The sequence below is a fragment of the Vagococcus fluvialis genome (genome assembly GCF_048815235.1).
Taxonomy (GTDB): Bacteria; Bacillota; Bacilli; order Lactobacillales; family Vagococcaceae; genus Vagococcus.
The window spans coordinates 1-57671 of the sequence record NZ_JBMEAO010000004.1 but is presented as its reverse complement, the minus strand read 5'-3'; the positions used below and the strand labels follow the sequence as shown (position 1 = coordinate 57671).

Here is a 57671-nt window from a genome sequence, read left to right as displayed (position 1 = left end):
CATTAAATCATGTTCAATGGCTTGCTGAAAACAAGTCACCATCTCTTGATACACCATTTTCCCATTAATAATAGTGACATCTTTTTGATTCAGCTCACTTTGACTAAAAAACTCTGATGGTATAGCTGCTGAAAAAGTCGGAATCAAAGCGCTGTATCCTCTTAAAGATTTCGGATTGTATTTAAATAGGTGAATCATTTCTTCATCTAATTCAGCTCCATGTTCTATGGTATCTACACCAGCTTTTAGGGCTATTCTCACACCTTCGCTACTTTCAACATGAGCAGATACCATGGTGCCATTTTTATGTGCTTCATCACAAATTGCCTCAACTTCTTCTAACGTGAACTGAAGGGCACCAGCTTCTCCTATTCTTTTAGCATCTGTTACGCCACCTGTCACACAAATTTTTATCCAATCTACGTCTTGTTTAGCATTCTTTCTCACACTTTTACGTGCTTCCCAAGGTGAATCACTTTCAAGAGCTAAATAAGGTGCCCCGTGCCCATCAGTCACACTTAAGAAGAAACCAGATACAAGTAAATTCGGCCCACTTCCTCTTACTTCTTTTAATTCATCTCTAAGTTTGACATCTTGATAAAAAAACTCCCCTACGCTTCTAATAGTTGTCACACCAGAGTCTAGCTCAATTTTGGCATTTTTTCTCATGATTTTTCTTAATATTTTTTTCCCTAAAGTTGTTTGAGCTAACCAATAAATTTTATTCAATATTTTAGGAGAAGCATTAAAGTTATGCGGCTTTCCTGAAGAGAATAAATGAGCATGAGCATTAATCAAACCAGGTAAAACATAACAGTCATTTCCATCTATTCTATTATAGGTCTCATCAATTAATTCATTTGAATCAATTGATTCAATAAATCCTTTTTGATTTATAATAATATTTACGTTTTTATATGTTCCTTCTTTCAAACTAACCAATCTAACGTTAACAAGAGCTGTTTTATTCATCTATTTCCCCTCTACTTTCCTTTGTATCAGTTTCACTTATTATAGAGAGTTTGAATCGAAAAAAAAATAAACAAAAAATTAATTTTGTTTACTTTTCTCAAAACTAGTCTGTTGTTAACTCAATTAAATTACCTTCTGGATCTTGAACAACTGCTTCATAATAACCATCTCCTGTTGTTCTAGGACCACTTAATAACGGATATTTAGCTGACACAAACTTCTCAGCAAATTTATTAACATCTTCTGATGTTCCGACTGATATTGCTAAATGTGTATATCCCATATCATCAAAATTTCTACTTGAGATAAAAGGTTTATGAGTTAATTCAATTCTTGCTCCTGATTTAAAACTTAAAAAATACGATTGAAATTGTGTTTTTTTATTATGATACAACTCACTTACCTCAACTTCAAAAAGCTCTTGATAAAAATCTTTCATTTTTTCTAAATCTTTAACTAAAATAGCTATGTGATTAATATGCATGATTATTTCTCCTTAACAGTGATTTTTTGTTTTTTTAATATAGATGAATAAAAAGACACTAATTATCGCTAATGTACCTCCCATTAACCATAAGGAAAATAAAATTTGATTGTCCTTGGCAAAAAAACTAGATAAACCATTCCATATAAATGGAGACGCGTAAGAACTTAAAATAGTGCTCAGCATAATATAGGCATTAACTTTTGTGAGTTGAGATTTTTGGGCTATTTCATTCACTTTTAAGACAATAGTAGGTCCTGTAAAAGAATAAATAAAATTAAATAAGATTGCCCAAATTAAAATGAGACCTTCTGTTTTAGCTAGTAGCATCCCCACCACACTAATGGCTGCACCTAAAAAACCAATAGGCAATAGCCATAGAGAAACTTTCTTATAAAACATACCAAAACTAAATCCAGCTAACATTCCAGCCACATTCATTAGGCTTAAAGTAAGACCTGCTTTAGCAGTAGAAGAAATTTCTCTAAAAACCAAGTAAGAAGGGATTTTTAATTGTACTCCCCAAATGATAACGAAGGTAACAAAGCATAAAGCTAAATATCTTTTTATAGTTCCATCTAGCTTACTACTTTTTTGTTGTTCTGACTTATCTTTAGTAATTTCCGGCACATAGAAAAAAATAAAAGCAAAAATAATTAACGTTACAAGGTAAATTAAAAACGTATGCTGCCAACTTATTTTAGCCAACCAACCCGAGCAGAACAATAACACGGCATTTCCTAATGCACCAATTCCCATTTGCATCCCCAGTAAATGATTCCGTTCATCACCTGTAAAAAATAACGAAATCAATGCAATGGCATGAGGTGAATAAAGGCCAATTCCAAATCCTAATATAATTCTTGATAAGTAGATGAGTGAATAACTCTCTATAAAAAATGGAATAGTTCCCATTATGGCACTCAATAACAAACCACATAAAATAGTTTTTTTGATGCCTATTATTTCACTGATTCGCTCATTAAGTAGAATTGTCACTAACGCACTCAGACTAGAAACTGTTACTAATGATTCTATACTTGTTATCCCTTTATTCGGAAAAGCTGATACTAGCAAGGGAATAATCGTTGTAATGATAGTTGCTATCCCTGTTACCAAAGATAAAGAGAGAATACTTATTTTCTTTTTCATCACTCACTCTTCCCTACTTTTTAAGTTGTTTGATTGACACGTGTCACTTCTTTAAGCTCTTCATCATCTATTTTTTTACCTGGACGGTAATAAGCCATGTCTTCTGCTGTTATTTCTCTTAAAACACGACACGGATTTCCGACTGCAATACAATTATCTGGGATATCTTTTGTGACAACACTTCCTGAACCAATCACCGAATTTTCACCAATAGTCACTCCTGAATTAATAATAACGCCCGCGCCAATCCAACAATTATCTTTTAAGACAACCTCTTCAGTAAACATAAATTGTCTATAATTAGGATTGATAGGATGCCCTACAGTAATAATAGTTACATTAGCCCCAATAAGAACTTGGTTACCAATTTTAATTTGGCCATCATCAATGAAATTACAATTATAATTCACGTAACAATTTTCCCCGAAAGTAGTATTCGTTCCATAGGTAATATGAAAAGGCGTTTCAATAAATGCATTTGTTTTTTTACCAAGTAGTTTATGTATAAGTTGTTGTTTTTCTTCAATTAAACTTGGATCCAACTGATTTAATTCAACCACTAATACTTTCGCTTGTGTTCTTTCTTTATCTATATTTTGACAATTATCTAAAAATAATTCTCCTGAACTCATTCTTTTTCTCATATCCATTTTCTTCACCTCTAAAGATTATTCAATTTAGTGAACTCAGTTTATTCATTGAGCGGATATAAGTCAACGATTCACCTTGAAATCTAGCCTAAAAAGAAGAAGTTGATATGTTTGTATCAACTTCTTCTCTAATTCTATTAGTTACTGATAAGATTCTGTCATTATCTCTTCAACTTCTAACCAAGCTTTATAATAATCAATTGAATTTTTATCATCTTCTGACGCAGTGGCCAAATAGGAAGCTATCACGCGATTCACCTTAAAACCTAACTCTTTTAACCCCTTCTCATGATCAGCTAAATTACTATCATTCAAATCTTCCGAATTAGATTCTAACAAACACGTGTAATAAATTTTATCTTCTTTATCTTCATGTGACCAATACACTTCTTTATGATGACTATAATTTTTAGGTACGGCAATTCCAATTTTATATTCTTCTGCAGACATATCCTCTTTATAAAGAATAAAATTACTCAAAAATTCTAGCTGGATTTTAATATCTTCTTTATCTTCCATATCAACTTCAACAATTTTTTCAATGTCGATTTTTTCTTGTTGATAAGTTTGTTCTTTTAAAGAAAATAGAGTCTCTAATTGCTCTTTCCTTGATGCAATCCCCTTTAATTTTTGTTGAAGAGCTATTAACTCGTTTTCAACATCTGTTTCAGTATCTTTTAAAATATTATAAATAGCTTCTGGATTTAATCGGTTTAAGTGTTTCATCTTCTTTAAAGGCACATTTAAATTACGATAAAAAATGACATCTAATAACTCAACAGTTGCTTGTAGGTTAAATAAACGATAGTCATTTTCACTATTTCTTTTAGGTTGGAATATTTCTCTTTCTTCCCAATAACGAATTTTAGAAGCTGGGACATTAAATAATTTAGAGATTTCACCAATCGTATAGGGTATATCTTCCATTTAATGACCTCCTTTTTTAGAAGTATATCTAATTTTCTATTGACCTTCAAGTAACTTGAAGGTATAGAATTACTTTTGCAAACTTTAAAAAGAAAACGAGGAATTAACAATGAACGACATATTAAATTTTTTTAAACAAAATAAAAGATTGAGTTTAATCACCTTTTTAATGCTAGCCATCCAAATTTTAGGAACTCTTGCTGTTCCTTTTTTAGTGGCGCAACTAATAGATGAGGGTATTGCTTCAGGTAATAAAGATCTGATCTATCAAATTGGTTTCAAAATGTTTTTAGTAGCTCTCATTGGAGGAGCTGCTGCTATTTATGGAAGTTTTTTATCTGCTAAAATGGCAGCCATTTATGGATATGAAACAAGAAAAGCTTTTTTCAAAAAAGTTCAAGAGTTATCCATTCAAGATATTGAAAGTTACAGTATTTCGAGTCTTCTAACACGTATGATGAATGATGTAACAAATGTTCAACGCTCGCTAGTTATGGTCATCCAACTTATTTTACCAGCTCCCATTATTTGTTTTTTTGCTGTAGCGATGACTTTTATCAACTCACCAAAACTTGCAGTGATTCCATTAATTGCTATCGTTATCTACCTTATCGTCGTTTATGCCCTTCTAAAAAAAGGACTTCCTTTATCTTCAACTATTCAAGTTCGTCTAGATAGTATGATGGTGAAATTAAGAGAATTTTTTAATGGTATTAATATGATTAGAGCTTTTGATAATCAAGAAGTTGAAGAGCATAAAACAAATGAGCGTTTTACAGATTACGCGAGTAGCATGATTAAAGTTAACAAAATTTTTGCCTATTTAACACCTGTCGCTTATCTCATTATGGGACTTGTCTTTGCTTTTATCATTTGGATAGGAAGCCTATTAGTAGGTAGTGGAGACATTCAAATCGGTATTGTTACTGCCGTTGTCGAGTACTCGATTCAAACATTAGGTTATTTAATTCTAGCAGCAATGGTGATTGTTACATTACCACGTTCTTTAGCTTCCTTAAAACGAATTAATGCTGTTCTGAATACAGAACCTGAAATTTCTGATTACAATCTTATTCCAACTAAACAAGTACAGGAGTTAAAAAATGATTCTCTAGTTTCTTTCAATCACGTTACTTTTGCTTATAACGGTGCTGAACCAGTTTTAGAGGATCTTCATTTCAATATATTAAGAGGAAAAACAACAGCTATTGTTGGTGGAACTGGCTCTGGTAAAAGTACAGTAGCTAAAGTGTTACTCCATTTAACCTCGATTCAAAACGGCAATATTATGTTTGATAATCACGATATTCGCTCTATCAGCCAACAAGAACTTAGAGACAAAATTAGTTATGTACCACAAAAAGCCTTTCTATTTAGTGGAACAATTGCTGAAAATATCCGCTTCGGCTTTCCACAAGCTACTGACACGCAAATAAAGAAAGCTTCTAAAATAGCTCAAGCTGAAAACTTCATAGCTAATCAAGAACAGGGGTATAAGTCATTTGTTGCACAAAGTGGAACTAATTTTTCTGGTGGACAAAGACAGCGACTAAGCATTGCACGAGCTTTAGTTAAACCAGCTGATTTATATATTTTTGATGACAGTTTCTCTGCCTTAGATTATCAAACAGATGCTTTACTACGACGTTCATTAAAAGACAATATGACTGAAGCTACTTTTTTAATTGTGGCTCAACGTTTAAGTACTATTAAAGATGCTGATTCCATTATTGTTTTAGATGAAGGAAAAATTGTTGGTCAAGGTACTCATAGTGAGTTACTTCAAACGAACAAAACGTATCAAGAGTTTGCCATTTCTCAAGGAATAAAATGGTAGTTAGAAAGGTGATTTTATGTTAACAAATACAAAGAAAACTTCAAGTTTTAAACGATTTTTACAATTTATACACCCGGAGAAAAAATATTTTTACCTATTAGCACTTTGTAGTTTAATCAGTAACACACTTATAGTCGCTATGCCTTTTATTATGGGGATCGCTATTGACCGCTTATTAGTTGCCATAAAAAATAGCACAGACTATACACTTTCTTTTGGAACGATTAATGAATTAGTTTTATTACCTGTTATTCTTTTACTCATAATTGGTTCTCTAAGTGGGCTATTTTCTTTTATTCAAGAGAGGATGATGGCTTCATTAAGCGAAAAAGTGACACTTCGTTTAAGAATGGAAATCACAAAAAAATTCAAAGTTTTGCCGATGTCTTTCTTTGATACTCATCAAGTAGGAGACATTTTAAGTCGAACCACTAATGATATTAACCGAATTGCTGAAGTGCTATTAACTGGTGTTAATCAGTTGTTCTCTTCTATTGTAACAATCGTTTTAGGTATTACTATGCTCTTTTACATTAATACTAAACTAACTGGCGTTGTTTTAATCTTAATTATTGGTTCAACACTTGTAACTAGTTGGGTAGCGAGTAAAAATAAAAAACTTTCTGATAAAAACCAAGAAGAACTTGGTTTACTAAATAATCAAGTAGAGGAATTTTTCTCAGGTAACCTTGAAATAAAAACATTTAACCAACAAGCTTCTATCAGCAACATTATTGATAAATCTAATTCAAAACATGCAGAAGCTTTTCAGAATGCCCAATTCTTTGATTTCGCTATTTACCCTGCTATTCGTTTTTTAAACCAGCTAGCTTTTATTTTAAGTGCGATTATCGGAGCAGGCTTAGTGGTTCAAGGAGTAATGACGATTGGTATCATTCAAGCTTATTTACAATATGTTAACCAAATTTCTGAACCTATCACTAATTTTTCATATGTCATTAATGCTATTCAAAGTGCCATGGCTTCTTTAGACCGTGTTTCAATGATTTTAGAACAACCTGAAGAAATACCTGATACGACTAAAGCAAAACACTTAACTCAAACAGAGGGAACTATCTCTTTTAAGCATGTTCAGTTTGGGTATGATGATAGCAAGCTACTAATGACTGATGTTAACTTTACTGCTAATCCTAATCAAATGGTCGCTATTGTCGGACCAACTGGTGCTGGTAAAACAACTTTAGTTAACCTACTCATGCGCTTTTATGAAATCAATAGTGGTCAAATTACTTATGATAATATTGATATCACAGAGCTATCACGGAAAGAATTGCGTTCTATGTTTGGAATGGTCCTACAAAATACTTGGCTCTTTGAAGGAAGCGTCGCAGATAACTTAGCTTATGGAAAACCAGATGCCACTCGTGAAGATATCATTCAGGCTGCTAAATTAGCTAAGTGTGATCATTTTATTCGTACGCTCCCGCATGGCTATGACACTATTATTTCTAGTGAAAATGGCGCCTTATCCCAAGGACAGCAACAATTATTAACCATTGCTCGAGTCATTCTTGCTAATCCACCAGTCGTTATCTTAGACGAAGCAACGTCTAGTGTAGATACTCGGACAGAAGCTGAAATTCAAGAAGCTATGAGTACTGTAATTAATGGAAGAACTAGTTTTGTTATTGCTCATCGTTTATCAACTATTGAAAAAGCTGATTTAATTTTAGTCATGGATTCAGGAGATATTGTTGAGCAAGGAAATCATCAAGAACTTCTGAAACAAAACGGCTTGTATGCTACTTTACATCAAAGCCAATTTAGTGATTAAAAAAGCTTAAACTATAAACATTGTTTGAATAGAAAAGGTAGGCTGACTTATTATTAGGTCAGCCTACTTTTTTAAATATGACGATTCAATATTTCTTCTACTTGATGTTTTTGATGAAAACCAATAAAGTTATCGACTACTTCTCCATCCTTAAAAATTTGCATATTAGGAATGCTCATAATACCATACTGGTTACTAATAATTGGATTTTCGTCTATATTCATTTTAATAAATTTGATTTTTCCTTGATAGACTTCTTCCAAGCTTTCTAGAACTGGTGTCTGTATTTTACATGGACCACACCAAGGCGCCCAAAATTGTGTAATAGCGACTCCTCCCTTTATTTCATTGACAAACGTTTTATCTGTTACTTCTAAAACCATTTATAGTCACTTCCTTTATTTATATTTTTCTAACGTACAAACCTTATTTATACTAAAAGTAAGGCTATACAAATTAAAACAAGAGCAAATACCTGAGATTTTTTTATTTTACGACGCGTTATACCAAATAACCCCAAGTGATCAATTAATACGGCAGTAAGTAATTGACCTAAAATGAAAACAATCGTAGTCACAACAGAACCAAGTTCCTTAATGACAATGATATTACCACCCACAATAAAAATTCCAAATAAGCCACCTAGATAAACCCAAAGAGGTAATTTTTTCCCTTGTAAATCAACTTTCGGAATAACAATTTTTCTTTTTGTAATAAGTAGTATCAAAGCTAGTATGACAGCTCCTACAAAGAAACTAATAAATACTGATAATAAAATAGACTGTGTCATCTCTTTCAATTGACCATTAAAAGCACTTTGTAAAGGTGGTAAAATTCCGATAATTAATCCTAATAGGAGCCACTTTACCGAAAATTTTGTTTTCTCAATGCCTTTAGCCTGTTGAAATAACCAAATAGCCAAAAACATCATAAGGACACCAAGTAATCTTGACAAGCTTACTTTTTGAACGGTTAAATTAAATAAACCAAAATGATCAATTATGATGCCCATTACCATTTGACCTGTAATCGTCATCATGGTAGTGACCGTTGCACCAATTTTAGAGAATAAAACAATATTAGATAGATTAAATATCACACCAGCAATTGGACCTGCAAAAAATAAGTAAGTTCTAGTCGTTACATCCAAACTAAATAAAGAACTCATATCAAATAACACTAAGCAAATTAATAAAACAAGACTTCCAACTGAAAAAGCCACAAATGAAGCAATAACTGGATTTTTAGCTGCTTGCCCTAGTTTAGAATTGATTGTTGCTTGGATTGGAAAAAAGGCTCCTGCTAAAATGCCTAATAAAACAAAAAATAAAATCATATAACCCTCCTGAAAGTTATTAAAGACACTTTATATCTTTAATTATAATAATAAATAATGGGTGAACTGCTCTACTTGAGCAGATCACCCAATGTTTTGTTTCTTAGTTCTTGTTCCATCAAAGCTTCTGCTGATAGCATTATCTTTTTTATACCACAGTTAGGATCTTCATGAACATAACATTCAAATAAAGATTGACGGCCTTCAATGGCATGAATAATGTCTAAAAATGTTATACTCTCCCAATTACTAGGCAGCGTATAACCACCTTTAGCACCTGATGCTCCTTTTAATAATCCTTCTTTTGATAACTTAGTTAATATCTTTGAAAGATATGTTGGTGATACTTTTTGGCTTTCAGCTAATTCTATAACACTAACACTTGTATCAGCTTGTTGTTTCCCCATAAAAAGCATTGTATGAAGAGCATAGTCTGTAGCCTTTGAATATTTCATTTTTAAACCTCCTTAACGTATATTACAGACAAATAATATCCTTAATTATTTTAAAAGTCAATTGAAAAACTCAAAAGACTTTTATTAAATTTATTGATTATCATTTTTATCTATTTTTTCTTTAATTTGATAAGCAGCTCCAATAATTCCTGCATCGTTTTTTAGCTTAGCTAATATGACTGGTGTCTCAATTATTGAAGATAAGTTGTTCATGCTTTGATGACGGCTTTTTACTTCTTTGATCATGGCTAGTAATCTATTTCTAAATTCCTCATTGGCGCTGATACCACCACCTATTAAAATCGCATCAGGGTCAAAGCTACTCATGACATTAATAATACCAACTGCTAAATTAGTAAAAAAATCAGTTAATACATCCTTTGCAACAACATCTCCTTGTTTTTCTAAGTCCAAAATAAGCTGAGCATCATAAATAGGACTTACACTAGGCTCTAGTAATCGTTTTTGTCTGTTATAGTTAGCACACAATCCATTTACAACTGCTGACTTTTTATTAAGAGTTGAGCTTTCTATATCACCACTAACAGGTAAATCATTAATCAAAGTCCAACCAAATTCTCCTGCCATCCCATTTGAACCTGAGTAGATTTGGTTATTTATAACAATTGAACCTCCTACACCTGTTCCTAAAACTAAACAGATGTAATTAGTTAAATCCTTTGCATTCCCTAACCATTTTTCAGCAATGGCTGCTGCATTGGCATCATTTTCAATAGTAACAGGTAAATTAGAAAAGGCTTCTATTTCTTTTTTTATATTCTCTCCGTACAAAGATTTTATTGCCCCTGCTGTAATCATTAACCCATCTTTTCGAATAATACCAGGGGCAGATATGCCAATTCCCAATATGTCAAAGCGTTGTCGTAGAGCGACAATTAGCTCTTTCATATTATTAAAAAAATTCTCTTTGTTATCTTCTGTTTTTATTTTATCTTGAAACACAATTTCCCCATCGTTATTAACAACACCATATTTAATGGTAGTGCCACCTATATCAAAACTAATATACATATAGCTCCTCCTATAAAAAACATTATAATGATTATATCACTTTATAAAAAAAGAAGAAATTGTTACTCGCTCTAACTAGCCAATAACAACCTCTTCCTTTTTAATTATTTTACAACGCTTTTTCTAACTGATATTGGTCCAGTACCACTGATACGCCCTGCTCTTTCAACCCATAAACTTCCTCACTACTTGAAAGTAAATTAACACCTACAATTTTGCCCACTGATAAGTCAGTAGCACATGTTGCTAAAAAAGAACTTATCATCTCTTTTGGCAGTTTTAATTGGAAGATTGACAAAACATCTCCTTGTTTCTGACAAACGACTTGACCAATTTCTTTTTCTCCGTCAAAAATTTTATATCCCTCATACCCATGGAATAATCTATTTTGCCAAGGAATAGTTAAATCCAACTCATCTGTTAATGATTCACTTTGTTCAAGGGTTAATTTAGATTCACCATGAAGGTGATTCCCTAATTCTCCTTTTAAAAAACTAACTTTTCTTGCTATTCCATAGCCTTGATTTTGGTAAAGGTTTAAAGCTTTATCATTGCCAACAATTACTTCTAAAGTCAGTAAATCAATACCTAATTGCTCTCCAATTTTTTCACAGTAATTTAACATAGCTACTCCTATGCCTTCTTTTCTAAATTCAGGAGCTACTGCTAAACCGCCTACCCATGCTATTTTTTTATCAGCTAACTTTTTAAAGCCAAATAAAGTAATGCCTTTAGGGACTTCATTTTCAAAAACAACAAATGAATCTTGTTCAGATAAATTGAGGCTCGTTAAACGATTATTTAAAGCTTCAGCCGTCATATTAATTGGGACTAAATAATCAGAAAAACCACTATTCCAAATAGCCGTTCGGACTGACTCGCTTACTTCTTTGAATGGAACAAATTCTAACATTAAAACGCCTCCCTGTTTGTTAATTTCAAATGAGTGATTGGATAAGGTTTACCAAATCCGTCTTGTTCATCTTCTGAAACTTTCTCAAAACCATGAGCTAAATAAAACGATTCAGCTGTCTTATTTTGAGAATTAACATCAATTAATTCAATGCCTTCATTTTTGATTAACCAGTTTAAAATAAAACTTCCATACCCTTTTCCAATTGCTATATCATCTAAAAATAGCATATCAAGATTCGTATCACTAGAGCCACTAAATCCTACTATTGTTTCTTCATTGGACCATAATTTTAAATCAACTGCATCTAAATGATTAGGTATGGCATTTCGATAAAAGAGAATGTCCTCCTCCTTTAAAAAGAAATGGGTATGCCTTACGGATTTCTCCCAGATAGTTAATATTGTATGGTAATCCTCTTTTTTTGCTTGTTTATATGTCAACATGTTTTAGTCTCCTTTATATGTTAATTTCTTATTTTATCCTCTCCTTCCCACTCACTCTTTAATAATTTTCTGTGTATATCCCCACTTATAATAGTTATTCATTTTTTTATCCTCTTTACATATAATATTGTGTTTTATCTTAAAGAGTAATTCTAGCTTTGTCAATATTTCAATCCACTTATAAAAAGAGAGAGGTAACCATTTAGATTAGCCTCTCTTTTAATTATACAAACTATTTTTAATAGTCAGGGGATAAAAAGTCTGCTCCTACGACAACTTCACAAAAAGTGAGCAATCAAAAATCTCGATTGTTCACTTTTTGCTCCAGTTGCTCAGAGCAAAACGACTTTTGACCCACCCTGTAACATATTTAATAAACTAAAATCATACTACTACAAGGTTCTACCACTAGTTTATTAGCAGATACTTTATATTTAGGTGTTGCTGAAGCACTCTCTTTATCAGCTAAACAACCCCACTCCGTTACTTTATCATCATATTCATGGAGGTTGATTTCTTCTGTTTTTTGGCTAGCATTCACAATGACAACCATCTTTTGATATCCTTTATTCATTAATAAATTAGGAATTGAGTACATTATCACGTTGTCTCGCATATCAGCAAAACAAGTCGCATTAGCTGTTTGATTACTACCATCTCTTAGTGGCTGATAAGCTTTTCTAATTTCCCAAAGGCCTTTGTAATACGCCACTAACTCTTGGAACTCTACTATTTGATGCCAATTTAACTGGTTAATTTCGATTGGTGACACAAATGAATTTTCATCTCCAAATTTAGTACGAGCAAACTCTTCTCCTGCTTGAGTAAATATACCACCTTGGCTTGTAAATAATAAGGTTGCAGCTAATTGATTCATTGCTATAATCTTATCGTCTTTTTGGTAACTTTCTTCACCTGTTACTTCTTTTGTACTTAACACTAGCTTATCCCATAAACTTAAATTATCATGGGCAGAAACGTAACTAATACTTTGTTTAGGTGTTCGTGCCCAATCTTTTTTAGCATAAGTCGTTTCTGCAGCTAAATCTCTTCTAGTATTAGCTGTAAGCCCTGCTTTTAAATCTGCTGAATCTGTATAGGGATGAAGACCATCTGCTTTTTCACTGATACATCCTTGAACAAATCCACCTTCTTTTTCTTCAAAGACATATCCTTTAACAGCATCTCTGAAATCATCATTAAAAACAGCAATACCGTCATCAAATTGATCTGTATTTGATTTGTTAGCCGGAAGATTTGGGAATTTTATTTCATTACTTCCTGCATCCCAAGGTTCTCCGTACAAAATAACATGTTCCAAACCATTTTCATTTAGTTGTTGTCTCACTAGATTCATGGTTGCCACGTCATGTAGTCCCATTAAATCAAATCTAAAACCATCTAAATGATATTCTTGTGCCCAATAAAGAACAGAATCTGCAATAAATTGTCGAACCATTAAACGATCTGAAGCTACTTCATTGCCACAAGCTGAACCATCAGCAAAATTTCCCTTTTCATCTTGACGGTAATAATACTTAGGGTAAGTTAAGTTAAACCAAGAGTTTTCAGTAATAGCCGTGTGATTATAGACAACATCTAAAACCACTCCAATGTTTGACTCGTGCAAACTTTGAACCATCTGTTTGAATTCTTTAATTCTAACTTTTGGTTCATGTGGATTACTTGAATAACGACCTTCAGGTACATTATAATTTTTAGGATCATATCCCCAATTATAAGCAGTTCCTAATTCATCATTATTAGTATCATATGAAGGTAACAAATGGACGTAATTAACGCCTAAATCTTTTAAGTAATTAACTCCTGTTGCATGTACGCCACCATTGTTTAGCGTTGTTTCAGTCTCAGTGAAAGCAAGATATTTACCTCGATTTTTTTCTGAGACACCACTTGCTACATCACTACTAAAATCAGCTACATGAACTTCCCAGATATAAGCATCTGTTATACTTTTTTGAGCAACAGGCTTATCTAAATTCCAATTAGTTGGATTTGTCTCTGAAAAATCAATAATCGCCCCACGATTACCATTAATTCCAACGGCTTTAGCATAAATATCATTTGTTTCAGTATAAACAGACTTCTCATGTTCCAATACAAAGGTATAAAATAAGCCATCTAAATTCTCAGCTAATTCAATTGACCAGACATTTTCAACTAAAGTCATGTCAATTGATTTTAATAAGGTATTCTCTTTTATGTTGCCTATTGTATAGATATTTACTTTAGCTGATAAAGCTTCAGGTGACCAAACTTTAAACACTGTTTTCTCTGGTGTAAAGCTTACACCTAAATCTTTTCCTAAATAGATAACATCATTCATTTAAACAAACTCCTTTTAATCCTTCTTGTCATAACGATTGAACATCATTAACAAAATAAATGTTCTTAAAAATAAATTGAAACTAATGCCAATAAATAAACTAATATAAATATTAAATACAAATAGATAGGGTGAAAGTAAAGTTATGGTATATGGGGATAATCCTACTATTAATAATAACAAGCTTTTAAAAGGTTGTTGTAAGCCTATTAAAACAGTATTTTTCACCATCTCTTTTAACTCTATTTCGTATCTGGATAAATAGAAAAAAATAACTTGTAAACATTGAATAGCAAACAATGAAAAAGCAACTACACCAATAGTCATCAAACTCTTCACTTGGTTAGTTTGAACCAAATAAAGCCAATCAATTCCTAAAATCAAACTAATCACTAAAAGAGGTAACCATAAAAAAAGACTTTTCTTAAAATTGCTTCTAAAGCTTTCAAAAAAATAAGTAATTACTTTTGTTTCATCTGTCTGAATCATTTTAGTTGTTACTGTATAGGCTGCAGTAAGTGATGCGCCAATCGTTACAATTGGAAGACTGGTTAATACAATTAAAACGTTTAGTACAAGCAAACACCAAATCTTACTACCAATACGATAAACAGGACCTTCTACTCTTAATATATTTGTAAACATTTTTTTCTACTCCTTAACGGCTCCAACAACAATTCCTTTAACAAAATATTTTTGAAGCATTGGATAAATTAGTAACAATGGAATAACAGCTACCACAATTTTAGCAGCATTTAAGTTACGATCAGATACTTCTAATAAAGAAGATAACTGTTCAGCTGACATGTTGCTTGATTTTTGAATCGTTTCAGCAATATTGACTGATAGAGATTGAATGTAAGTCATTAATGGATAATTTTCTGTTTTGGTCATGTAAATTAATCCACCAAAGAAATCATTCCAACTTCCAACAATACTAAATAAAGATACTGTCGCTAAAGATGGTAGTGACATAGGAATATAAATGCGTGTTAAAACTTGCCATGGATTCGCTCCATCAATAATAGCTGATTCTTCTAAAGACTTTGGAACCCCTCTAAAGAAGTTCATTACTAAGATAACATTTCCAATTGGGACTGCTCCTGGTAAAATTAATGACCAGATTGAGTTAATCATTCCTAAATTTTTGACTACTAAATAACTTGGAATCATCCCACCACTAAATAACATGGCGAAAATCATGATATTCATGAAAATACTACGACCTTTAAAAACTTTATCAGATTTTGATAAGGGATAAGCCATTGTAACAATCATAAATAAGTTAATAATTAATGAGGCAATCACTCGGAATACTGAAATTCCAAAAGAGCGCCAAAATTGTTGATCGCCAATAATTCGTTCATAGGCTGCCCAAGTTAACCCAACAGGCACAAGCCCTACTTGGTTAGCATTAACAGCTTGGGAACTACTTAATGACATTGCTACTACATTTAGCATCGGAATTAAACATGAAATCCCTAATAATATAACGATCAAATGAATAATAAATGATCTTAAACCAAACTTCTCTTTCATCTGTTTCTTCCTTTCAGACACTTACGATTAGAACATCACGCGATTTGTTTTCTTCTCTGCAAATTTATTAGCACTTAAAATTAAAATCAAACCAATAACTGATTTAACCAATCCAACTGCCGTACCCACACTATAGTCTCGGCCGATTAAACCAATTCGGTAAATATAAGTATCTAAAATATCACCACTTTGGTATACAACTGGTGAATACAAGTTATAAACTTGATCAAAACCGGCATTTAAAATATTTGGTAATGCTAGGATTGTCATTAAGATAATAAATGGCATCATACCTGGTAAAGTGACATGTTTTACTTTTTGCCACCAGTTAGCCCCGTCCATCGTCGCTGCTTCATAAAGCGTTGGATCAATGGATGTAATAGCTGCTAAGAAAATAATCGAATTATACCCAAATTCTTTCCATACTTCTGTTCCAACTAATAATTTTGGAAATGCTGAGTTACTTCCTAAAAAGTTAATACTATCCATTCCAAAAGAATTTAAAATTTGGTTAACTGCTCCATCTAAATTAAATAAGTTAACTACCACTGAACCTAAAATAACCCACGAAAGAAAGTGAGGTAAGTAAACAACTGTTTGAATTGATTTTTTTAACCAGCCTAAACGAATTTCGTTTAGTAAAATTGCAAAAGCAATCGGAATTAATGTATTGAAAAACATTTTTCCAAAAGCAATGACTACTGTGTTTTTAGTTACTTGCCAAATATCTGGTAAATTTAGAATATATTTAAAGTGTTCTAAACCAACGAATTCTGAACCAAACACACCTTTAGCTGGAACAAAATCTTGAAATGCCATTAGTAGCCCCACCATCGGGACATATGAAAAAATAAGTAGAAAAATAATACCTGGAATAACCATCCCAATAAAAAATAGTTGATTATGAGACCATAAACGTTTCTTTTCTTGCTTAACTGCAGTTTCCATTTGCTACCTCCATTTAAAAGATAGACAAAAGCATTTGACTTCATTCAATCAAATGCTTTTCATCTACATTTACTTGTTACTTCTCATCAAGGATACTTTGCATTTCTGCTAATACATCAGTTCCACCTTGTTTGTTCCATTTCTTCACATAACTATCAAAATTATCTAGTGATTCCTCACCTGTAATAAATTTAATAAATGTTTCTTCTTCTAATTTGCCAAGTTGAGCGCCATGTTTTTCATTAGCTTCAACTTTATTAAAACGAGGTGGAGTTACTTCGTTTAATAAATCTTTTTCTCTTGTTAATCCCATAACGTTATTTTCTGCTAAATAACGAGAGGCATAACGTGTCCAAGCAACTGGGTCTGCTCCTTTTGGATCATCCATATAAGCTTTGATTTTGTTTGCATTATCTTTAATCGTGAAGTTTGAAATATCTTCCATTGGTACTTCACCTAAAGCTCCTTTAGAAGCTAACATAGCGTCTTCAATTTCACTGTTTGCTTTAATGAAGATAACGTTAAATGGTTTAACTGTTCCATCTACATCAAGCTTGCTATACTCATAAATTTCTGGGAATTCTTTTTCCATGTCTTTTGAGTTGGCTACTTTATCATCAATTAAGTTAACCATCTCAACAATTTTTTCTGGATGTTCAAATCCTTTTTTAACAACAATGTATTGTCCTGTTCCTGGTGTTGATAAAGCATTGATTTTTCCGTCACCAGATTCATTTTCAATTGCAAATGGGACAAAATCTGCTTCAGGATGAGTTTGTTTAGCTTGAATTAATCCCCAGTCAGGCATATGCCATGGTCCAGGTATAATACCAATTTCACCATTAATCATCATGGCATTAATATCTTCATACGTTCTAGTACCAAATTGAGGATCTAATAAACCTTCATCAAATAATCCTTTGATGTATGTTAATGCTTCCTTCATTTCATTTGTGTTTGATCCGTAAATCATTTTGCCATTTTTATCTTCAATATATGATTTAGGATAAGCACCAAAAGCATTCATAATCGGTGTTCCTGTATAAGCAGAACCACCATGATTACCTGAACTTAACCAATAAGCTAGAGCTAATCCTTGTGTTTTCCCTGTTTTACCTGGATCTTTTTCTTTGAAGGCTTTAGCTGTTGATTTTAATTCGTCTAATGTAATGGCATTGTTTTTATCTTTATCTAATTCAATTCCTAACGTATCTAACCAATCTTGTCTCATCCACACCATGTTTGGACCAAAATCATAACTTGTTGAAGGAATCGCCATTAGACGATCATCAAAACTTGCTGATTCTAATTGAATGTTGTCAAATGATTCAAAGACTTCTTTAATATTTTTACTAGCGTGTTCTTCAAACACATCAGTCATATCTTCTACTAAATCGTTATCTACCATCTCTTGTAATTCGTCTCTAGAACCAACGATCATCACATCAGGTAAATCTCCAGAAGCAATCGCTAAAGATACTTGACGATTGTAATCATCACCATTAGCTTCAAAAGCACTTTCAAGTTCGACACCAAGTTCTTTTTTGATTAAACGGGTATAAGCATTGTTACTGTAACTATCCCCTTCAGGTATTTTAGAGTTAGGTGCAGTTTGACGACCTATTTTAATAATAATATCGCCATCCTCATTAGTTTTTGCTTTATCTTTTCCACCACAACCGACTAACAACATTGGAATCGCTAACATTGTAAGGCTAACTGCTAACTTTTTGCTCAACTTCATAAGACACTCTCCTTTTTTTAATTCCTCTTTATTATAATCAGACAAACGCTTTCATTAAATATCACTTTTTACGGATTTATATAACAAATCCCTTTTGTTTTAAAACGGTTACATAATTAATGCACTCGTTTGCACTATTTTATGTGATTATAGAATTAGACTCTTTATTATGATATTATTTGTTTGACGAACGATAAACAAACGTTTGCGTATAGAAAGGGATGCTGTTGTGTACCGCGTACTTATTATTGACGACCATTTAGACCAACGGGAGCTAGTCTCCTTCTTATTAAATAAACATACAACTGATTGGGAAATACTAGAAGCCACTAACGGCAAACAAGGCATTGATCTTTTTCTAGCTAATCAAATCGACGCTATCATTACAGATGTTAAAATGCCATTTATTAACGGCATTGAACTAGCTGAAGCCATTCGAAAAAAAGATAATCATGTTCCTATCATTTTTATTAGTGGATTTGATGATTTTAATTATGTAAAAAATGCTCTGACTTTAAATGCTGTTAACTACATATTAAAACCCATTAATCCAATTGAATTTTATGAACAGTTAGATAAAGTAGCAGAGTTAATTCAAAAAAATAAACTTTTATCGAAACAAGAAGAATTTTTTGAGCGAATTGTTGAAAAAGAAATCTTAACGAAACTTCTTCAAGGTGTAGTAATTGATCATCTTTTAGATTCTGAAAAGGAACTTATTTCTTCATTAGAATCACAAATCAATTACTTCCTAGTTATTGATTTACAAAAACAAGAACAGCTTTCAGAATTTAACTACTTCAGTTTGTTTGAATCTTTAACAACGCTCCCAATTATTTCACCGATTGCGGAACGATATATTATTTTTCTTAAAGCAAACTCTGGTATGGACGCTTATTATCAGAAAGAAAAAATCCATCATATCTTAACTAAAGATCACTTATTATCAGCTAATACTTATTTAAGCGAACCACTTATAAAACTAGATGATTTGGGTGTTTCTTACACTGACTTAAGTCAAAGAATTACAAAACAATTTTATCATACCAATCAAATTGAAAATAAAGCTATTCCACTACCAACTAATGACTCTATTGATGAGATAGCCTATTTTCAAAAAATCAGTGAGTTAATTCAAAAAAATAATTATCAACTTTTGTTTAATTACTTAGAAAAAACATTTCGTGATTTTCAAGAAGCTGCCTATGAATCACCAAGCATCGTTAAGTTTTTCTTTGCTACCTTGTACAAACACTTAATTGATTCAGCTAACTTAGAACTAAGTAACTGGCAGCAGGAGATGACTTCTATTTTAGAAGCAAATCATTTTAATGAACTGCATCCTGTTTTTTTACCACTCTTTGATAAAATGATGCAACGAGAAGCTTTAATCAAAGAGGAGTCAAATGACTATATTAGGGAAGTAAAAGAATATGTTTTTAACCATTATCAACATGAACTAAGTCTAGATAAAATTGCTGAAGAAATAAATATCACTCCTAAATATTTAAGTGAATTATTCATTAAAGAAGAGGGAATGGGATTATCAAAATTTATTAAGGAATTCAGACTGAACCAAGCTAAAGAATTACTAAGAACAACTAATAAAAGAGTAACTGAAATTAGTCAGGAAGCTGGGTTTAATAACCATTCCTACTTCATTAAAACATTCCGAGAACGATTTGATATGACACCTGATAACTATAGAAAATCTTTGAAAAGATAGCTTATGAAAAAACTACTAAATTATCTAAAAAACAGCCCCTTTCAAAAAAAAATCAGTATCATGGCGCTTGTATCAGCTCTAGTTCCTTTACTTGTTTTAACAATCTTTAGTTTTGTTTTGATTCATTATTTTGTCACTGAAAAAGAAAAAACAAATAATATTGATAACCTAAACGCTGCAGTTAATCAATTAGAAGTCAAATTAGCTTCTTACGAAGATGCCCTTAATTTTTTGGTGAATAACAATCAGCTGATCAATGGACTCTCTTTAAATGAACCTTCAAACTTTGAACAATACTATTTTTATACTAATGATATTGTTCCCTTGTTTAAAAATATTCGTTATCAACATCCTGATGTTTTAAGTGTGACTTTATATACATCACTTGAATTTTATAATCACGGAGAATATGTTAAGAAAATTGTGCCAGGAGATTTAACAGAACATCTCAATATCAATACATCTACTGAACCAGCTTATTATTACGATCCAATCAATAAAGAGCTTTATCTTTACAATCATCTCTTTTCTAAAAAAAGTAATGATTTGAATTTAATTGTTTTTAGACTAGATACAAGTAATGTCTTTAAGCATTTAGATAAACTATCAAACGACCCTTATACTTTAGAAATACTTGGGAACAATAATAAACCTGTTTATTTTTTCTCTAATGAAAAAAGTAAAATCAGTCAAGATTTTCTAGCCCAGAGTATTCAATTAATTAATAAAAAATCTTTAACCAATACAGATAAAATTAAACAAACAGATTGGTCTCTTTCTTTTTCAAGACCTTATGCTCAAATTAATCGTGGCTTTATTCTACTTATCCTTAGCGCTCTAGGTGTTTTTTCTTTAGCTTTTATTCTATTAGCTATCTTTGTTTCTCAACTTTCTAAGAGTATTGTCTCACCCTTAGAGTCTTTAGCTAAAGAAATGGAAGTTTTGCCTAGTAGTAATTTTGAACTAACATATTACTACGAATCAGAAGATGAAATCGGCCAACTTTATAAACAATTTGACCAGATGCTTCATCAAATAAAAACATTAATAGATGAGGTCTATGAAGGAGAAATAACTCAAAAAAAACATGAATTACGTGCTTTACAAAGCCAAATAAACCCTCATTTTTTCTATAATTCATTGTCTTTAATCAACAATAAAGCGATTATGACAGGGAATGAAGAAATTAGCGAGATGGCTTTACTTTTATCTCAGTATTACCGCTTAAGTTTAAATGGTGGCAAGCATCTAATCTCTATTGAAAAAGAATTAGAATTAACCATTACTTATGCCAATATTCAACAGAAAATGCATCACTATTCTTTTGATTTAACGACTAATATCTCAGATGATATTCAACAAATTCAGATGATTAATCTTTTAATTCAACCCTTTGTTGAAAATGCGATTTTTCATGGAATTGACCATATAGATGATAACCGAAAAGGCCTCTTAAAAATCGAAGCTCTTGATTTAGAAAAAGATTTTCAGTTCATTATTTCTGATAATGGAGCAGGAATGGCAAAAGACACAATGGATAATCTATTTGATCATCCTAGTGAGCATTACGGTTTAAGGAATGTCCAACAACGAATTCTTCTTTATTATGGGAAAGAAGATGCCATTACCTGTGAAAGCACTAAAGGCGTTGGTACAACCTTTACTATCACTCTACCTAAAAAAATTAATCATTAAAAAGACGAGATTGGCTAATAAATTAGTCAACCTCGTCTTTTGGTTATACTCTTTTTAATTTAATCTACTTTTGCTGCTAAAATCTCAATCTCTATTTTTATTTCTGGTAAACCTAAAGCTGAAATATAAGCAATTGTCATAGAAGGATTTTCTTTAAAAAATTGATTCCAAACGTTATCAAAATGATCCCAATCAATTTCATCAACTGACCAAATATTTACTTTAATCACATCATCAGGAGTTAAACCTTCTGACTCTAAAGCCTTAGCAATATTCACAAATGTATTCTCAACTTGTTGCTGGTGATTTTCCGGAATCTCATTATGTGTGTCAATTCCTATTTGTCCTGAAAAAGTGTACAAGGTACTGTTCTTTGGAATGACTGTTACATGGCTATATTCTCCTACTGGTGATGGCATTGTTGATGGATTTTTTCTTATAATTTTTTTCATTTTCTTTTCCTCTATTCTTTCGTCTAACTTTTGGGTCTCTTTTCTTAGAGCGGGCTTATGCTCACCCTAAAGTTAGACAATTCTAGAAGAAAACAGCAGTTGAATAACCAATGCCTAATGATAAAAATCCTAATACACGTTTTTTCATTGATTATCTTCCCTCCTCTACTCGTTTAAAACAATAACAGAAAGCTTTAAATAAGTAAACAAAAGGGCATACCTGTTTATTTTAGTTGCTCTAAACGGTATTTTACATCAAGAATAATATTATCTAGTTCTTCTTGAGTTAAGTAAGGTACACGGCCATAAAAAACATGGTCTAGTACTTCAACACCATTTCCATTAAACATCCAGTTAGAAGTCGTTGTTTTAATAGCTCTTGTTAAGCCAGTTTCTACACCATTTTCTCCTTGAGGTTGGCCTGTTGTTGTAAAAAACAAAGCTTTTTTTCCTTCAAAACGCTTAAAGGCTTCTTTATCTTCAAAACTATAAGCAAATCCATGAGCAAAAACTCGATCAATATAGCCTTTTAATATAGCAGGATAACTATTCCACCAAATCGGGAAAATATAAAGTAATAAATCATGTTCCAAAATAAGTTGCTGTTCGATTTTGACATCATCAGGATAATTAATATTATCACGGACAAACTTACCCTCTTCTATATGAATAGTTTCTTCTGCTTGAAGAACAGGATTAAAATTCATTTTATATAAATCTCGGACAGTCACTTCATGATTGTTTGCTTCTAAAGTCTCTACTGCCATATTTAATATCCCTCTGTTTAATCCTTCTTCTCTAGGATGGGCATATACAATTAATACTTTCATTTTGACTATCTCCTTTTACAATAAGATATTTATTTTTTACGATACTGCTTTGGTGAAGTGCCATAGGTTTGACGAAATTTTGAAATAAAGTAAGAGGTATTAGGTAAACCTACATGTTGTGCAATTTGATTAATCGATTGATTCGTTGTCATTAATTTTTTCTCAGCCTCTTTCATTCTAACACTCATCAGATATTGATGAGGTGTCATTCCTGTTTCTTTTTTAAAAACATGTCTTAAGTTAGATTCAGAACCACGTGCTAAACTAGCCAATTCGCTTAAAGTTAAATCAAGGTGATAATTTTCTTCAATAATCGTTTTAATAGACTCCACCCAGATAAGATTTCCTATTTTTTCATCTGTCGGTTGGCATCTTTTACAAGGACGATAACCATCTCTTTCAGGTGCTAATAAATCATAATAGATGTGAATATTTTCTTTTTTAGGTAACCTTGAAGGACATGAAGGTCTACAAAAAATCCGTGTTGTTTTCACAGCGTACCGGAAAATAGAATCATATGTTTTATCATTAGCGACAATAGCTGCCCATTCTTCATCCGTTATCATTTACAACACTCCTTTTCAATCAATTCATAAACCTGTTTATTTCAAAAGTGATTTATCTTATGTTAACAAAATTAGACACTAAAAAATATCATTATCTGGCTTTTTAGCTACAAAAAAACAACCTATTTAGGATAGGCTGTTTTTCCTTGAATATATTTTACTGGTAGCATGTAATGATCTTCTAGTGTAACATCGCGATTGTCTATTCGTTGAATTAATAAATCCACTAATAACTCAGCAAAATCACTAATTGGTTGAGCCATTGTTGATAATTGAGGAAAATAAGTTTGAATAAATTTAGTGCCATCATAGCCAATTATTTTTAGGTCCTCTGGTATTTTAATCCCTAATTCCTGACAGTTATTATAAACAAGAAGAGCTGTAAAATCATCGGTACAAAAAATACTATCGATTTCTTCCTTTTGTAAAATACGTTTAATTTCCATATTTTTTAAAGTTGTTGAATAATTTTTACTTGGAAATTTAAATACTTTTTCTTCTAAATTTTTTCCTTCTACAAAAGATTTATACCCATTTAACCGCTCGTTAGTTGGTGAATTAGATTCATTAGAACCAGTCAAAATAGCTATTTGGCGACCTCCATGTAAATAGAGATTTTCAGTTGCCAAGTAACCGCCTTGAAAATTATCACTTCCTACAATCGGAATTCCATCGGCTAAAAATCTATCAAAAGAAACAATTGGTAAATCAATATTTTCATATTCAGTAATCCCTAAATTATGAGCTCCTGCAATAATGCCATCAACTTTATTGGCAGATAACATATTAATATACTGTTGTTCTTTTTCACTGTTATCAGCACTATCACAAAGAATCGTTTTATACCCTAAATCGAATAATCTAGCTTCCACCTTTTCGACTAGCTCTCCGTAAAATGGATTAGCCACCGTCGGAAATATCATGCCAATTAAATCTGTTTTTTTCCCTTGGAGTGACCTAGCTAACGAATTAGGTTGGTAATTCAATTCTTTCATAGCTAAATTGACTTTATCTATTGTTTTTTGACTAAGAGAGCCATAGTTATTAATCACTCGCGAAACTGTTGTGGGAGAAACCCCTGCTTTTTTTGCTACATCCGTTAGTTTGATTGCCATGATATCTCCTTACTTCATCGAACGTAATGTCCATAGATTGCCCTCAAAAACGGTGAAATTCCCTTCTACTAAGATACTTCCTTTTTGATGAATCGGAAAGACACGACTTGTTACCACTTGTTTGCCATCATTGATAAAAATTTCTATCACTGATTGATCCACAAATACTTGTAATTGCAAGTCACTTTTATCGATTTCAAAAGCCCTTTGAGTACCATAGTCTTTAGCAAAAACCTCACCTATATTTTCTCGGTTTATGCTCATTGTACCATGTTTCGTATCAAAATTTATCTCAAATCCTTGGTTTTCGTTATCAGCAAGTAAAGTTATTTTGCCTTTTGAACCTGCTTCAAATAAAAGATTTAGTTCGTAACAATGTTCAATCTCATTTATTAATGTCTGTTTTCCATCAACTACATTAGATTCAAACACCTTATTTTCTTGACGTAATTCATAAACTTCCTCAGCTGGACGCTGAATTAAATTTCCGTCTTCAATTTTGAATTCTTTCACTAAACTTAATACATGGGCCCACCCATCTTTATCACTAGGGTAAGCAATTTCAGGTAAGCCTACCCAACTAACACCCAAAACACGATTGTCTGGTGCATTAAATGCTTGGGTTGCATACACATCAAATCCTTCATCTAAATTTTTGAGATGAGTTGGATTAATTAATTCATTTTTTTCTGGATTAAATTCATCTGCTAATAGATAAGTATTTGGGAAAATATTATCGTAAACTACTACATCTTGACTAATTCCTTGAGGGCAAAAAATAAAAATAACTTGATCATTACTAAACAATAAATTAGGACATTCAATCATAAAACCCATGTCTTTTTCCGTAAACTTAAGTTCACCAATAAATATCCAGTTCATTAAATCATCCGAGTGATAAGTAACAACTTTGCCTCTTAATTTTTTATCTTGAGCGCCTAACACTAAATAATATTTATCTTGATAAAAAAACACCTGAGGGTCTCTGAAATGATCTGTATAGTCATCATTAGGTAAGATTAAAGGCTTAGTTAGTTTAGTAACCTTATTTTGTTTATCCATAATAGCACCCAGCTGATACGCACTTCTCTCCCATTCTTCATTCCTTACATTTCCTGTATAAAATAAAAATAATTCTTCACCAACAGGTACTGCAGTTCCTGAATAAGCTCCATGACTATCAAATTGATTGTCGGGTAGTAATCCTACGCCATTATCTGTCCAATCGACTAAATTAGTAGAAGACAAATGGTACCACGATTTTATTCCATGAACTGGTCCCATTGGATAAAACTGATAAAATAAATGCCACTCACCATAAAAAAAAGAAAAACCATTTGGATCATTTAATAAACCAGTTGGTGCTTGAATATGATAATGAGTACGCCAAATAGATTGGTTTACAACTTGCTGTAATTCATTCACATAGCTTTTATCCCATTTATCATAAGGTAAATATCGTTGTTCAGTTGTCCACGTCTCAATTAGTCCCATTTCAAGTAGCCTCCGTTAATAATGTTCTTATTAAGAATTATATTACTCTACAAACAACCTGAATGTCAAACGTATAACATTTGTTAAAAACTATATATATAACCAAATATATCTTATATTTAAAAATACTTAATTTATAAATTGTTATACGTTTGACATTTATAAATTAACATGATATTTTAGTGATGTCAGAAAAACGGTTTCAACAATAAAAGGAGGAAGTCTCATATGAACCACAAACAAGTTGCTAAAGACATAATAACAGCGCTTGGAAAAGATAATATTCAAGCTGCTGCCCATTGCGCTACAAGATTACGTCTTGTTTTACGTGATCCAAGTCAAGTAAATCAAAAAGCTCTAGACGACATAAATGATGTTAAAGGAACTTTTATGGTAAATGGTCAATTTCAAATTATTATTGGTCCTGGGGATGTTAATTTCGTTTACAAAGAGTTAGTTAATGAAACAGGTGTTAGTTCTGTTTCTAAAGATGATTTAAAATCAATGGCTAACCAATCGAAAAAAGAAAATCCAGTTATGGCTTTAATCAAAGTCTTGTCTGATATTTTCGTACCAATCGTTCCAGCTTTAGTTGCTGGTGGTTTGCTTATGGCTATCAATAACGTTTTAACCTCCCAAGGATTATTTGGTCCTCAATCCGTTGTTGAAATGTACCCAGCACTAACTGATTTGGCAAGTATTATTAATTTACTAGCTTCAGCTCCATTTGCTTTTTTACCTATATTAGTTGGTTTTTCAGCCACTAAACGTTTTGGTGGAAATCCTTATTTAGGGGCTGCTATGGGAATGGCTATGGTTATGCCTAGCTTAGTTAATGGTTACGCCGTAGCTAATACAATCGCTGAGGGAACAATGCCTTATTGGCACGTCTTTGGCTTAAATATTGCCCAAGCTGGTTACCAAGGTTCTGTCTTACCTGTTTTAGTAGTTGCTTGGATTTTAGCGAAATTGGAAATCTTTTTCCATAAAAGAATTCCACAAGCTTTTGATTTTACCTTTACTCCTATGTTAGCTATTATCATCACTGGATTTTTAACCTTCACAATCGTAGGACCTGTGATGCGAGGGGTATCGGACGGTTTAACTAATAGTTTGGTATGGTTATATGATACAACTGGCCCGTTAGGATTAGGTATTTTCGGTCTATTCTACTCTCCAATTGTTATTACTGGGCTTCATCAAAGTTTTCCAGCTATTGAGACAACTTTACTTGCTGAAGTTGCCAAAACTGGTGGTTCTTTTATTTTCCCTGTTGCTTCTATGGCCAACGTCGCCCAAGGTGGAGCTGCCCTAGCTATTTTCTTTTTAACTAAAAACAAAAAACAGAAATCTCTAGCATCATCATCTAGTATTTCAGCCTTTTTAGGAATAACTGAACCAGCTATTTTTGGTGTTAACTTAAAACTTAAATTCCCATTCATTTGCGGGATGATCGCTGCAGGTATCGCTTCAGCTTTTATTGGTATATTCCACGTATTAGCCGTTGCTATGGGACCTGCTAGTGTAATTGGTTTTATTTCAATTGATACCAAATCAATTCCTTACTTCATGATTGGTATTGTTATTAGTATTACTATTAGTTTTGTTCTAACTTTACTTTATGGGAAAAAGCATATGCATCTATTAGCAAGTGAAACAAATGAAGAAGAAATAACTAAAGAAACAACTTCTTCTTCAGCTACTAGCTATCAAAGTTCTAAAAAATTGATTATTCCGGCTGTTGTTTCAGGTGATATCGTGCCCTTAAAAGAGGTTAATGACCCTGTTTTTTCATCTGAAATGATGGGTAAAGGGATTGCTATCAAACCAAATGATAACAACATCTACTCACCCTTTGATGGTACCTTAACTGTGTGTTATGATTCAAAACACGCCTATGGTTTAACCTCAAATCAAGGGTTAGAATTATTAATTCATATAGGTATTGATACAGTTAATCTTGCAGGTAAGCACTTTGTAGCTAACCTCAAACAAGGGGATACAATAAAAAAAGGGGATATTTTAGGAACTTTTGATAGAGAAAGTATCCAAAATGAAGGCTATGACAATACAGTTATGATGATTGTCACTAACTCAGCGAATTATCAGCACATTGAATCATTAGATAAAAAAACTGTAACTTCCTTAGAAAACATCATAGAAATAAACTAGAAAAAGGAGGATGATTTTAAGTCATCCTCCTTTTCATATGCCCATCTCAAAATATTTCGATAAATCATTAAAGTATCTTTCTACTAATTCATCCTTATCAGCTTGAATGTTTTTTCCAATACTAATTAACTGTCCCATTATAGCGTCATTTTTACTCATCAAAACGTAACCTTCACCTAATTGAGTTGTCGGAACACTTAATGTAATAGCGTTAACCATATTAGCTACTCGAATAAATCCTTTATTAGCCAATTGTTGATAGGCTTTTGTTTCATCAGAAAAGTGCCCAAATATAGTATCTCCAAATCCTTGTAAATCAACAGGCCCTTCTTTAGATATCACAATATCGTATTGCTCTAACAAATTAGTTAAATCTGTTATTAACTCCCCGCGTTCCTTGGTATATTTATCTGACATCTCAACTAAACTAATATCATAGTTATTTTTATTTAACTTTTCATTAGACATCAACTCTTCAGTATCAGTTGCTATTCTGATCTTTCCTTTTGACTCAAAGCTAAATTCATTTTCTATTACACATTCAATCAATTCTAACTCTCTCGTGATTAATCCAACTGATGGTGAAAACGCCACACCATCTGTTGATACTTTAACTTCTTCTTTACTAGTACTATCTTTACCTATTTCTGGATGAATAAAGCCACATAGATTTAAACTCATAGCGGGAGCTAAAACAGAACCCCCACCATCTGTTCCAATACCTAAATCATTAATTCCTAAAAACACATTAAGAGCTGTTCCACTAGATGAACCGGTCATGTAATTTCCTGTTAACGGATTGATTAAATCTAAATCAATTGCTCTACCTGATAAACTTGCTTTGTCAATTGTATGATGACTAAAGCCTAACCTATTTAGTCGAGAAATAAAGGCCTCAGAAATAGTTTTTACTTCTTTTGTCCCCATAAAATAACCACTTGATTCTGATATGTTATCAATACTATTAGGATAAACTTTTTTAACTGATTTATATCGGTTATCTATTGCTAAAAATGTTTTTTTAGCGTAATTTTGTACTCTGTTTACCATCTTCATCCTCCTAAAAAAAGAGACTGGGAAATAAGTGAATATACTTATGTCTCAATCTCTTTATTGTTTTCATTAAGTTTCCAAAAACTTTTCTTTATTTATTTTCAATAATACTGTTAAGAAAAGACGTACCGTTTTGTGGTGCTGATACTTTGAAAAAGTCCGCTACGGTTGCACCTACATCTGCCATTGTACTTCTTAAACCAATTTCTATATTTTCTTTTCCAGGACTATAAATAAGAAGAGGAACTCGCTCTCTTGTGTGATTACTATGACCAATGGTTGGGTCATTGCCATGATCTGCCATCACCACTAAAATATCGCCCTCAACAAGTAAAGGTAATAATTCAGCGATTCTTCTATCACTTAGTTCTAAACGATCTGAGTAACGAGGAACATCTTCAGCATGTCCTGCTAAATCTGTTTCTTGGATATTTAAAGCAATAAATCCTGTCTCAATTGCTTTAACTTCACTTATCAAGCAATCAAATAAATAATCAGAATCTACACCAGGGAATAATCTTGTACTATCTGTTTGAATAATATCAGCGATTTTTCCTAAAAATGAAACTGTAATGCCTTCTTTATCTAAAATAGTTGGTGTTTGAACATTTTTATCAATCCCATATCCTAGATGAACAACTTGATAACCATGATTATAAACACCAGACTCAGGTGCATCTACTCCAGCTATTTCATTGTTTTTAATTTTTCTAGCGGCCAATAAATCATCTAATGTGACTTGCTCCCCACCAAATGTAATCACTCGAGACACTTGAACGACTTCACGAACAACATGCCCTAATGTTTTTAAATCTTCAAAACTAATTAAATCAAGACAAGCAGAAACGTTATAAACTTGACCATAATCCGTTTCTAAATTATCCCCTACTGTCGCCACTTCGTTAACCACTAAAATTTGTGTACCTTTTTCACCCACTCGACGAACTGAATAACCATTTTTTAAAAGATTAGCTTCAACTTCGTCAATTTTTTGATTAAAGGGTTGAATTAAAGGAATCTTAGGTGTTGTCCCCATAATCTCTTGATGACCTAAAAACGAATCTGCTCCGTGGTGAGACAAATTAGATGTACCAAAAACAGCAGTTTCTGATTTTTTATGTTCACCAATCTCATATCCTAAAGCATTCATTAAACCTAATTTTTCCAATGTTGGTAGTTGAATACTTGGATTTGTTTCTATAATATGTCCTGCCGTACTACTTCCGATGTCTCGTGGTCTAACTTTTGAAACATCATCCATTGCCCCTACGCCAAAACTATCTAATACAATCACAACAAATCTACTCATCTTATCACCTTCTAATTAAATTTCCCAGACTGTTGTATATACCTTCTACTTTAGGTTGTCCCTTACTAATACCAGAAACAACTGCTACATCACTTCTTGTTACGAAAATCTGTGTTCTAAAAGCTGCTAATACCGTTGAACCTACTGCATGAGTATGTTCAGCAGTTAGGTAATAATCAATACTCTCATTACCAAAAGCTTCTACTTTATCATCTGTTTTTGTATTGTCCTCATTCACCACTAAGATATTGTCTAAATGGCCTCTTCGGTAATAACCACCACCATAAAAATAGGCTTTACCATCTAAGTTATGAGAAATCTCACTAACATAAATCATACTTGGAACTTCTTCTAAATCCATTTTAGCGTGAAGAGGTGTTGTCCCTGTTAACGCATGGCCCGGTTCACCTTGTGTCCCGTTAATGCCTTTAATTAATGGAATTGTTTTACTACATGTTGCTGAAGGAATGTTTAATTCAGTAATTAAAATATCATTCTCAGCTAAAATTTGAGTTGCTTTTTCAATGGTTTGAATATTATTTGTTGGTTTTAACTCACTCTCACCATCAAATAAGAAACATGGGAAAGAGGTTAATCCTGAAATGTTAATATGGCTTAATTCTTTAGAAACAGTTGCTAAATGCTCTAACTCGTCTAAATGAAAACCACCAAATTGACCTTCATAAATTTCATCCGTTGGCTCAATCACTTTTAATAAAATATCTTGAACTTTTCCAACATTTTTTGCTGCTTCATTGATTTTTTTCAGCATCTCAAGTGAAAAGACTGTCATATATTTTGGTCCATAATCAATCACTTTTTCTAACAGAGCTACTGGAACTTGAACTAAATGCCCAACATTACCAATTGGTAAACCATGCTCCATCATAATTAAAGCTTCTTTAAAATCAACAACAACTGCTTGTTCAATGCCTGCTTCTCTGATAGCTTGAGAGACTAATGGATTACGACCAATTTGTTTGGTCATGTAAAACAAGTCAATTCCAACTTCGTCAGCATGTCTCTTTAAGACTTTGGCATTTTCAACAATATGGTCTAAGTCTAAAATATATGTATCAGGTAGGATTGCTCCTTCTTGATGTAACTTGATAGCCGCATCTATTAATTCAGGATTTCTACGTTTTGTAGCTTCTAAAAACATATTAATCCTCCTTTAATAAATTAATGATATGTAGATAAAAATAATCTAATTCCGCTTCTTCAAAGTTTTTTGTTGCCATTTCTTCAATGCTTACCCATAAATCTTTTGCATCAGAAAATTTAGGATCAGCAGTAATTTCAGATAAAATAAAATCATCTAAACTTGCTACTGCTTCATTTTTCTTGCGTCTTGTATCAGCCATTGCTAAATGTGTTAAGAACACATCTGACTCAGCTACTTCATTAATAATGTTGTTTTCAAGTAAATACTCTAAAACTTGTAATACATATTGACGTGTTGCTTCATCAATTACTTCTGAACTAACTAATATATCTAGTTTTTCTTTAATCATGATTTTCTCCTTAATATCTTGGAACCATTGTCCCATCGCCTACTTGTGTTTGAATATCTAAAACTCGTTTCATATCAAAACTCTTGTTAAAGAAAGCTTCCATTGACGTATCATCTTGATGGCAAACAATAACTGAAGTACTCATTTCCTCTTCTAATTGATTATTGTCTAACGTGATATAGTTCAACTCTTCATAGTTTTTGTCACGAATCTCATCAAAATTCCAAATCCCTGCATCAATTTGCCCGCTCTTTAAAGAGTGAATAATTTGATGACCAGGCATTTCAACCAGCTCAACCTGCTTGTTTTGAATGCTTTCATTCGTTAACATTTGTTGATCCAGTGAACTATAATCAATCGCCACTTTCATCCCATCTTCAATACTATTGTTATGACGGTTAGCAAATAATAAGACATGCCCGCTTAAATAAGTTTGCTTCCCAAAATCAATCACAATTTCTAATGGATCACCTTGTTGAATCGCTCGTTTTGCAGCAAATTTTGATACTACTGCAAAACGATACGTCTTCATTGATATTGACCGAACTCTTTCCTTAGATCCACGAATATAAGCAAGATTCAACTTGATATTATGCTCTTTAAATTCTTCATAAATACCAGTTGCTAATCCTTCATATAAACGTGAATAAGGTAGAGTCATCGTTCCTAAAATAGCTTCAGAAAGAGCATATTCTTGTAAAATGGCATAATCAATTTCTTCGATAAAGGTTCCTAGATGTCCATGACTCTTAGTCACAAGTGCACCTTCTGTTTTTAAATAATTCAATGCGTTCTGAACAGTTCCTCTAGCAACATCATATTCACTCTGATACTCAGAAATACTCGGCATTCTATCACCTTTTTTTAACTGAAGTAAATCAGATGCTAAATGATTAATGATTACCCCTTTTTTCTTCAAGAATTTATTACTCAATCCTAACTCCTCATTTCTTCACTATAGTCATTGCTTCTTTTAAAATACGAATGATGGTCTCAACACCTGCACGGTTTGGATTAATTCGAATCATCGAATGCTCCGCCTCAGGATTTGTTGCTCTAAAAGTACCAGATACTCGGTAAACAAGTGGGGAAAATTCATACTGCGACTCTGCTCCCACTGGATGTGGTAGAGCACCTAACTTAGTTGCAGCATCAATTACTTCACGAGCATTGTTTTCTTTTAGTTGAATTACCACAACTTTAGATTGGGCATTCACAACAAAAGCTTCTTCTAAACCTTCTATTTCACCTTCATTGATTTTAGCACATAATGCTTCACTTACCTGTGCAGAAATTGCTAATGAAACAGGTGCATAGATTAAACCTTTTAAAACATCTAAAGCTTCATGACCTTGAACCTGTCCACCACCAGAATAATTGTCTTGTTTTAATTTATTAATATATCGGCTATCTCCAACAATACATCCTACACCTTCTGGACCAAGTAGTTTAAATGTTGAGAAACAGGCTAAACTACCACCAAATTGTGTCCCTATTCCTTTAGTTTTCATGGCTGAATAATTATCATCAGTAACGATTGGTAAACTTTCACTAATACCACGAATCGTTTTAATCACTTCTTCTAAATCATATGAGTCGTCAATTTTTTGACGTGTTACTTGAACTAATACACCGTCTAATTTTTCATTAGACACTGCTGTTTTTAATGCTTCTAAATCGTTGAAGTCTGCTCGAATTATCTTGATACCCAACATATCAATCGATACTTGTGTTGTAGGATAAATAGCTGCTTCATGGACTAATAAAGTCCCATTTGTTCCAACTGAACCATAAAGAGCAAGTCGAATGGCATTCGTTCCAGAACCTCTGACAAGCATAGCACTTTCAGCTTCAAAAAAATCTGCTAGTACTTCTTCTACTTTTTTTGTAAATTCTGGTTGGTTTAAGCCTTTGACTACTCCTAAGTCACCTCGTGTTAGTATTTCATTTCCTGGGAAAAAACGAGTGATGGAATCAACTAATTTAAATTGAAGTTGTGTTGCTTCTTCAATAGTTAAACTGGTTAATGGATAAGTTTTCATAGCTTTAACCTCTATTCATAAATGTTATCGGATTGTCTTCTAACATTTTTGTGATAAATTTTTGAGAAACACCATTGTTTAAAGCAAGAGGAACAAATGTATCTAATAAATAGGAATAACCAATACCACCCATGTATTCCATGTTTGATTTTCTTGTGATATCCATTGATAAAAATACTTTGTCAGTGTATCCTCTTTTTTCAATTTCTTTTAACATCTCAACTCTTAGTAAATCCGGTTGGTAATTTTCTTTACCAACCGTATCAAATTCAACATACACACCTTGGTCTAACATATGTAAAATGTAATCAATATCACCTGTTAAATCCACATGACCAATAACAACTCGACTTAAATCAACGCCACGTTCTTTGAAAAAAGCAACTTGCTCATGACCGTAAGTTCCTAGTGTCGTATGAGTTGTAATTGGTACGCCCGTTTCTTTATGAGCAAGAACAGACGCTTCAAATACTTTCTCTTCACGAGGCATCATGATGTTTTTACTTGTTCCGATTTCACCAATTATGTGTGCTTTAATATCAGTTTCAGCAATACCTTCTCTGATTTCTTTCACCATAAAATCTGTTAGTTGTTTAATCGAATAATCTGTAACAAATTCAGGTAAGAATTTATCTTGATAAAAGCCTGTCGCCTGAATGATATTCATGCCCGTTTCATCAGCAACGCGTTTAACGTACAATGGATTTCTTCTCATATCCATATTCGTTACGTCTACAATATTGCGAACACCTTTATCGTACATTTTTTTGTATTCTGCTACAGTCTCATCATAGCAATTTAAATTTGTGTCATCGATATTTTTCAAACGTGATAAATCGATTGTTGTATGCTCATGCATATAAGTGATACCTTTTTGTAAGACCATTTTTGTTGCCCCCTCTTTCTAACCAGCTACAACAGGTGTGAATAAACCAAGTAAGTTTAAAATATTTACTAAAATACCTAAAGTAATTGCAGCAATCGGCCCAACAGCTAAATCTACAACAGGTTTGTTTGCTTTTTTGTTTAATAGTAATAAACCAATTACCCAGAAATAACCAATGCCTGGTGCAATTGCTTCTGATGCCATTGCTCCACCAATTAATAAAGCGACTTCTAATACTTTATTCATTGCCGTTCTAATATGTTCTCCCATTTCTCTAATACCTGGGAATTTATCTAAAGCTTTTGCCATTAATGTTAATAATTGTACTTCGATAAACATAACTAAAGCACCTACTGCAAATGCTAAAATTGGGTTACCTTTTAATAAAATACCTACTACAAATACAAATGTTGTTCCTGCAGGACTATAAACACCCGTTACAATTGCTGTTGAGAATACTAATGGAATAAATCCAATCCCTCTAGCAAAAGCTGCTAAAGCTGCTTCACTTGCTTTACCTTCAGCTAAAAGATTTAAAGAAATAGGATCTCCAGCGATTAATAAAAGACTTGTTGCTGCTGCAACTAATCCACCCATTGCTGATAACCAAATCCAGTTTTTCTTAATTCTGTTAACACGTTCTAAAAAGACACTGACTAAACTTTCATTTGAATTACTTCCATCACTCTTAACTTTAACAGCGTAGTAAATCATGAAAATCATACCAACTAAAAGTGACATACCTTCTGCACTTAATGTTAAAGATGTACCATTAGCTAATTTAAAAGTCCCAAATTGTTTTACAATAAATAATGTTAATAATGTCGCACCAAATGAGATAGAACCTTTTTTAAAGCCATGTTGACTTGCAATTGCTACTGCTGGGAAAATACTAAATGAAATAACAACTGGTGCACCAACTTTTGATAATGAATCAATAAAGTTAACAGGCATTAAAGCAAATGCATCAACCACTGCTTGTAATCCTAACACTAAACCAACTCCATAAACAGCACCAATAATACCAGCAATGATCATTCCTTTTTTGCCTTCTGGAGCCCATGAACCAATAATATCAGTCATTAATAAAATACTATGTACTAATAAAATTGAAGCACCGATTGACACTGGAATACCAAATCCAATAACTAAACCAAAACTTAAGGCAAAACTTGTTGCCGCTAATTCTTTTTTACCAATCTTTTTCTCTAGAAATTCTGGAACGATTGGACGTAAACCGTCGTTAAAAACCGCGATACCTTTATTTGCTAAAATTGAGCTTAGTCCTCCCAAAGCTGCAATAGCAATCAATTCAATTATTTTAGATGAGTCCATTTTTTTCCACCATTCTCTTTATATTTTATAATTTTGATAATTCGTCCATAATAATTGGTACTACTATATCTTTATGTTGTGCTGTAAAACCAAATGCTTTTTTACCAGATTGAACTTCTTGTCTGATTTCTTCTTCGCTCATCATGCTTGATGGCATTGAAACTGTTACACAGTTTTCTCTTCCTAATAATGCTAGTGCCATAGCTAATGCGCCACCGCCACCTGTATTACAAGCGCCTAAGTAAAAGTCAGCTTGACCAGCTTTAACAGCCATAGCTGCATCTAAGTCACTCTTAACATCTACTTCAAAATTACCATTTGCATGTTTCTCAACAAGGGCCTTAACTTCAGGTTTGTCAATCTGTCCACCTACAACTATTTTTTTCATATAAATTCTCCTTTCTCAATATACATTTTTTTGTATATTGATACAAAATATTTATTACGCTTTCAGTATAAGTGATAATAAATAAAATGCAAGCCTTTTCTTGATAAATAACACCGCTTTAATTTTCACTAGACAACATAACCCCTGTAATAAAAAGCTAACATCCTTGTTTACTAGATGTTAGCTTTTGTGGATTAAATAATTTCTTTATCTAATATCTCAAGAGACTCAATTAACAGTTGAGCAAAGATTTCTCGATTGACATCCTCTAACACCAACGTATTTGCTAATCCTTCTGATTTTCTTCGTTTGTCAGCAAATGTTAATCCCCTTGATATACCGTCTGATGTGTCAACATTTACATAGTATTTCGTTCCATTAAACATATTAGCATTCACCAAATAAGCAATGGCACATAAATCATGTATTGGACTATTGATAAACCCAAATTGTTTCCCTGATTCATTGTAAAAATGAAGTAATTCATAGGCTAAATGACTGACTCTTCCCTTATTTTTTAATGTATCAATTTCTGACACTAAAATTTCAGCTTTTTCAGTAACATCAAGCCCTGACATAATAATCTCTATTCCAGAATTAAAAACAATATGAGCAGCTTCTGGGTCCACATATATATTAAATTCGGCTAAAGAAGTTGTATTACCGTGGGAGATTCCGCCACCCATTAAGCTAATGCAATCAATTTTAGAATGTATCTCTGGATAAACTTTTAGCAATAAAGCAATATTTGTGAGTGGTCCTAACCCAACAATCGTCACTTTATGTGGGCTTGATTTTATTTTCTCATACATAAAATCAACTGCATTATATGAAACTACTGGATAGTCTAATCCGTCAAATAATGGGCCATCCATCCCACTATCTCCATGTGCTTCGTCACTTGGCTCTAACGTTTTAACAAGCGGTCCTTCTTGTCCCATAGCTAATGGAATATCAGACTGAATAAAAGATAAAACATTTTTAGCATTCTTTGTTACTTTTTCTAGAGTTTGATTTCCTCCAATGGTTGTTACGCCTAAAATAGTGATAGCTGATTTTTGCGCAACAGCAGTCAAAATTGCTAAGGCATCATCATGTCCTGGATCACAATCAATTAAAATATATTTCATCTTTATATCCTCTCAATCAATTCACTTATCGATATGACATTTGCTATATCTATTTTTTGTGAGAACTGACAAATAAAAGGCGGTTTCAAATCTGCTCTTTTTAATAAGTCCTCATTCCAAAAAATATCTCTAGGTAAACCATCATATTGTTTTTCTTTATTAGAAAAGACAATAACGCGCTGAAATTCTTTTGATACAAATTCCATATCGTGAGTTATCGTAATAACCGTTTTCCCTCTATTTTTAAGAGTTGTTATGATGTTTCCTAATAATTCAGTTGATTCTCTATCTTGTCCTGCTGTTGGTTCATCAAGAATAATCACTTGAGTGTCCATTGCAATAATAGCTGCAATCGTAATAAATTTTCGTTTAGAATACGGTAAGTTATATGGATGTTCCTCTAAAACTTCATCCAATTGACACAGTTTAGCAGCTTCTAGAATTCTTTCTTTAACTGTCTCAGAAGGATTTCTTTTATCAATCAATCCAAACGAAATTTCTTTGTATATTGTTTCTTGGAAAATCTGGTCGTCTGGATTTTGAAAAACATATCCGACTGTTTTAGCAATTTGAGCAGTTGTTTTATTCTTAGTGTCTACCCCGTCAACAAGTACAGATCCTGCAGAAGGCTTTAATAGACCATTCATCAGTTTAACAGTTGTTGTCTTACCGGCACCATTTTGGCCAATTATTGCGACAGACTCCCCTTTTTCAAAGTTTAAATCTACATTCCTAATTGCTTCGTAACCATTTGGATAAGTAAATGACACTTTTTTCATCTCTAAAAATCCCATTTTACTTCTCCTTTCCTAGAAACTCATAAGCTTCATTTATTGTAATTGGTATCTTTCTATCAGCTGATATTTTCCCAGCTTTTTTTCCTTCTAAAAAGAAAAGTGTTACTTGAGGTAACTGGCCTCCATGCTTAAGAACTAATTCATTCGTTAACACATTACGAGAAGGACCCTGCATAATAATTTGTCCATTCTCCATTAAAATCACATCATCACAATATTCAGCAACTAAATCAATTTTATGCTCAATTAAAATAATTGTTTTCCCTGTAGATTTTAATAACTTAATGATATTAAATATATCTTCCGTACTTTTTGGATCTAATTGTGAAGTTGGTTCATCTAAAATAATCACTTCTGGATCTAAAGCTATAATAGAGGCTAAGGCAACACGTTGTTTTTGCCCTCCAGATAGTTCAAAAGGATTTTTGTCTTTTAATTCTTCTAAATTAAATAGTTTTAGTAATTCCTCTACCTTCTGAATCATTTTCTCTCTGGGAACACCTAAGTTCTCCATTCCATAAGCTATTTCTTCATAAACCGTTTCTTTAACACCTGATATTTGTGTAAAAGGATTTTGAAAAGAATAACCAATAATTGAAGCAATTTCTCCTGAATCATAAGAAGTCATATTTTTCCCCTTTAATAAGACTTCCCCTTCTAATTGCCCTCTATATACTGAGGGAATAAAACCTCTAATAATATTACATAGTGTTGTTTTTCCAGCATTATTGGCTCCTATTAAACCGTATACTTTACCAGATTCAAGTGTTAAATTTAGATTTTTAATCGTTGCTTTAGACTCTAAAGGATACGTGTAATTGATATTTTTTAAGGTTATAAGACTCATAAAATCATCCCCCATATAACAAAGATTACGCCTGCAAATAAACAAATAGTTGTTAATAGGTAATCCATTTTAGTTTTTTTCAATTCATAGATGGCTGTTTTTTTACTTTTAGAAGAAAAACCTCTTGCTTCTAGCGTTAATACGCGTTCCTCAGTCTGTTGAATAGAAGACAACACTAAAGGTCCAATCATTGGAACAAAGGATTTCATCCTAACAAGTAAATTCCCTTCTGATTCAATACCTCTAGACTTTTGAGCGTCCGTAATAGTTGCTGATAAACTAGACATTTGAGGTATTAGTTGAATTGTTGAAGCAATAACAAAGGTCACCTTTTTAGGAACTCCTGATTTCTCTAAAGCATAATTAATATCTTTTGTTTGAGTAACTTGAAAAAAATAGATTACAGCTGAGCTGATTCCTACAATTTTTGATGTCATTAACAGACTACTCATTAACCCTATTTGAGAAAATTTAAAGAACCACCAAACTGGTTGTGAATCCTCATTTTGAATAATAAAAGTTTGGATAATAAAGATAAACAAAACAATAACTACGATAGATTTCATAAAAACTGATAAAAATTTTGTAGTATTTTTAGATAGTAAACTAAACATCACAATAATTGGAAATACACTATACTGAACTAAATAGCCTGGAGTAAACATACAAACAATAATCGTTAGTAACATCCAAAAGAATTTAGTTGAAGGATATAAATTAACAATTCTATTAGCCAATTTGCTCTCCTCCTTTTAATACATATGGTAAACCGTAATTTAATTTAACTAAAAACCTATCTGGAATTCTTCGAACAATAATCCAACTAATCGAGAAATTAATAATGGTATTGATTGTTCCAGAGATTAAGTTTGTTGAAATAACTGAATTCCACAATTCTTTCCCTGCTGCTAAAAAGGTTGCTGTAATTAAGTCTGTTCCTGATCCAGTCACACCGCCAAACATAAATACTGTTACTAAGGCTGCTGAAAATGCTGAAACTACTGCAATGACTACACAAGCAACTACGACACCTAATAAATTATTGTAAAATTTCCACTTAGAAAAATAGCCTGAAATTAATCCCACACTAATGGAAACAAGTCCGTATACAATGGCAATCGGATTTAACATCCCATTAACCACGTTACCTAGTCCCCCTGTTAAAGCCCCAACCCATGGTCCTGCAATCATTGAAACGAGTAGCGTTCCAATCATATCAATAAAGACTGGTAATTTTAAAACCGATGACAGTTGATAACCAACTACATTTAATGAAACACCGACTGGTATCAATAATAGCGCAATTAATGAAAAATCATATTTTAATCCTTGCTTCATTTCGTCCTCCTATTAAACCGTTTTCATTTATAAGCTTATTAATGTAAATTTAGTATAGTAGATATTTCTTTTAAACGAAAAGGACATTTGTCTACATTATCTATTTTATTCCGATAATTGATTTTTCATTAATTGAACCCCTTGATGAGTTAATTCAATTTTTTTGTGTTTAATGCTAACTTCTTCATTTTGTTTCATTTCTCTCATACTCCGGCCAACTGTTCTAGCACTGATTCCTGTTTGATTTCCTATTTGCTCGTAAGATAAATCGACTATTATTTTTTCCTCGTTTCGATAAGTACGTTCACTGTAATAATATTCAATCAAAATCGCGCGAACTCTATCAATACCTGAGTAATAATAATACAAACCATCATTACCTGACCTTTTATATAAATCATCAGCTAACAAATAGAGTGATTTCTTAAGTAAATCCATGTCACTCATAATAATTTTATAAACAACTTCTGAAGGCACTTTAATAATTTCAACATCAGTGATACACGTTATGGTTGCTACATATTTATTTTTTTGTCCTAGTATTTCTAGTAAACCAATACTTCCATTGGTACTATCTAGCTCAAAATAATTAAAACGATTGCCATCTTCGTAATTTCTTTGCCCCATTGCACTTCCTTTAATAATAAAAAAAACATTACTTGGGTGATCACCACGTTCAACAATTCTATCCCCTATTTGATAAATTTTTCTTTGTTCTGTTCCATTTAGAAATGGTTTGATTTCAGTGTAATTTAGAATTGCTCTTTCCATTTTGCTGTTTTTATTTTGTGTCATGTGTCTCCCTCCCATCGTTTTTATATTTATTCTATAACGTCATTAACAAAAAAACTAGATTTACCTTTCTATCAAAAAAAGATGACTCAAAAAGTCATCTTTCCCCTAATCTAATAGCCATCTCATTTTCAACAAATATTCTTGATTGTATTTAACAGCTAAGTTTTTTAAGAATAACTCAAGCTCACCATCATCTAAGACATTGCTAGAAATCAATTGTTGATAGGTTTCTTTTTCAGAATTATCTGCTTGCTTTTTGAAATATCCCCAAACATGTTGATACGTCACACGTAATGTTTTTTCTGTAGGCTCTACTTGATTTAATTGTTCTAAAACCAATTCATACTCTTGTTGTTTTTCTACAGTCCAATCATTTCCTTTAGCTAGTAACCGAATTTGATTATATCCTTGTTGAGAACGAGACATTACCCAATATTTATTTTTTGACCAAGAAGATTGAAAAGCTTTTAATAATTCTTTATCAGTAGCCATTTACCTCATCCTATTTTTAGTCTTTCACAGAAGCACTACTTACAGCATCTACTTCATCTTTCTTAGAAGCACTTGTCACAGCGTCCACATCTCCTACAAGTGTTTGACCGGTTTGTTTTAAATACCAATCAATAATTGGTTTGAAATCTAAAATATATTCATTAATTCCAGCATAATTTCCGTCATTATCATGAATGGCTTGATAGTTATGAACAACATATTTATCTGGTCCATGAGTCGGGACATTTACCCGAACACAGTCTGTTTCTCCTGAACGAAGTTGTTGAACCACCCACTCAACTCCTTTAAGAGCTGCCTCAGGATGACAATTAGCTAATGGATTTCCAACTTGGTTAGGTGTTCTTGAAGCTAACATTTCCTCTGCTGGAGCTACTTGATTGTAGTATAAAAATTGATTGTTATTATCTGCATAGGTCAATTCCATTGGCATAGAAGATAAGAAATAATTTAGTTGATCTACTGTTAATAATCCTCTATCTAATTTAACATAGGTATTACCTTCTACTGCACCCACTTTTTCAGCAGCTTGCTCTACCCAGTCATCAGCACTCATATCAACACCATCAATAGTTGTTTCTATTTTGCCAGTTGCATGTAAATCTTCTTTAGGTAGAACTGGCTTTTCAGCTTCTTCTAATTTAGTTACTAGTGACACAAACTGGATAAATTTTTTCAATGACTTAGTTAAAAATTCTTTTGTTTTGTCATCTTTTAAATTGCCATTTGTATCAAATGCCTCTTTGACTTTTCCTAATAAAAATTCATTCCCAGGTAACACAATCGCGTTAACTCCTGGTGCATCTAAAATTTGACGTAAATCTAGCTGAGCTCTAGATGAACCTTGATCGTAGTAAGAAGCCCCAACAATCATTACTGGTTTTTCTTCTAAAGGATGAATTTTAAATGATAGCCACTCTAAAACACTTTTTAAGGCTGCTGGAATCGAGCGGTTATGTTCTGGCGTTGCAATAATCACACCATCTGCTTCTACTATTTTTTTATTCAAATATTGAATGGGTTCACTCATTGTTTGATCATCACTTTGATTAAATAATGGAATATCTTTAATTTCTAACACTTCAATCTCTACCAAAGATTTGTATTCCTTTGCCATAAAATTTAATAAGGTACGGTTATATGATACCTCTGCGTTTGAACCTACAATTCCGATTAATTTCATTTTTTTCTCTCCTTTATAAGTTTTCCCAAGAGAAGTTTTCAGCTTCTTTTTTATTTGCTTCATGTGCATTTCCTAATTGTTTCATGACTTCAACGAACACCATAAAGTCTTTAAATAAAGCTTCTAATTTTTTTACTTGTTCTGTATCTTTTAATTGATTATTTTTATCAAATGCTTGCAAGGAATGACTTAATAAAAATTCAGAACTTGGCATAATGCGGGCTTTTAATTCTGGAGAATCTAACATTTGACGTAAGTGTTGTTGGGCTCTTGAAGAACCTAATGTCCCATATGAAGCGCCTGTTATCATGACTGGTTTATCTAAAAACGGATAGATATGATAAGAAAGCCAGTTTAAAGCATTCATTAATGATGCAGGTACTGCATGGTCATACTCGGGTGTACTAATAATCACACCATCAGCTGCTTCAATTTTTTCTGCTATTTCTGTGACAACGCTAGGAAGTTTTTTGTCTTCTGGTTTATTAAATAAAGGAATGTCTTTAATTTCTACAATTTCAATATCTACGTGATTCTTAAAATGCTCCTTCATAAAATAAAGTAACTGTCTGTTTGTTGAATTATCCGAGTTTGTTCCTACTAATCCAATCATTTTTTTCATTATTATGTCCTCTTTTCATTTTATAAATATTTGGTCATGCCTTTTGAATAATAGTTTTTTTCTTCAGTTATAACGAGTGCTTCAATTCCCATCAGTTCATTGACTTCATTTATAATTTCTTCAGGCTCATTGCCAAATAACCGAGTCGTCCATATTTCACCATCTACAGATTTTTCTGAAATTATCGTCAGACTTAATATAGCTGTTTCTACAGGATAACCTGTCTTAGAATCAAATATATGATGATATTTTTGATTATTAGCTTCTAAAACACGTTCATAAATGCCTGATGTGACTACCGATTGATTAGTTACTTTTAGAATTTCACTATAAACTTCTTCAGTCTCTCTGGGATTTTTAATACCTATCCGCCACTCTTTTCGTTGCTTATTTGGCGCACTTCCAAAGGTAACCACATTTCCACCTAGGTTAATGAGGGCTGACTGAACCCCTTGTTTTTTTAAATCTTCTACGATGATATCTGCAATATATCCTTTTGCTAAAGCACCCAAATCAAGTGACATGCCTTTTTCTAAATACACCGATCTGGTTTTCGAATCTAATTGAATTCGACTTGGGTCAATTTGTTCAAGCAATGTGGTGATCTCAGACTCTTGAGGTTTTCTTCCATCTGGAAAGCCAATTCGCCATGCTTTTGTTAAAGGACCTATGCTAATATTCAAAAAACTATTCGGCGCAACACTGTGATGTTTTCCAAGTTCGATTAATTTAAATAAACTTGGATGAACCCTCACCCACTCTTTTCCAGCGTGCAGATTAACAGCAATCAATTCTGACTTATCATTATTAGCACTAAAACGAATTTCATTTTCCCGTAATTGTTTATCCACCTGTTCGAGAATTTCTTCTGCTTTCTCATGATAAATCATCACATCAATCACAGTTCCCATTAAATGGATTTCTTTACTTTGCCATGTCATGTTTCCATCACATCACTTGTTTTTATTTGTTGCTCAACTACCTTAATTTTTTCTAGAAGAACGTTGTTTTTATTAATTTTAGCGTAAGCACGCGCATCATATAGTAGCTCTAATACTGCTTCTTTAGGTTGTTCTTCGTTCATGTGATTTAACGCTAATTGAAAAGCTGCTCTTGCTAAATAATAAGTTAAGTGATTTAATGAGCAAATTTCAATAGCGTAATTTAGAAGAGCATTACTTGCTTCTATCTCTCCTACTTCTGCATAAAAAACACCACTATGAAAAACGATATTCAGCACTCGCCAAGTGTCTTCCGTTTTATTAATAGGATAGACATATATTTTTTCTATGACTTTACTAAAGTAGTATTCCGCTTTGTCATAATCTTTTTCACGACTATAGGTCATACCAATTCCTGTGTAGGCTAGTAAACTGTATATAGTTTCCTCATTTACTTTTTCAGATAAAAGAATTTGGTCGAAAGTAAACAAAATATCTGTAACAGCTTGCTCTTTAAAAATCATCAAAAACCCCTTTAGATATAGATATCTTAAGTACAATTCAGATTCTTTATCTTCTTCTTTGAAAGTCAGTTCAGTTAAGACTTTTTGAGCCATATCGTATTCACTTGTAATAAGATAAAACTCAACTTTGTCCATACTCTCAACTAATTCTGAATTTTTCATCCCAATTTTAGGGAACAAATCACCTATTGGAAAATCTAATTTTTGACAGAGTTTAATCAATATCTTTAAACTAGGTACCTGACCGTTATTTTCAAAACGACTTAAGGTTGTTTGAGTACATATACCCTCTGCTAATTCATTCTGAGATAAATTTTTATGTTTCCTTGCTTCAATAAAAGCTTCTACATTCATGTTATCACCTCTTTATTGTGTTTTTAATCACATGTTCATTAACATCATAATAACTCCTTATGTATAAATAGTCAAACTTAAATATATAAATTTTTATATATTTGAAATTAAAAAAAGAAGATTATTTATATATAATCTTCTTTTCACTCTTATTACTCTGTAAAAGAAAGGTTTTGTGGCTCCTCTGGATAAGATTCCATACTTTTAAAATCAGTTGTTGGAATATCTTTTGAGACTATTTCTAAAGAAAAGTCATCTGCCCATAATTTGCCTTCTCCTTGCAGTAAAAAACCAAAATTTAAAACCGTTGCTTCTTTATCAATATCTAGTACCGATGAATAGTAATTCCATTCATTTGTTCCAACTACTGGTCTATTCTGCATGTTATCAAATTTTAATTGCTCATACTCTTTCCCGTCTACTCTAAACCAAATGCCACCCCAACCTTCAATGTCTTCAGACTTTAGATAAGCACTAACTCGAACACGTTTATCTATATAATGTTTTGCACTGACTTGCTGCATGACTGTTACAAAATCCTCCGTGTACAAGCTATTTTCTCTGCTTAATTTAACCGATCTTGTGCCACTATGAAACTGCGTATGATCCATCTCAACTTCATATTTATCAAAGTTGTTTCCAGAAATCAACCAGCCTTTTATTTTTGATTCTCTCATTTCAACTTCCCTCCTAAATAATTGTTTAAATTGCTTTCTGTATTGTTTAGGCGATAACAGGTAGTACAATTTAAAGACTCTCGAAAAAGCCTCTTGTGACGAAAAGCCACTTAATAAAGCAATATCAATAATTTTCATATCGCTATTAAGTAGTAACAAAGAAGCATTCGCCATTCTTCTTTGTTGAATGTACTTATAAATGCCTGTATTAAGCTGCCTCTTAAACACACGTTGAAAATGAAATTTTGATAAACCAACTTGATTCGCTATTTCCTCTAATGACAATTCTTGATATAAATGTTCCTCAATATAATTTAACGCTCTTTGCATGTCCTCTGTGTAATCCACCTGAATCACCTCCACCTTAGTTATATCATACGCTATTTAAAACAATTATTTATGATAGATAATGCTACTTTATCTAATAGAAAAAGCTGCTATTTTATTAGAGTAATTTTTTCTCAATACCTTCCATTGGTGCCATTTCTTTTGAATAATCTTCCGAATTCTCAGTATTTGTTGTAAAGTTCATTACGTTACTAAAAGACTCAATTAAACTTTGTTGCATCACTTTTGGAATTCCTAAATCATCCATATCAGAATAACTGATATTTTTCCTAATACTTTCTTCATCCCCAGATTGAATTTTTTGAACCCATTTTGGTTCTCTCAGTAACTCTCTTCCTATCCCAACTAAACTTGCTCCTATTTTCAATACTTCTGAAGCGTCTGTTGGATCTTCCACAGAACCAAGACCAATTATCGGTACACTATCTTCTAGTGTTTCAACAAAATGTGTCAATATCAATTTTTGATCAGACTTATTGTTTAAAGAGGTACGCTTATAACTTCCCATTGATAAATGAATATAATCAACATTTCCACTGATTTTTTTGGCAAAGTATAAGGAATCTTCTAAAGTGATACCTGGTTTTTCTATTTCTTCAGGAGATAATCTATAACCTAAAATAAACGAGTCATCGGCATATTCTTTAATCACAGCTCTAACTTTATTAATCACTGCTAGTCCGAATGTCATTCTTTTTTCTTTATCTCCACCCCATTTGTCATCTCTTTTATTAGAATGAGGAGAATAAAATTGCTGTAGTAAATAAGTATTCGCACCGTGAAGTTCAACACCATCAAAACCTGAGAGAATAGCTCGTTTTGTAGCTTCTCCAAAATCATTAATAATAGCTTCAATTTCATCATTTTCAAGCTCTCTTGGTAATTCTGAATTGGCTGGATATTCTGCTTTAACTGAACTTGAGCTGACTGGCTGAACTCCCCCTAATATCCTTGAAAATGTTTTTCTACCTGCATGAAAAATTTGTAAAACTGCTTTCGAATCATGAGCTTTAATAGTATGAGCCAAAGAACTTAAACTTGGTATCATATCATCAGTTGCCGCTGAAAACTCTCCTTCAAATCCTTTGCCATTGGAACTAACATTAGCAACTGCTGTAATAATCATTCCTGGTCCTCCAGAGCGCATCGCGTAATAGTCCAACTCATCCTTAGTAACCATTCCATTATAAAAGCTAGACATAGTTGTCATGGGTGCCATTACTATTCTATTTTTTAGTCTTGTTCCTTTTTTTATTTCAAAAGATTCTAAAAATTGATAATTATTCATTTTCATACTCCTAACTTATTAGTTTACTTACTTCAAACAACGAATTACTGTTGATGTATGATATTATAGATTCAATATTTTATTATTGTAAGTACGCACTTTTTTGTACGGTAGGTACTAGTAAGTACCTAATGGAAGTTAAAGGGGATTATAAAATGGAAAAAATTTATCATATGGGAATTGAGGCTACTCTTGATGTCATTGGTGGAAAATGGAAACCTATCATTTTATGTAAATTAGGAAATCAAGCTATGCGCTCTGGTGAATTAAAAAGACAAATGCCTAACACTACCCAGAAAGTGTTGACTCAACAACTACGAGAACTAGAACGAGATAATATAATTCATAGAGAAGTTTATAATCAAGTACCGCCAAAAGTAACCTACTCTTTAACAGAGGAAGGAAAAACCCTGCGTGAGTTATTAGTTGCTATGTCTGTTTGGGGAGAAAATAGAATCAAACAACAGCAAAATCAAGGGGAAAATATCGTATTAGTTTATGATGAGCACAATGGATTTTTGGAAATGTAAGAAGCACCTCCTATCGAATAACCTAGTAATGAGGTTGACCTAGAAAGTCAGTCTCATTTTTATTTACAAATGTTTTTTGGTAATAATGCATTAAAAAATTTGCTTTTTTAAAATTAGTACTATATAGTTCTAATATGACAAATCATAAAGCAATTAATAAAGAACATGTTGTTAATGTTGCTGCTAAACTATTTTTTGAAAAAGGATTTATTTATACTAGTATGGATGAAATCGTGCGTGTTAGTAAGGTTTCCAAATCTAATGTCTATTACCATTTCTCTAATAAAGAAGAACTTTTAGATGCGGTTATTGACTTTTGGATTTCTAGTTACCAGAAAGACTTAGAAATAGCACTCTCCCAAACTGAACTTTCAGTAAAAGAAAAGATTTTACTCTTTTTAGATAATCTTTCTACAGGTATAGAAGAACGAGATTATCAAGGTGGTTGCCCATTTATCACTCTTGCTATGCAAGCTCCTAATGACACAACTTCCGTAAAAGAAAAAATAAGTTATTTTTTTACTAGCTTGACCTCTGTTTGCGAGAACTTAATCAGGGAAGGAATTGAAAAGAAAGAATTTAAAGAAGAGATTGACGCTATGGAAGTTGCTGATCTCTTTATTACCAATTTAGAAGGTGCTCTATTTCTTGCAGAAATAAAAAAAGATAACAGCATAATAACAACAACAGCTAAACAATTATTTAAATTACTCGATTAAGAGTAATTTTTTTACACTAAACTAGTACTACTTAGTACTAAAAAGGAGATTAACAAATGAATGTATTAATTATTGGTTCGACAGGCTTTATTGGAAGTGAAATCGTAAAACAACTGGCACAAAAAGAGGTCAATTTAGTGCTTCTCGTTAGAAATAAACAAAAATCCTCTAAGCTAAAGGAGCTTAATCCGTCAAAGATTCAACTCATTACTGGGGATTTAACGTTACCTAATCTAGATTTAAGTGATAAAGAAAAACAGATTGCACTATCTTGTGACTCAATCATTCATTGCGGAGGCCCCATGGATATCTCTTTATCGAAGGAAGATGCTAAAACGGCATTTTTAAATGGTGCCAAACATGTGGCTCAATTAGCTACAGAAATTAACAGAACGAATAAATTAACTCAGTTCATACATGTAGTTGGGTATATGAGTCCTTTTACGGATAATCCCAAAGACTGGGAGAATTATGACGTTTTTAGTGACATTCATCCGTTCTTACAAAATGATTCTTATTATGAACAAATGAAATTTCAAGCTGATATTTTAATGCGCCAAGCTTCTCTTATAGAAGGTTTTCCCATAACAATTATTAATCCTCCAACAGTGATTGGCAATAAAGATACTGGTGTTACCGAACAGTTAGCAGGTTTTGGCCTGTTTATAAAAATCATCAGACAAGGCCTATTACCAATCATACCTGGTGGAAAAAGTTATCGTTTACCTGTTATTAATAGAGATGTTCTAGCTAATTTTATTATAGAGACTCTCTTTCAATCACCACAACAAATGGTTACTTACACATTAGCAAAGGACAAACAGATAGATTTAGCTTTACCAGATTTAATGAAAATTGTTAGTACTTCTATGAATATGAGCGTACCCAAAATTACAATTCCTTTGCCGTTTCTAAAAACTATTATGACACTTGGTGGTAGTCGCATAACAGGAATATCAAAAGATAGTTTGAATTTTATAACAGATCGAAATTTTGATAATCACCAAATCAAAAAAGATTATCCTGCTTCTTTAGCTGAACTATCTGCTGAAGCCTCAATTCCTTTGGTTGTTGCAGATATTGACTATACCCTTACTTTTGGAAAACAAGAGCAAACACCCTTTATTAAAAAAGTAATCAATCAAACGTGTTTTTACCATCTAGAAGGAACAGGAAAGCCTATTGTTTTAGTTCATGGTTTATTTAGTGAAGCTGATGATTTATTTCCTCTAGGAATAGAGCTTCATGCTCAAACAAAACGTCCTATTTGGTTAGTTGACTTACCTGGATTTGGTCGTTCTCCGTTTAAGACACATCAACAAGTTATCACACCATATTTAGAGGCTATTCAAACGATTCAAAAGGAAACAAACATGAAAGCTACTTTTATCGGTCATTCATTTGGAGCTGCTCTTCTACTAGAAGCTTCTAGCAAGAATATCTTGTCTAACGGACAAAAACTTATTTTAATTCAACCTCCACTAGCCAAGAGAACTAAGGCTGTGCCTATGTGGTTAGGAAAAATTGCGCTAAAAACTATGAGTACAGCACAATTAACTAAATACTTTATGAAACAAGGTTTGTTTTCAACCAACGAACACATACCTGACACTTATTTCAATAGACTCAAAAAAAGCTTTAACTCTCCTAGATTATTAAATACTAACTTGTTACTTAACAAGGCTTTACATCAGATGACTTTTGAGAAAACTCAATCTAGTAATATCTCAAGTATCTGGGGTATTGCTGATAGCAGCTATGAACAACCTAATGGCGTTAATCTTAAAAGAGTTGTTCCATTTGGACATCACTTTCCGATTAGTGAACCTGTTAAAACAGCTGAATATGTTTTAGAGTTTCTTTAAATTTCATATAATAAAAAGAATCTAGAAAACTCTTATTTTCTAGATTCTTTTCCATTATTATTTTAAGAGTAATTTATTATCATAAACCGTATAGTCACATCGATAAACAAATAATCGTTTGCCATCCACCAAAAAGTTAGTTGATGAGGGCACATCTGTATCTGACATGCGAATACTATCTCCTGTAAAAGTCGCTAATGGTGAGCCATTTTGACTTCTAATTAGAATCGTTTTTGATTTTCCTGTAAAATCATTTTTAAATTCATTAACCATACTATTTAACATTGGCACCGATTTATTTTGATTTTCAACTGTGACTGTTTTGGCGTATTCTTCAAACACATTATTCATACCGTCTTCATAAGCGATTAATGATGAACCAACATGAGTCATATTTTGTCCACCAACTGTGATGGATAAAACTTTAGACTCTTTTCTTGTCTCACCTTCAGAATCTTTACGGTCAAAAGTTGTATCTTTTTCAATTTTTACTGATTTACCTTTGATTGAATCAATTAATTGTGAGTCATTGTCATATGTTTGAATCACCATATCCAATCCTTTAAATTCTTGTTTAAAATCTTTTCCCCAATTAAGTAGGTCTGTACATCCTGATAATAAAACAACAGACAACAAAATAACTGGTACAATTGTTAGTATTTTAGTTATTTTTTTCTTCATCCCTAATTCCCTCCATTTTATATACGCTTATTATAACGTAATCTTGGGTTTTATGAATATATCAAAATGAATATATCCATAAAAATACATAAACTAATAACCAAAATGAATGACTTGGCCATTAGTTATGGTGATAAAGAGTTTGATTTTGGTCTAACCTTTTGGAATAACCACTATACAGGTGACTAATGAAAAAGTCGACTTTCCTAGATGGAAGTCGACTTTTTCTGTAGCTATTTTTTTATAAATCCTGTTTCTAATGTCTTTTTATCAAATCCCTCTAATGCTAGTAATTCTACTTTTCTATTTAGACCTCCAGCAAAGCCTGTTAAGGAAGCATTGGTTCCTACAACTCGGTGACAAGGAATCAAAATAGATATTGGATTATGTCCTACTGCCCCACCAACTGCTCTTGCAGAGGTTTTATTACTTGGGTATTTATTATTTAATTTTTCTGCTATTTCTTTGTAAGTCATTGTTTTACCATATGGTATTTCGACTAATATTTTTAATACTTTTTTTCGATAGTCCGTTACATCTGGTTGTAAATTCAGCTGTTCCAAACTTGGTTGCTCTCCATTAAAATAAGCATCTAACCATTTTTCAACCTGTTTTATAACCTCGTTTTCAGAAGTTTGAATCGAATTTAACTCAAAATGACTTCCGTAATATTTTTGATTTTCAAACCATATCCCTTTAACAGAAATATCATCACACAGTATTTCTAATTTTCCTAAAGGTGACAGGTAATTTTTTTTATAAAACATTTCTTTCCTCCTCTCAATAAAGTAATCGCCAAATATAAAAAGTAGCATAACTGGCCCAAGGACCCCATTGACATTTTAGTTGTTCCATTCTTTTTTTATCAGGCTTATCTATTTGGTTTTCAATGACTTTAATTCCATTTAACAGCCCAACATCAGCCATTGGAAAAGCATCATTAATTCTAAAACATCTCATGATGACATAATTGGCTGTCCATGGTCCAATTCCACGAATTTTCACCATCTCTTTTTCAATAGATTTAATATCAGTAAAACTTAAAAAATAGGATTTTGAAATTTCTCCTGACACAAGTTTTTGAGAAATATCGATTAAATATTCTGCTTTTTTTTGCGTTAATCTTAGCTTTTGTAATTCCTCTGTTGCTAAAGAGGCAATCACTTTTGGATCAGGATAAATCCAATAACTGTGACCTTTATAAGTTATTTCAGTTCCATAAGTTTCTGTAAATCTTCTTTTAAGTGTGTAGGCATAGGCTAAGTTAATTTGTTGACCTAAAATTCCCCATGTCATAGCTTCATAAAAATCAGGCACTCCAACTAATCGAAAGCCGTAAAACTTATCCACTAATGGATGTAGTAAATCATCATTTTTAGCCATTTGGTAAAAGGACGATATATCTGTTTTTAAATCAAACCAATCACTAATATATTCAGCTATTTGTATTTTACTTTCTTTGGTCCAAACAACATCATTTAACAACGTAACTTCAATGCTGTTTTTTTCACTTAAAAAAGCTAATTCACAAAGATAAATCTGCTCTGACACGAGAAAGGCTCGACGAATTTTTTGATCTAACACTTGATACATTACTTCATTTGGTTCACGACATAAATAAGCTAAAATATGTTCCCAACTAAAAACAGTTGGTGTTTGAATCTGTAAAATGTCTTGGTTCTTTCTCATTAGCATCGCTCCTTATGCGTATATCTTAACAAAAATTTGTCATAAAAAATGCCACTATCTGGCTTTTATTTTTTAATTCATCTTTACTTACTTTCTTAATTTAGTTAACATGCAATTAAGTTAAATGACAGACGGAGGAAATCATATGGAACTATTTAAAACAGAACGAACAATTATCCAATCCTTTAACTCAGAACATATGAATGATTTTATGACCTATCATAACAACGATGAATGGATGCAATTTCAAGGATTTAAAAACTTAACTAGGGCAGAATATGAGACAGAGCTCTTAAAGGAATTTTCTTTAGAGGAAGGCAGTCAGTTAGCCATAATAAAAAAAGACATCAACCTGTTAGTAGGTGATATCTTTTTGAAAGAAGTAACTAATTCATTGTTTGTTGGCTATACGATTTCTCCTAAATTCAGCAAACAAGGATACGCTACTGAAGTTTTACTAGGAATTATCGACTGGGCTAAACAAAAGACATTTAGTGATATATCAGCTTATGTTGAGACAGAAAATCTTGCTTCGATAAATTTACTAAAGAAAACTGGTTTTTCTGAAGTGCCTGATTCAGAAGAAGAAGGTGAAATACTGTTTAAATTTTATTTATAATAAAAATTAATACTAGTTCATATCTTACTTAATTTATATTAAAACCCAAATGTTTCTCCAGTAGTCATATCAATTGCTCCTACTGCATGACTCGCAATATCTCCTGTTTCTTTGTTTTTTATAAAAACATTTCGTTTGTTGTCTCCTGCGTCTTGAAAATAGGCAACTTCATACTCAGGGAATTTCTCTTCTAATCTATCTCTCGCTGCTGACTCCCAATCAAATTCAGTTGAAGTTGATTCTTCTTTCACTGGTACTAAAGTTTCTTTACCATTAACTATATCATTAAACCCATTATTCAACTCTTGATTTTGAGATTCATTAAAGTATAAATAATTCTTCTCATTCCCTTGATTTTGTTGAGTAACTAAAACTTTAGGTTGTCCTTTTTGTAAAACGAAAAAGTAAACATGTTGTGCAAGGTACGGCTGTGTTTCAGCATCAGAATAAACTGCTACTAATTGATAATCTTTAGTTCCTTCACCGTTAGTTGACCACTCAACAGATACCGGAGACTCACCAACTGCCATTGTCATTGAATTAGAAAGAATATCGGTTGGTAATGTTAATCCATATAAATCAACATTGATCTTTTCATCATATTGTTTATATTGCTGATCCATTGTTGGTCCCCAAGACATCATAAATTCATTTAATTTAGCATCTTTTTCAGGATTCCATAAACTTGCCTTTTCTTCTTTTACTTCATCTTTTTTATTTTTTTCTTCTGTTTTTTTCTTATCTTCTTTTTTTGGTTCTTTTCCTAATTGAGTAATTTCTTCTTTTGCATATTTAACCAGTTGAGAAGAACCACCTTCTATTTTGGTGACAGCTTCAAAATCAACTTTAGCTTCTTTAGCATTTTTTTCTTTTTTTGAAATACCATCATTATAATGCTCTAGCTGCTTTTGATATTTTTTTGCTTCTTTGTCATCTTTTTTATTTTCTAAGGCTAATTCAACAAATCCTTCTGCTTTTTCAAATTCTTTCTCTACAATAGCTTCTTTTGCTTTTTGCATAGATTGATCGAAAGATGAGTTAGATGAACAACCAAATAAAACAATTGTTGATGCTATTATCATTAATAATTTCTTCATTTTATATTCTCTCCTTTTTCCTCTACTTTCATATTTTATCATATTGTATTCACTTATTTTATAAACATGAAAACTAACTATAGTTTTTTAATCCGTTATTCATCCTACTATTTCAAAAGAAACATAATAAAAAAGTTTAGCTATTCCATTTTGGAATAACTAAACTCGTTTTATCCTTGAAAACATTGAATTTCTTTCCTATTCTTTATGTTCTCTACTAATAAAAAATAATTAACATTCTATTTGAGTAACAAAACATATATTTAATTCAATATCACTCAGCTATAATATTCTTAGTAATATTGTTCAAAACTGTATACATTTTGGCTCAATGAAACGTTTATATAGTATAGGAGGTACATACATGAAAAAGAAAGATATGTTAGATCAATTTTTAATTGATTTAGCAAATCAAACATATAGATTACTAGTTTCTAAAGGAGCTAGTCACCATGAAGCAGAAGATGTTGTTCAAGATACTTTATATAAACTAATTAAATTGCTTCCTGAATTAAACCATAATCAATTAAAACCATGGTTTTTCAGAGTCGCTTTAAATGGCTTCATTGATAATAAACGGAAAACACAAAAAACAATAACTGTGGAACAATCATTTTTTCATTATTATCAAGAAAATGTAAATCATTATAATAGAGTAATTAATCTAGAACAAATAGAAATAAAACTCGATAGCATCAAAAAAGAATATCGTGAAATCCTCCTATTAAAGTATTATTATGATTTATCTTATATAGAAATTTCAGAAATTTTAAATATTAAACAAAATTCAGTCAAACAAAAACTAGCACGTGCTAGAAAAAGCATACTAGATAATAAGGAGTAGAAATATGAAACCTAATTTTGAAAACTCATTACGTAAAGCTAAAATAAAAAATACATTACGAATTATTCTAATTACTGTAATAACTATTTTAATTATCATTCCCATATTTTATTTTTTTAGTAATAAGATTGTTGCCAAAAATTCAAATGAATTAAATGAATCAATATTTTTAAGAAATCTAGTTGCTGAACCTAACATTCAAATAGACTCCAGCGTCTTAGCTTACAGCACCTCTACTGGAGGAAACATTACTACCAACCGTTCCAAAAACATCTCAGGGTATACGGTTCCTTGGGATACAATAAATTCCAGTTATTCATTACTTGGATATCATATGGATTACAATGAATTCTCACCTGGTCAACATATGACTGAGAATAATATTTACTCTTATAATAAACAAACTAAACAAAAAGTAGCTGATTTTTATCATCCTGAACTGAATTATAGTAAATACTTAAAAACTATGCCTAATGATTTAAATAAAATGAATAGTACAAAAGATGAGCTAGCAGAAGTCGCTATTTCTTTTGACAAACCTATCAGATGGTCAGAATTTCAAGATTATATACCAAAAGAAGTGACTGTGAAATGGTTATACATGACTTCAAATACCGAAACAAAAGAAATAACTGGACCAACTGGATTAGATGTCTATGGCTATCATTTTGATAAAGATAATAAACAAGATACTTTTGAACAATTTTTAGATGACCTTTCTGTTTATGATAATCAAAATAAAGACTCGGATATCCAAAAATTCTTAAAGCAATACAAAGATAGTGACTTTCTTGATGTCCCTATTTTAGGAGTTTTAGTAACTGGCGAAAATAAATATTTAAAAAAATTAGAAAATATTCCCAACCTAAGAGCGTCTTCTATAGGTGTTGTTGTTGAAAAAACACCGTATATTAATGTGGAATAAAAAATTTTGTTTAATGCCTATCTTGAGGACAGTGATATTTAAATTGGATACAAAAAATGAGGCTGTGACATAAGTAGTTACAGTTCTTAAATAAAAGAATCGAAATTCGAAAATCTTAAAAAGATTTTTGGATTCCGATTCTTTTTTGTTATCTATTGGTTTATTTTTCTGATTTACAGCCAATTTTATTATAT

58 protein-coding genes (1 of these 58 running past the window's edge) are annotated in these 57671 nt (G+C 32.1%); 11 read left to right on the top strand and 47 right to left on the bottom strand.

Annotated features, from left to right (window positions below; genetic code table 11):
* The 5 genes from ACODH8_RS03815 to ACODH8_RS03795 form a co-directional block, all read right to left on the bottom strand.
* Window positions 1-972: the 5' portion of an amidohydrolase family protein gene (locus tag ACODH8_RS03815; RefSeq protein WP_332466584.1), read on the bottom strand. Its footprint begins 330 nt before the window's first position; 972 of the gene's 1302 nt are visible here — the first part of the coding sequence; it begins with the start codon at window positions 970-972; the stop codon falls past the left edge of the window.
* A 103-nt stretch (window positions 973-1075) separates the two neighbouring features.
* Window positions 1076-1456, bottom strand: coding sequence for a VOC family protein (locus ACODH8_RS03810; RefSeq protein WP_332466585.1), 381 nt, complete (start codon window positions 1454-1456; stop codon window positions 1076-1078).
* A 12-nt stretch (window positions 1457-1468) separates the two neighbouring features.
* Window positions 1469-2608, bottom strand: coding sequence for an MFS transporter (locus ACODH8_RS03805; RefSeq protein WP_332466586.1), 1140 nt, complete (start codon window positions 2606-2608; stop codon window positions 1469-1471).
* Between the two features lie 20 nt (window positions 2609-2628).
* Window positions 2629-3258 carry a sugar O-acetyltransferase gene (locus ACODH8_RS03800; protein WP_332466587.1) on the bottom strand — a complete coding sequence of 210 codons (630 nt, stop codon included), beginning with the start codon at window positions 3256-3258 and terminating at the stop codon, window positions 2629-2631.
* Window positions 3259-3399: 141 nt separating this feature from the next.
* Window positions 3400-4185 carry a MerR family transcriptional regulator gene (locus ACODH8_RS03795; protein ID WP_332466588.1) on the bottom strand — a complete coding sequence of 262 codons (786 nt, stop codon included), beginning with the start codon at window positions 4183-4185 and terminating at the stop codon, window positions 3400-3402.
* A 109-nt stretch (window positions 4186-4294) separates the two neighbouring features.
* On the opposite strand from ACODH8_RS03795, the gene ACODH8_RS03790 reads away from it, so the two are divergent.
* Complete coding sequence (locus tag ACODH8_RS03790) at window positions 4295-6022, top strand: ABC transporter ATP-binding protein (protein WP_332466589.1); 1728 nt, start codon at window positions 4295-4297, stop codon at window positions 6020-6022.
* A gap of 16 nt (window positions 6023-6038) precedes the next feature.
* Complete coding sequence (locus ACODH8_RS03785) at window positions 6039-7817, top strand: ABC transporter ATP-binding protein (RefSeq protein ID WP_332466590.1); 1779 nt, start codon at window positions 6039-6041, stop codon at window positions 7815-7817.
* 71 nt (window positions 7818-7888) lie between these two features.
* Here ACODH8_RS03785 and trxA read toward each other — a convergent pair whose 3' ends face one another.
* From trxA to ACODH8_RS03730, 11 genes are all read right to left on the bottom strand, one after another.
* A complete protein-coding gene (trxA, locus tag ACODH8_RS03780) occupies window positions 7889-8200 on the bottom strand; it encodes a thioredoxin (protein ID WP_332466591.1) in 312 nt (103 codons plus the stop codon).
* A 47-nt stretch (window positions 8201-8247) separates the two neighbouring features.
* Window positions 8248-9153, bottom strand: coding sequence for a DMT family transporter (locus ACODH8_RS03775; protein WP_332466592.1), 906 nt, complete (start codon window positions 9151-9153; stop codon window positions 8248-8250).
* A gap of 71 nt (window positions 9154-9224) precedes the next feature.
* Window positions 9225-9608 carry an Rrf2 family transcriptional regulator gene (locus tag ACODH8_RS03770; protein WP_332466593.1) on the bottom strand — a complete coding sequence of 128 codons (384 nt, stop codon included), beginning with the start codon at window positions 9606-9608 and terminating at the stop codon, window positions 9225-9227.
* 90 nt (window positions 9609-9698) lie between these two features.
* Window positions 9699-10640 (bottom strand): ROK family protein, encoded by a 942-nt coding sequence (locus ACODH8_RS03765; protein WP_332466594.1) that lies wholly within the window; start codon window positions 10638-10640, stop codon window positions 9699-9701.
* A gap of 109 nt (window positions 10641-10749) precedes the next feature.
* Entirely contained in the window at window positions 10750-11553 is an 804-nt protein-coding gene (locus tag ACODH8_RS03760; protein ID WP_332466595.1) for a GNAT family N-acetyltransferase, read from the bottom strand.
* Window positions 11553-11999: a GNAT family N-acetyltransferase gene (locus tag ACODH8_RS03755; protein WP_332466596.1), complete on the bottom strand. Its 447-nt coding sequence runs from the start codon at window positions 11997-11999 to the stop codon at window positions 11553-11555. The genes ACODH8_RS03760 and ACODH8_RS03755 overlap by 1 nt, the downstream gene beginning before the upstream one ends.
* 370 nt (window positions 12000-12369) lie before the next feature.
* Window positions 12370-14346: a type I pullulanase gene (gene pulA / locus ACODH8_RS03750; protein WP_332466597.1), complete on the bottom strand. Its 1977-nt coding sequence runs from the start codon at window positions 14344-14346 to the stop codon at window positions 12370-12372.
* A gap of 15 nt (window positions 14347-14361) precedes the next feature.
* Window positions 14362-14991, bottom strand: a complete 630-nt coding sequence (locus tag ACODH8_RS03745) for a YesL family protein (RefSeq protein ID WP_332466598.1) — start codon at window positions 14989-14991, stop codon at window positions 14362-14364.
* A gap of 6 nt (window positions 14992-14997) precedes the next feature.
* Window positions 14998-15885 carry a carbohydrate ABC transporter permease gene (locus ACODH8_RS03740; protein WP_332466599.1) on the bottom strand — a complete coding sequence of 296 codons (888 nt, stop codon included), beginning with the start codon at window positions 15883-15885 and terminating at the stop codon, window positions 14998-15000.
* A 27-nt stretch (window positions 15886-15912) separates the two neighbouring features.
* Window positions 15913-16833, bottom strand: a complete 921-nt coding sequence (locus ACODH8_RS03735) for an ABC transporter permease (protein ID WP_332466600.1) — start codon at window positions 16831-16833, stop codon at window positions 15913-15915.
* 76 nt (window positions 16834-16909) lie between these two features.
* Window positions 16910-18577, bottom strand: coding sequence for an extracellular solute-binding protein (locus tag ACODH8_RS03730; RefSeq protein ID WP_332466601.1), 1668 nt, complete (start codon window positions 18575-18577; stop codon window positions 16910-16912).
* A gap of 205 nt (window positions 18578-18782) precedes the next feature.
* Here ACODH8_RS03730 and ACODH8_RS03725 point away from each other — a divergent pair, with 205 nt between their 5' ends.
* Both ACODH8_RS03725 and ACODH8_RS03720 read left to right on the top strand, forming a co-directional pair.
* On the top strand, window positions 18783-20303 hold the full coding sequence (locus ACODH8_RS03725) for a response regulator transcription factor (protein ID WP_332466602.1): 1521 nt from the start codon (window positions 18783-18785) through the stop codon (window positions 20301-20303).
* A 3-nt stretch (window positions 20304-20306) separates the two neighbouring features.
* A complete protein-coding gene (locus tag ACODH8_RS03720; RefSeq protein WP_332466603.1) occupies window positions 20307-21998 on the top strand; it encodes a sensor histidine kinase in 1692 nt (563 codons plus the stop codon).
* Between the two features lie 59 nt (window positions 21999-22057).
* Here the strand turns inward: ACODH8_RS03720 and ACODH8_RS03715 are convergent, their stop codons facing one another.
* The 5 genes from ACODH8_RS03715 to ACODH8_RS03695 all read right to left on the bottom strand — a co-directional run bounded on the left by ACODH8_RS03715 (window position 22058) and on the right by ACODH8_RS03695 (window position 26455).
* A complete protein-coding gene (locus ACODH8_RS03715) occupies window positions 22058-22450 on the bottom strand; it encodes a RidA family protein (RefSeq protein WP_332466604.1) in 393 nt (130 codons plus the stop codon).
* Between the two features lie 224 nt (window positions 22451-22674).
* Entirely contained in the window at window positions 22675-23280 is a 606-nt protein-coding gene (locus tag ACODH8_RS03710; protein WP_332466605.1) for an NAD(P)H-dependent oxidoreductase, read from the bottom strand.
* A 29-nt stretch (window positions 23281-23309) separates the two neighbouring features.
* Window positions 23310-23846, bottom strand: coding sequence for a bifunctional transcriptional activator/DNA repair enzyme AdaA (locus tag ACODH8_RS03705; RefSeq protein ID WP_332466606.1), 537 nt, complete (start codon window positions 23844-23846; stop codon window positions 23310-23312).
* 122 nt (window positions 23847-23968) lie between these two features.
* Entirely contained in the window at window positions 23969-24961 is a 993-nt protein-coding gene (locus ACODH8_RS03700; RefSeq protein WP_332466607.1) for a LacI family DNA-binding transcriptional regulator, read from the bottom strand.
* 9 nt (window positions 24962-24970) lie between these two features.
* Window positions 24971-26455 carry a sucrose-6-phosphate hydrolase gene (locus ACODH8_RS03695; RefSeq protein WP_332466608.1) on the bottom strand — a complete coding sequence of 495 codons (1485 nt, stop codon included), beginning with the start codon at window positions 26453-26455 and terminating at the stop codon, window positions 24971-24973.
* Window positions 26456-26683: 228 nt separating this feature from the next.
* Here ACODH8_RS03695 and ACODH8_RS03690 point away from each other — a divergent pair, with 228 nt between their 5' ends.
* The gene (locus ACODH8_RS03690) at window positions 26684-28627 is read left to right on the top strand and encodes a sucrose-specific PTS transporter subunit IIBC (RefSeq protein WP_332466609.1); all 1944 of its coding nucleotides are present in this window, start codon (window positions 26684-26686) and stop codon (window positions 28625-28627) included.
* 33 nt (window positions 28628-28660) lie between these two features.
* Here ACODH8_RS03690 and ACODH8_RS03685 read toward each other — a convergent pair whose 3' ends face one another.
* From ACODH8_RS03685 to ACODH8_RS03580, 22 genes are all read right to left on the bottom strand, one after another.
* Window positions 28661-29677 (bottom strand): amidase family protein, encoded by a 1017-nt coding sequence (locus tag ACODH8_RS03685; RefSeq protein ID WP_332466610.1) that lies wholly within the window; start codon window positions 29675-29677, stop codon window positions 28661-28663.
* Between the two features lie 94 nt (window positions 29678-29771).
* Window positions 29772-30989 carry a phosphopentomutase gene (locus ACODH8_RS03680; RefSeq protein WP_332466611.1) on the bottom strand — a complete coding sequence of 406 codons (1218 nt, stop codon included), beginning with the start codon at window positions 30987-30989 and terminating at the stop codon, window positions 29772-29774.
* A 4-nt stretch (window positions 30990-30993) separates the two neighbouring features.
* On the bottom strand, window positions 30994-32151 hold the full coding sequence (locus ACODH8_RS03675) for a YhfX family PLP-dependent enzyme (RefSeq protein ID WP_332466612.1): 1158 nt from the start codon (window positions 32149-32151) through the stop codon (window positions 30994-30996).
* Between the two features lies 1 nt (window position 32152).
* Window positions 32153-32503 carry a hypothetical protein gene (locus ACODH8_RS03670; RefSeq protein WP_332466613.1) on the bottom strand — a complete coding sequence of 117 codons (351 nt, stop codon included), beginning with the start codon at window positions 32501-32503 and terminating at the stop codon, window positions 32153-32155.
* Window positions 32504-32513: 10 nt separating this feature from the next.
* Window positions 32514-33437, bottom strand: coding sequence for a GntR family transcriptional regulator YhfZ (gene yhfZ / locus ACODH8_RS03665; protein WP_332466614.1), 924 nt, complete (start codon window positions 33435-33437; stop codon window positions 32514-32516).
* A gap of 10 nt (window positions 33438-33447) precedes the next feature.
* Window positions 33448-34545, bottom strand: a complete 1098-nt coding sequence (locus tag ACODH8_RS03660; RefSeq protein WP_332466615.1) for an aminotransferase class V-fold PLP-dependent enzyme — start codon at window positions 34543-34545, stop codon at window positions 33448-33450.
* A 4-nt stretch (window positions 34546-34549) separates the two neighbouring features.
* On the bottom strand, window positions 34550-35431 hold the full coding sequence (locus ACODH8_RS03655) for a phosphotriesterase-related protein (protein WP_332466616.1): 882 nt from the start codon (window positions 35429-35431) through the stop codon (window positions 34550-34552).
* Window positions 35432-35449: 18 nt separating this feature from the next.
* Entirely contained in the window at window positions 35450-36766 is a 1317-nt protein-coding gene (locus ACODH8_RS03650; RefSeq protein WP_332466617.1) for a YhfT family protein, read from the bottom strand.
* A gap of 25 nt (window positions 36767-36791) precedes the next feature.
* Window positions 36792-37154 (bottom strand): DUF2620 domain-containing protein, encoded by a 363-nt coding sequence (locus ACODH8_RS03645; RefSeq protein WP_332466618.1) that lies wholly within the window; start codon window positions 37152-37154, stop codon window positions 36792-36794.
* A gap of 194 nt (window positions 37155-37348) precedes the next feature.
* Window positions 37349-38284: a nucleoside hydrolase gene (locus ACODH8_RS03640; RefSeq protein WP_420517525.1), complete on the bottom strand. Its 936-nt coding sequence runs from the start codon at window positions 38282-38284 to the stop codon at window positions 37349-37351.
* Window positions 38285-38286: 2 nt separating this feature from the next.
* Window positions 38287-39078: an energy-coupling factor ABC transporter ATP-binding protein gene (locus ACODH8_RS03635; RefSeq protein ID WP_420517524.1), complete on the bottom strand. Its 792-nt coding sequence runs from the start codon at window positions 39076-39078 to the stop codon at window positions 38287-38289.
* A 1-nt stretch (window position 39079) separates the two neighbouring features.
* Entirely contained in the window at window positions 39080-39928 is an 849-nt protein-coding gene (locus ACODH8_RS03630) for an energy-coupling factor ABC transporter ATP-binding protein (protein WP_420517522.1), read from the bottom strand.
* On the bottom strand, window positions 39925-40665 hold the full coding sequence (locus ACODH8_RS03625) for an energy-coupling factor transporter transmembrane component T (protein ID WP_420517520.1): 741 nt from the start codon (window positions 40663-40665) through the stop codon (window positions 39925-39927). Before ACODH8_RS03625 ends, ACODH8_RS03630 begins: the two co-directional genes overlap by 4 nt.
* Window positions 40658-41266 (bottom strand): ECF transporter S component, encoded by a 609-nt coding sequence (locus tag ACODH8_RS03620; protein ID WP_420517518.1) that lies wholly within the window; start codon window positions 41264-41266, stop codon window positions 40658-40660. Before ACODH8_RS03620 ends, ACODH8_RS03625 begins: the two co-directional genes overlap by 8 nt.
* 105 nt (window positions 41267-41371) lie before the next feature.
* Window positions 41372-42061 carry a Crp/Fnr family transcriptional regulator gene (locus ACODH8_RS03615; protein ID WP_332466624.1) on the bottom strand — a complete coding sequence of 230 codons (690 nt, stop codon included), beginning with the start codon at window positions 42059-42061 and terminating at the stop codon, window positions 41372-41374.
* A gap of 105 nt (window positions 42062-42166) precedes the next feature.
* Window positions 42167-42553, bottom strand: coding sequence for a YbgA family protein (locus ACODH8_RS03610; protein WP_420517517.1), 387 nt, complete (start codon window positions 42551-42553; stop codon window positions 42167-42169).
* Between the two features lie 16 nt (window positions 42554-42569).
* Window positions 42570-43754 (bottom strand): NAD(P)H-dependent oxidoreductase, encoded by a 1185-nt coding sequence (locus ACODH8_RS03605; RefSeq protein WP_420517515.1) that lies wholly within the window; start codon window positions 43752-43754, stop codon window positions 42570-42572.
* A gap of 13 nt (window positions 43755-43767) precedes the next feature.
* Window positions 43768-44376 carry an NADPH-dependent FMN reductase gene (locus tag ACODH8_RS03600; protein WP_420504007.1) on the bottom strand — a complete coding sequence of 203 codons (609 nt, stop codon included), beginning with the start codon at window positions 44374-44376 and terminating at the stop codon, window positions 43768-43770.
* 20 nt (window positions 44377-44396) lie between these two features.
* Window positions 44397-45317 (bottom strand): FAD:protein FMN transferase, encoded by a 921-nt coding sequence (locus ACODH8_RS03595; protein WP_420517514.1) that lies wholly within the window; start codon window positions 45315-45317, stop codon window positions 44397-44399.
* Window positions 45314-46195 (bottom strand): helix-turn-helix domain-containing protein, encoded by an 882-nt coding sequence (locus tag ACODH8_RS03590; protein ID WP_420517513.1) that lies wholly within the window; start codon window positions 46193-46195, stop codon window positions 45314-45316. Before ACODH8_RS03590 ends, ACODH8_RS03595 begins: the two co-directional genes overlap by 4 nt.
* 152 nt (window positions 46196-46347) lie before the next feature.
* Window positions 46348-47220, bottom strand: a complete 873-nt coding sequence (locus ACODH8_RS03585; RefSeq protein WP_420517512.1) for a helix-turn-helix transcriptional regulator — start codon at window positions 47218-47220, stop codon at window positions 46348-46350.
* 97 nt (window positions 47221-47317) lie between these two features.
* Window positions 47318-48508, bottom strand: a complete 1191-nt coding sequence (locus tag ACODH8_RS03580) for an NADH-dependent flavin oxidoreductase (RefSeq protein WP_420517511.1) — start codon at window positions 48506-48508, stop codon at window positions 47318-47320.
* 155 nt (window positions 48509-48663) lie between these two features.
* On the opposite strand from ACODH8_RS03580, the gene ACODH8_RS03575 reads away from it, so the two are divergent.
* From ACODH8_RS03575 to ACODH8_RS03565, 3 genes are all read left to right on the top strand, one after another.
* A complete protein-coding gene (locus ACODH8_RS03575; protein WP_332466633.1) occupies window positions 48664-49038 on the top strand; it encodes a helix-turn-helix domain-containing protein in 375 nt (124 codons plus the stop codon).
* 134 nt (window positions 49039-49172) lie between these two features.
* Window positions 49173-49757, top strand: coding sequence for a TetR/AcrR family transcriptional regulator (locus tag ACODH8_RS03570; RefSeq protein WP_420504002.1), 585 nt, complete (start codon window positions 49173-49175; stop codon window positions 49755-49757).
* Between the two features lie 56 nt (window positions 49758-49813).
* Window positions 49814-51622, top strand: coding sequence for an alpha/beta fold hydrolase (locus ACODH8_RS03565; RefSeq protein WP_420517510.1), 1809 nt, complete (start codon window positions 49814-49816; stop codon window positions 51620-51622).
* A gap of 57 nt (window positions 51623-51679) precedes the next feature.
* On the opposite strand, the gene ACODH8_RS03560 is transcribed toward ACODH8_RS03565, so the two are convergent.
* From ACODH8_RS03560 to ACODH8_RS03550, 3 genes are all read right to left on the bottom strand, one after another.
* The gene (locus tag ACODH8_RS03560) at window positions 51680-52303 is read right to left on the bottom strand and encodes a DUF5052 family protein (protein WP_420517509.1); all 624 of its coding nucleotides are present in this window, start codon (window positions 52301-52303) and stop codon (window positions 51680-51682) included.
* Window positions 52304-52536: 233 nt separating this feature from the next.
* Complete coding sequence (locus tag ACODH8_RS03555) at window positions 52537-53070, bottom strand: methylated-DNA--[protein]-cysteine S-methyltransferase (protein ID WP_420517508.1); 534 nt, start codon at window positions 53068-53070, stop codon at window positions 52537-52539.
* A gap of 13 nt (window positions 53071-53083) precedes the next feature.
* The gene (locus ACODH8_RS03550) at window positions 53084-53992 is read right to left on the bottom strand and encodes a DNA-3-methyladenine glycosylase 2 (protein ID WP_420517507.1); all 909 of its coding nucleotides are present in this window, start codon (window positions 53990-53992) and stop codon (window positions 53084-53086) included.
* A 145-nt stretch (window positions 53993-54137) separates the two neighbouring features.
* Between ACODH8_RS03550 and ACODH8_RS03545 the strand changes: the two genes are divergently transcribed.
* Window positions 54138-54611: a GNAT family N-acetyltransferase gene (locus ACODH8_RS03545; protein WP_420517506.1), complete on the top strand. Its 474-nt coding sequence runs from the start codon at window positions 54138-54140 to the stop codon at window positions 54609-54611.
* A 38-nt stretch (window positions 54612-54649) separates the two neighbouring features.
* On the opposite strand, the gene ACODH8_RS03540 is transcribed toward ACODH8_RS03545, so the two are convergent.
* Entirely contained in the window at window positions 54650-55708 is a 1059-nt protein-coding gene (locus tag ACODH8_RS03540; protein ID WP_420517505.1) for a DUF4767 domain-containing protein, read from the bottom strand.
* A 364-nt stretch (window positions 55709-56072) separates the two neighbouring features.
* Here ACODH8_RS03540 and ACODH8_RS03535 point away from each other — a divergent pair, with 364 nt between their 5' ends.
* Both ACODH8_RS03535 and ACODH8_RS03530 read left to right on the top strand, forming a co-directional pair.
* Window positions 56073-56552, top strand: coding sequence for an RNA polymerase sigma factor (locus ACODH8_RS03535; RefSeq protein ID WP_420517504.1), 480 nt, complete (start codon window positions 56073-56075; stop codon window positions 56550-56552).
* Between the two features lie 4 nt (window positions 56553-56556).
* Complete coding sequence (locus tag ACODH8_RS03530) at window positions 56557-57477, top strand: sigma factor regulator N-terminal domain-containing protein (protein ID WP_420517503.1); 921 nt, start codon at window positions 56557-56559, stop codon at window positions 57475-57477.
* Window positions 57478-57671: the final 194 nt, after the last annotated feature.

What these genes read in the sequence shown, in the direction of transcription:
- ACODH8_RS03810 (WP_332466585.1), bottom strand. Translation starts at nt 1,456, where the DNA reads ATGCATATTAATCACATAGCTATTTTAGTTAAAGATTTAGAAAAAATG.
- ACODH8_RS03805 (WP_332466586.1), bottom strand. Translation starts at nt 2,608, where the DNA reads ATGAAAAAGAAAATAAGTATTCTCTCTTTATCTTTGGTAACAGGGATA.
- ACODH8_RS03610 (WP_420517517.1), bottom strand. Translation starts at nt 42,553, where the DNA reads ATGGCTACTGATAAAGAATTATTAAAAGCTTTTCAATCTTCTTGGTCA.
- ACODH8_RS03730 (WP_332466601.1), bottom strand. Translation starts at nt 18,577, where the DNA reads ATGAAGTTGAGCAAAAAGTTAGCAGTTAGCCTTACAATGTTAGCGATT.
- ACODH8_RS03550 (WP_420517507.1), bottom strand. Translation starts at nt 53,992, where the DNA reads ATGAGAAAGAACCAAGACATTTTACAGATTCAAACACCAACTGTTTTT.
- ACODH8_RS03800 (WP_332466587.1), bottom strand. Translation starts at nt 3,258, where the DNA reads ATGGATATGAGAAAAAGAATGAGTTCAGGAGAATTATTTTTAGATAAT.
- ACODH8_RS03710 (WP_332466605.1), bottom strand. Translation starts at nt 23,280, where the DNA reads ATGAAAGTATTAATTGTATATGCCCATCCTAGAGAAGAAGGATTAAAC.
- ACODH8_RS03575 (WP_332466633.1), top strand. Translation starts at nt 48,664, where the DNA reads ATGGAAAAAATTTATCATATGGGAATTGAGGCTACTCTTGATGTCATT.
- ACODH8_RS03545 (WP_420517506.1), top strand. Translation starts at nt 54,138, where the DNA reads ATGGAACTATTTAAAACAGAACGAACAATTATCCAATCCTTTAACTCA.
- ACODH8_RS03745 (WP_332466598.1), bottom strand. Translation starts at nt 14,991, where the DNA reads ATGTTTACAAATATATTAAGAGTAGAAGGTCCTGTTTATCGTATTGGT.
- ACODH8_RS03535 (WP_420517504.1), top strand. Translation starts at nt 56,073, where the DNA reads ATGAAAAAGAAAGATATGTTAGATCAATTTTTAATTGATTTAGCAAAT.
- ACODH8_RS03655 (WP_332466616.1), bottom strand. Translation starts at nt 35,431, where the DNA reads ATGGTCTTACAAAAAGGTATCACTTATATGCATGAGCATACAACAATC.
- ACODH8_RS03650 (WP_332466617.1), bottom strand. Translation starts at nt 36,766, where the DNA reads ATGGACTCATCTAAAATAATTGAATTGATTGCTATTGCAGCTTTGGGA.
- ACODH8_RS03555 (WP_420517508.1), bottom strand. Translation starts at nt 53,070, where the DNA reads ATGTTTTATAAAAAAAATTACCTGTCACCTTTAGGAAAATTAGAAATA.
- ACODH8_RS03600 (WP_420504007.1), bottom strand. Translation starts at nt 44,376, where the DNA reads ATGAAAAAAATGATTGGATTAGTAGGAACAAACTCGGATAATTCAACA.
- ACODH8_RS03735 (WP_332466600.1), bottom strand. Translation starts at nt 16,833, where the DNA reads ATGGAAACTGCAGTTAAGCAAGAAAAGAAACGTTTATGGTCTCATAAT.
- ACODH8_RS03695 (WP_332466608.1), bottom strand. Translation starts at nt 26,455, where the DNA reads ATGGGACTAATTGAGACGTGGACAACTGAACAACGATATTTACCTTAT.
- ACODH8_RS03680 (WP_332466611.1), bottom strand. Translation starts at nt 30,989, where the DNA reads ATGAGTAGATTTGTTGTGATTGTATTAGATAGTTTTGGCGTAGGGGCA.
- ACODH8_RS03675 (WP_332466612.1), bottom strand. Translation starts at nt 32,151, where the DNA reads ATGTTTTTAGAAGCTACAAAACGTAGAAATCCTGAATTAATAGATGCG.
- ACODH8_RS03720 (WP_332466603.1), top strand. Translation starts at nt 20,307, where the DNA reads ATGAAAAAACTACTAAATTATCTAAAAAACAGCCCCTTTCAAAAAAAA.
- pulA (WP_332466597.1), bottom strand. Translation starts at nt 14,346, where the DNA reads ATGAATGATGTTATCTATTTAGGAAAAGATTTAGGTGTAAGCTTTACA.
- ACODH8_RS03530 (WP_420517503.1), top strand. Translation starts at nt 56,557, where the DNA reads ATGAAACCTAATTTTGAAAACTCATTACGTAAAGCTAAAATAAAAAAT.
- ACODH8_RS03740 (WP_332466599.1), bottom strand. Translation starts at nt 15,885, where the DNA reads ATGAAAGAGAAGTTTGGTTTAAGATCATTTATTATTCATTTGATCGTT.
- ACODH8_RS03700 (WP_332466607.1), bottom strand. Translation starts at nt 24,961, where the DNA reads ATGGCAATCAAACTAACGGATGTAGCAAAAAAAGCAGGGGTTTCTCCC.
- ACODH8_RS03590 (WP_420517513.1), bottom strand. Translation starts at nt 46,195, where the DNA reads ATGAATGTAGAAGCTTTTATTGAAGCAAGGAAACATAAAAATTTATCT.
- ACODH8_RS03690 (WP_332466609.1), top strand. Translation starts at nt 26,684, where the DNA reads ATGAACCACAAACAAGTTGCTAAAGACATAATAACAGCGCTTGGAAAA.
- ACODH8_RS03570 (WP_420504002.1), top strand. Translation starts at nt 49,173, where the DNA reads ATGACAAATCATAAAGCAATTAATAAAGAACATGTTGTTAATGTTGCT.
- ACODH8_RS03640 (WP_420517525.1), bottom strand. Translation starts at nt 38,284, where the DNA reads ATGAAATATATTTTAATTGATTGTGATCCAGGACATGATGATGCCTTA.
- ACODH8_RS03630 (WP_420517522.1), bottom strand. Translation starts at nt 39,928, where the DNA reads ATGAGTCTTATAACCTTAAAAAATATCAATTACACGTATCCTTTAGAG.
- ACODH8_RS03790 (WP_332466589.1), top strand. Translation starts at nt 4,295, where the DNA reads ATGAACGACATATTAAATTTTTTTAAACAAAATAAAAGATTGAGTTTA.
- ACODH8_RS03715 (WP_332466604.1), bottom strand. Translation starts at nt 22,450, where the DNA reads ATGAAAAAAATTATAAGAAAAAATCCATCAACAATGCCATCACCAGTA.
- ACODH8_RS03660 (WP_332466615.1), bottom strand. Translation starts at nt 34,545, where the DNA reads ATGAAAACTTATCCATTAACCAGTTTAACTATTGAAGAAGCAACACAA.
- ACODH8_RS03705 (WP_332466606.1), bottom strand. Translation starts at nt 23,846, where the DNA reads ATGATAACGGATGAAGAATGGGCAGCTATTGTCGCTAATGATAAAACA.
- ACODH8_RS03670 (WP_332466613.1), bottom strand. Translation starts at nt 32,503, where the DNA reads ATGATTAAAGAAAAACTAGATATATTAGTTAGTTCAGAAGTAATTGAT.
- ACODH8_RS03645 (WP_332466618.1), bottom strand. Translation starts at nt 37,154, where the DNA reads ATGAAAAAAATAGTTGTAGGTGGACAGATTGACAAACCTGAAGTTAAG.
- ACODH8_RS03765 (WP_332466594.1), bottom strand. Translation starts at nt 10,640, where the DNA reads ATGTATATTAGTTTTGATATAGGTGGCACTACCATTAAATATGGTGTT.
- ACODH8_RS03560 (WP_420517509.1), bottom strand. Translation starts at nt 52,303, where the DNA reads ATGAAGAAAAAAATAACTAAAATACTAACAATTGTACCAGTTATTTTG.
- ACODH8_RS03615 (WP_332466624.1), bottom strand. Translation starts at nt 42,061, where the DNA reads ATGACACAAAATAAAAACAGCAAAATGGAAAGAGCAATTCTAAATTAC.
- trxA (WP_332466591.1), bottom strand. Translation starts at nt 8,200, where the DNA reads ATGGTTTTAGAAGTAACAGATAAAACGTTTGTCAATGAAATAAAGGGA.
- ACODH8_RS03770 (WP_332466593.1), bottom strand. Translation starts at nt 9,608, where the DNA reads ATGAAATATTCAAAGGCTACAGACTATGCTCTTCATACAATGCTTTTT.
- ACODH8_RS03760 (WP_332466595.1), bottom strand. Translation starts at nt 11,553, where the DNA reads ATGTTAGAATTTGTTCCATTCAAAGAAGTAAGCGAGTCAGTCCGAACG.
- ACODH8_RS03775 (WP_332466592.1), bottom strand. Translation starts at nt 9,153, where the DNA reads ATGATTTTATTTTTTGTTTTATTAGGCATTTTAGCAGGAGCCTTTTTT.
- ACODH8_RS03635 (WP_420517524.1), bottom strand. Translation starts at nt 39,078, where the DNA reads ATGGGATTTTTAGAGATGAAAAAAGTGTCATTTACTTATCCAAATGGT.
- ACODH8_RS03755 (WP_332466596.1), bottom strand. Translation starts at nt 11,999, where the DNA reads ATGTTGACATATAAACAAGCAAAAAAAGAGGATTACCATACAATATTA.
- ACODH8_RS03795 (WP_332466588.1), bottom strand. Translation starts at nt 4,185, where the DNA reads ATGGAAGATATACCCTATACGATTGGTGAAATCTCTAAATTATTTAAT.
- ACODH8_RS03605 (WP_420517515.1), bottom strand. Translation starts at nt 43,754, where the DNA reads ATGAAATTAATCGGAATTGTAGGTTCAAACGCAGAGGTATCATATAAC.
- ACODH8_RS03620 (WP_420517518.1), bottom strand. Translation starts at nt 41,266, where the DNA reads ATGAAGCAAGGATTAAAATATGATTTTTCATTAATTGCGCTATTATTG.
- ACODH8_RS03565 (WP_420517510.1), top strand. Translation starts at nt 49,814, where the DNA reads ATGAATGTATTAATTATTGGTTCGACAGGCTTTATTGGAAGTGAAATC.
- ACODH8_RS03540 (WP_420517505.1), bottom strand. Translation starts at nt 55,708, where the DNA reads ATGAAGAAATTATTAATGATAATAGCATCAACAATTGTTTTATTTGGT.
- ACODH8_RS03785 (WP_332466590.1), top strand. Translation starts at nt 6,039, where the DNA reads ATGTTAACAAATACAAAGAAAACTTCAAGTTTTAAACGATTTTTACAA.
- ACODH8_RS03685 (WP_332466610.1), bottom strand. Translation starts at nt 29,677, where the DNA reads ATGGTAAACAGAGTACAAAATTACGCTAAAAAAACATTTTTAGCAATA.
- ACODH8_RS03580 (WP_420517511.1), bottom strand. Translation starts at nt 48,508, where the DNA reads ATGAATAATTATCAATTTTTAGAATCTTTTGAAATAAAAAAAGGAACA.
- ACODH8_RS03595 (WP_420517514.1), bottom strand. Translation starts at nt 45,317, where the DNA reads ATGACATGGCAAAGTAAAGAAATCCATTTAATGGGAACTGTGATTGAT.